At 39.0% G+C, this 57,320-nt stretch carries 62 protein-coding genes, 1 pseudogene and 1 other annotated feature (1 of these 64 running past the window's edge); of the genes and pseudogenes, 44 read left to right on the top strand and 19 right to left on the bottom strand.

Annotation, left to right across the window (positions count from 1 at the left end; all coding sequences use genetic code 11):
- The 12 genes and pseudogenes from ACDX78_RS17235 to ACDX78_RS17180 form a co-directional block, all read left to right on the top strand.
- Window positions 1–930: the 3' portion of an RNA-guided endonuclease InsQ/TnpB family protein gene (locus tag ACDX78_RS17235; protein WP_486029399.1), read on the top strand. The gene continues 459 nt to the left of window position 1, outside the view; 930 of the gene's 1,389 nt are visible here — the last part of the coding sequence; its start codon lies off the left edge, out of view; it ends in the stop codon at window positions 928–930.
- 356 nt (window positions 931–1,286) lie between these two features.
- Window positions 1,287–2,207, top strand: coding sequence for a sensor histidine kinase (locus ACDX78_RS17230; RefSeq protein WP_486029398.1), 921 nt, complete (start codon window positions 1,287–1,289; stop codon window positions 2,205–2,207).
- Window positions 2,197–2,895 carry a response regulator transcription factor gene (locus tag ACDX78_RS17225; RefSeq protein WP_486029397.1) on the top strand — a complete coding sequence of 233 codons (699 nt, stop codon included), beginning with the start codon at window positions 2,197–2,199 and terminating at the stop codon, window positions 2,893–2,895. Before ACDX78_RS17230 ends, ACDX78_RS17225 begins: the two co-directional genes overlap by 11 nt.
- 78 nt (window positions 2,896–2,973) lie before the next feature.
- Window positions 2,974–3,900, top strand: coding sequence for an ABC transporter ATP-binding protein (locus ACDX78_RS17220; RefSeq protein ID WP_486029396.1), 927 nt, complete (start codon window positions 2,974–2,976; stop codon window positions 3,898–3,900).
- A complete protein-coding gene (locus ACDX78_RS17215) occupies window positions 3,893–4,660 on the top strand; it encodes a hypothetical protein (protein ID WP_486029395.1) in 768 nt (255 codons plus the stop codon). The genes ACDX78_RS17220 and ACDX78_RS17215 overlap by 8 nt, the downstream gene beginning before the upstream one ends.
- Window positions 4,661–4,782: 122 nt before the next feature.
- Window positions 4,783–5,318 (top strand): annotated as a pseudogene (locus ACDX78_RS17210) (DUF3267 domain-containing protein).
- Window positions 5,319–5,404: 86 nt separating this feature from the next.
- The gene (locus tag ACDX78_RS17205) at window positions 5,405–6,658 is read left to right on the top strand and encodes an MFS transporter (RefSeq protein WP_486029394.1); all 1,254 of its coding nucleotides are present in this window, start codon (window positions 5,405–5,407) and stop codon (window positions 6,656–6,658) included.
- 27 nt (window positions 6,659–6,685) lie between these two features.
- Complete coding sequence (locus ACDX78_RS17200) at window positions 6,686–7,024, top strand: DnaJ family domain-containing protein (protein ID WP_486029393.1); 339 nt, start codon at window positions 6,686–6,688, stop codon at window positions 7,022–7,024.
- Between the two features lie 558 nt (window positions 7,025–7,582).
- A complete protein-coding gene (locus ACDX78_RS17195) occupies window positions 7,583–8,194 on the top strand; it encodes an MOSC domain-containing protein (protein ID WP_486029392.1) in 612 nt (203 codons plus the stop codon).
- A 201-nt stretch (window positions 8,195–8,395) separates the two neighbouring features.
- Entirely contained in the window at window positions 8,396–8,911 is a 516-nt protein-coding gene (locus ACDX78_RS17190) for an AAA family ATPase (RefSeq protein ID WP_486029391.1), read from the top strand.
- Window positions 8,912–9,013: 102 nt separating this feature from the next.
- Complete coding sequence (locus ACDX78_RS17185) at window positions 9,014–10,003, top strand: zinc-dependent alcohol dehydrogenase family protein (RefSeq protein ID WP_486029390.1); 990 nt, start codon at window positions 9,014–9,016, stop codon at window positions 10,001–10,003.
- A 45-nt stretch (window positions 10,004–10,048) separates the two neighbouring features.
- Window positions 10,049–10,834, top strand: coding sequence for a DJ-1/PfpI family protein (locus ACDX78_RS17180; RefSeq protein ID WP_486029389.1), 786 nt, complete (start codon window positions 10,049–10,051; stop codon window positions 10,832–10,834).
- Window positions 10,835–11,064: 230 nt separating this feature from the next.
- Here the strand turns inward: ACDX78_RS17180 and ACDX78_RS17175 are convergent, their stop codons facing one another.
- Together ACDX78_RS17175 and ACDX78_RS17170 are read right to left on the bottom strand one after the other, a co-directional pair.
- On the bottom strand, window positions 11,065–12,825 hold the full coding sequence (locus tag ACDX78_RS17175; protein WP_486029388.1) for a methyl-accepting chemotaxis protein: 1,761 nt from the start codon (window positions 12,823–12,825) through the stop codon (window positions 11,065–11,067).
- Between the two features lie 134 nt (window positions 12,826–12,959).
- Window positions 12,960–13,499, bottom strand: coding sequence for an HD domain-containing protein (locus tag ACDX78_RS17170; RefSeq protein WP_486029387.1), 540 nt, complete (start codon window positions 13,497–13,499; stop codon window positions 12,960–12,962).
- Between the two features lie 130 nt (window positions 13,500–13,629).
- Here ACDX78_RS17170 and ACDX78_RS17165 point away from each other — a divergent pair, with 130 nt between their 5' ends.
- The 5 genes from ACDX78_RS17165 to ACDX78_RS17145 all read left to right on the top strand — a co-directional run bounded on the left by ACDX78_RS17165 (window position 13,630) and on the right by ACDX78_RS17145 (window position 17,940).
- Complete coding sequence (locus ACDX78_RS17165) at window positions 13,630–14,592, top strand: DMT family transporter (RefSeq protein WP_486029386.1); 963 nt, start codon at window positions 13,630–13,632, stop codon at window positions 14,590–14,592.
- A gap of 12 nt (window positions 14,593–14,604) precedes the next feature.
- The gene (gene fni, locus ACDX78_RS17160; protein ID WP_486029385.1) at window positions 14,605–15,660 is read left to right on the top strand and encodes a type 2 isopentenyl-diphosphate Delta-isomerase; all 1,056 of its coding nucleotides are present in this window, start codon (window positions 14,605–14,607) and stop codon (window positions 15,658–15,660) included.
- Between the two features lie 66 nt (window positions 15,661–15,726).
- The gene (locus ACDX78_RS17155) at window positions 15,727–16,170 is read left to right on the top strand and encodes a DUF2188 domain-containing protein (RefSeq protein WP_486029384.1); all 444 of its coding nucleotides are present in this window, start codon (window positions 15,727–15,729) and stop codon (window positions 16,168–16,170) included.
- A 102-nt stretch (window positions 16,171–16,272) separates the two neighbouring features.
- A complete protein-coding gene (locus tag ACDX78_RS17150) occupies window positions 16,273–17,133 on the top strand; it encodes an MBL fold metallo-hydrolase (protein ID WP_486029383.1) in 861 nt (286 codons plus the stop codon).
- Window positions 17,134–17,223: 90 nt separating this feature from the next.
- Window positions 17,224–17,940, top strand: a complete 717-nt coding sequence (locus tag ACDX78_RS17145) for a DsbA family oxidoreductase (protein WP_486029382.1) — start codon at window positions 17,224–17,226, stop codon at window positions 17,938–17,940.
- Between the two features lie 167 nt (window positions 17,941–18,107).
- Here the strand turns inward: ACDX78_RS17145 and ACDX78_RS17140 are convergent, their stop codons facing one another.
- A complete protein-coding gene (locus ACDX78_RS17140) occupies window positions 18,108–19,991 on the bottom strand; it encodes an OmpA family protein (protein WP_486029381.1) in 1,884 nt (627 codons plus the stop codon).
- A gap of 784 nt (window positions 19,992–20,775) precedes the next feature.
- On the opposite strand from ACDX78_RS17140, the gene ACDX78_RS17135 reads away from it, so the two are divergent.
- The 9 genes from ACDX78_RS17135 (at window position 20,776) to aac(6') (ending at window position 28,460) form a co-directional block, all read left to right on the top strand.
- Window positions 20,776–21,729, top strand: a complete 954-nt coding sequence (locus ACDX78_RS17135) for an ABC transporter permease (protein WP_486029380.1) — start codon at window positions 20,776–20,778, stop codon at window positions 21,727–21,729.
- On the top strand, window positions 21,719–22,669 hold the full coding sequence (locus tag ACDX78_RS17130) for an iron chelate uptake ABC transporter family permease subunit (protein ID WP_486029379.1): 951 nt from the start codon (window positions 21,719–21,721) through the stop codon (window positions 22,667–22,669). Before ACDX78_RS17135 ends, ACDX78_RS17130 begins: the two co-directional genes overlap by 11 nt.
- The gene (locus ACDX78_RS17125; RefSeq protein WP_486029378.1) at window positions 22,663–23,418 is read left to right on the top strand and encodes an iron ABC transporter ATP-binding protein; all 756 of its coding nucleotides are present in this window, start codon (window positions 22,663–22,665) and stop codon (window positions 23,416–23,418) included. Before ACDX78_RS17130 ends, ACDX78_RS17125 begins: the two co-directional genes overlap by 7 nt.
- Before the next feature lie 393 nt (window positions 23,419–23,811).
- Window positions 23,812–24,753, top strand: coding sequence for a siderophore ABC transporter substrate-binding protein (locus ACDX78_RS17120; RefSeq protein WP_486029377.1), 942 nt, complete (start codon window positions 23,812–23,814; stop codon window positions 24,751–24,753).
- 172 nt (window positions 24,754–24,925) lie between these two features.
- Complete coding sequence (locus ACDX78_RS17115) at window positions 24,926–25,603, top strand: SurA N-terminal domain-containing protein (RefSeq protein ID WP_486029376.1); 678 nt, start codon at window positions 24,926–24,928, stop codon at window positions 25,601–25,603.
- Window positions 25,604–26,034: 431 nt separating this feature from the next.
- The gene (locus tag ACDX78_RS17110) at window positions 26,035–26,541 is read left to right on the top strand and encodes a GNAT family N-acetyltransferase (RefSeq protein ID WP_486029375.1); all 507 of its coding nucleotides are present in this window, start codon (window positions 26,035–26,037) and stop codon (window positions 26,539–26,541) included.
- A 270-nt stretch (window positions 26,542–26,811) separates the two neighbouring features.
- On the top strand, window positions 26,812–27,408 hold the full coding sequence (locus tag ACDX78_RS17105) for a DJ-1/PfpI family protein (RefSeq protein ID WP_486029374.1): 597 nt from the start codon (window positions 26,812–26,814) through the stop codon (window positions 27,406–27,408).
- A 51-nt stretch (window positions 27,409–27,459) separates the two neighbouring features.
- Window positions 27,460–27,927 (top strand): GNAT family N-acetyltransferase, encoded by a 468-nt coding sequence (locus ACDX78_RS17100; RefSeq protein ID WP_486029373.1) that lies wholly within the window; start codon window positions 27,460–27,462, stop codon window positions 27,925–27,927.
- A 98-nt stretch (window positions 27,928–28,025) separates the two neighbouring features.
- On the top strand, window positions 28,026–28,460 hold the full coding sequence (gene aac(6') / locus ACDX78_RS17095; protein WP_486029372.1) for an aminoglycoside 6'-N-acetyltransferase: 435 nt from the start codon (window positions 28,026–28,028) through the stop codon (window positions 28,458–28,460).
- Window positions 28,461–28,722: 262 nt separating this feature from the next.
- On the opposite strand, the gene hisC is transcribed toward aac(6'), so the two are convergent.
- The 9 genes from hisC to hisZ all read right to left on the bottom strand — a co-directional run bounded on the left by hisC (window position 28,723) and on the right by hisZ (window position 37,026).
- Complete coding sequence (gene hisC, locus ACDX78_RS17090; protein ID WP_486029371.1) at window positions 28,723–29,775, bottom strand: histidinol-phosphate transaminase; 1,053 nt, start codon at window positions 29,773–29,775, stop codon at window positions 28,723–28,725.
- Window positions 29,768–30,412 (bottom strand): bifunctional phosphoribosyl-AMP cyclohydrolase/phosphoribosyl-ATP diphosphatase HisIE, encoded by a 645-nt coding sequence (gene hisIE, locus ACDX78_RS17085; RefSeq protein WP_486029370.1) that lies wholly within the window; start codon window positions 30,410–30,412, stop codon window positions 29,768–29,770. The genes hisC and hisIE overlap by 8 nt, the downstream gene beginning before the upstream one ends.
- Window positions 30,412–31,176 (bottom strand): imidazole glycerol phosphate synthase subunit HisF, encoded by a 765-nt coding sequence (hisF, locus tag ACDX78_RS17080; RefSeq protein WP_486029369.1) that lies wholly within the window; start codon window positions 31,174–31,176, stop codon window positions 30,412–30,414. Before hisF ends, hisIE begins: the two co-directional genes overlap by 1 nt.
- Entirely contained in the window at window positions 31,166–31,888 is a 723-nt protein-coding gene (gene hisA, locus ACDX78_RS17075) for a 1-(5-phosphoribosyl)-5-[(5-phosphoribosylamino)methylideneamino]imidazole-4-carboxamide isomerase (RefSeq protein ID WP_486029368.1), read from the bottom strand. The genes hisF and hisA overlap by 11 nt, the downstream gene beginning before the upstream one ends.
- The gene (hisH, locus tag ACDX78_RS17070) at window positions 31,885–32,490 is read right to left on the bottom strand and encodes an imidazole glycerol phosphate synthase subunit HisH (protein ID WP_486029367.1); all 606 of its coding nucleotides are present in this window, start codon (window positions 32,488–32,490) and stop codon (window positions 31,885–31,887) included. The genes hisA and hisH overlap by 4 nt, the downstream gene beginning before the upstream one ends.
- A gap of 803 nt (window positions 32,491–33,293) precedes the next feature.
- A complete protein-coding gene (gene hisB / locus ACDX78_RS17065) occupies window positions 33,294–33,878 on the bottom strand; it encodes an imidazoleglycerol-phosphate dehydratase HisB (RefSeq protein ID WP_486029366.1) in 585 nt (194 codons plus the stop codon).
- Window positions 33,871–35,148 (bottom strand): histidinol dehydrogenase, encoded by a 1,278-nt coding sequence (gene hisD / locus ACDX78_RS17060; RefSeq protein WP_486029365.1) that lies wholly within the window; start codon window positions 35,146–35,148, stop codon window positions 33,871–33,873. The genes hisB and hisD overlap by 8 nt, the downstream gene beginning before the upstream one ends.
- 6 nt (window positions 35,149–35,154) lie before the next feature.
- On the bottom strand, window positions 35,155–35,781 hold the full coding sequence (gene hisG, locus ACDX78_RS17055) for an ATP phosphoribosyltransferase (RefSeq protein WP_486029364.1): 627 nt from the start codon (window positions 35,779–35,781) through the stop codon (window positions 35,155–35,157).
- Window positions 35,782–37,026: an ATP phosphoribosyltransferase regulatory subunit gene (hisZ, locus tag ACDX78_RS17050; RefSeq protein WP_486029363.1), complete on the bottom strand. Its 1,245-nt coding sequence runs from the start codon at window positions 37,024–37,026 to the stop codon at window positions 35,782–35,784. It lies immediately after the preceding gene.
- A 118-nt stretch (window positions 37,027–37,144) separates the two neighbouring features.
- Between hisZ and ACDX78_RS17045 the strand changes: the two genes are divergently transcribed.
- The 4 genes from ACDX78_RS17045 to murB all read left to right on the top strand — a co-directional run bounded on the left by ACDX78_RS17045 (window position 37,145) and on the right by murB (window position 41,023).
- Entirely contained in the window at window positions 37,145–37,942 is a 798-nt protein-coding gene (locus ACDX78_RS17045) for a histidinol-phosphatase HisJ family protein (RefSeq protein WP_486029362.1), read from the top strand.
- 235 nt (window positions 37,943–38,177) lie between these two features.
- Complete coding sequence (locus ACDX78_RS17040; protein ID WP_486029361.1) at window positions 38,178–38,480, top strand: hypothetical protein; 303 nt, start codon at window positions 38,178–38,180, stop codon at window positions 38,478–38,480.
- Between the two features lie 523 nt (window positions 38,481–39,003).
- Entirely contained in the window at window positions 39,004–39,921 is a 918-nt protein-coding gene (locus ACDX78_RS17035; protein ID WP_486029360.1) for an alpha/beta hydrolase, read from the top strand.
- Between the two features lie 181 nt (window positions 39,922–40,102).
- Complete coding sequence (gene murB / locus ACDX78_RS17030; protein ID WP_486029359.1) at window positions 40,103–41,023, top strand: UDP-N-acetylmuramate dehydrogenase; 921 nt, start codon at window positions 40,103–40,105, stop codon at window positions 41,021–41,023.
- Between the two features lie 394 nt (window positions 41,024–41,417).
- Here the strand turns inward: murB and ehuA are convergent, their stop codons facing one another.
- The 4 genes from ehuA to ehuB form a co-directional block, all read right to left on the bottom strand.
- Window positions 41,418–42,188 (bottom strand): ectoine/hydroxyectoine ABC transporter ATP-binding protein EhuA, encoded by a 771-nt coding sequence (ehuA, locus tag ACDX78_RS17025; RefSeq protein WP_486029358.1) that lies wholly within the window; start codon window positions 42,186–42,188, stop codon window positions 41,418–41,420.
- Window positions 42,189–42,899 (bottom strand): ectoine/hydroxyectoine ABC transporter permease subunit EhuD, encoded by a 711-nt coding sequence (ehuD, locus tag ACDX78_RS17020; protein ID WP_486029357.1) that lies wholly within the window; start codon window positions 42,897–42,899, stop codon window positions 42,189–42,191.
- A complete protein-coding gene (locus tag ACDX78_RS17015) occupies window positions 42,899–43,525 on the bottom strand; it encodes an amino acid ABC transporter permease (protein WP_486029414.1) in 627 nt (208 codons plus the stop codon). Before ACDX78_RS17015 ends, ehuD begins: the two co-directional genes overlap by 1 nt.
- Window positions 43,526–43,777: 252 nt before the next feature.
- Window positions 43,778–44,698, bottom strand: a complete 921-nt coding sequence (ehuB, locus tag ACDX78_RS17010; protein ID WP_486029356.1) for an ectoine/hydroxyectoine ABC transporter substrate-binding protein EhuB — start codon at window positions 44,696–44,698, stop codon at window positions 43,778–43,780.
- A gap of 541 nt (window positions 44,699–45,239) precedes the next feature.
- Here ehuB and ACDX78_RS17005 point away from each other — a divergent pair.
- From ACDX78_RS17005 to ytzI, 4 genes are read left to right on the top strand one after another with little or no spacing between them, the layout of a single operon-like run.
- Window positions 45,240–45,350, top strand: coding sequence for a ketopantoate reductase family protein (locus ACDX78_RS17005; RefSeq protein WP_486029355.1), 111 nt, complete (start codon window positions 45,240–45,242; stop codon window positions 45,348–45,350).
- 50 nt (window positions 45,351–45,400) lie between these two features.
- Window positions 45,401–45,673: a ketopantoate reductase family protein gene (locus tag ACDX78_RS17000; RefSeq protein WP_486029354.1), complete on the top strand. Its 273-nt coding sequence runs from the start codon at window positions 45,401–45,403 to the stop codon at window positions 45,671–45,673.
- Window positions 45,621–46,271, top strand: a complete 651-nt coding sequence (locus tag ACDX78_RS16995) for a ketopantoate reductase family protein (RefSeq protein WP_486029353.1) — start codon at window positions 45,621–45,623, stop codon at window positions 46,269–46,271. The genes ACDX78_RS17000 and ACDX78_RS16995 overlap by 53 nt, the downstream gene beginning before the upstream one ends.
- Entirely contained in the window at window positions 46,216–46,338 is a 123-nt protein-coding gene (gene ytzI, locus ACDX78_RS16990; protein WP_486029352.1) for a YtzI protein, read from the top strand. The genes ACDX78_RS16995 and ytzI overlap by 56 nt, the downstream gene beginning before the upstream one ends.
- A 177-nt stretch (window positions 46,339–46,515) precedes the next feature.
- On the opposite strand, the gene ACDX78_RS16985 is transcribed toward ytzI, so the two are convergent.
- Window positions 46,516–47,076 (bottom strand): M15 family metallopeptidase, encoded by a 561-nt coding sequence (locus ACDX78_RS16985; protein ID WP_486029351.1) that lies wholly within the window; start codon window positions 47,074–47,076, stop codon window positions 46,516–46,518.
- A 318-nt stretch (window positions 47,077–47,394) separates the two neighbouring features.
- Between ACDX78_RS16985 and ACDX78_RS16980 the strand changes: the two genes are divergently transcribed.
- From ACDX78_RS16980 to proS, 5 genes are all read left to right on the top strand, one after another.
- Complete coding sequence (locus ACDX78_RS16980; RefSeq protein WP_486029350.1) at window positions 47,395–47,880, top strand: DUF456 domain-containing protein; 486 nt, start codon at window positions 47,395–47,397, stop codon at window positions 47,878–47,880.
- A 50-nt stretch (window positions 47,881–47,930) separates the two neighbouring features.
- Window positions 47,931–48,761, top strand: a complete 831-nt coding sequence (gene thiD, locus ACDX78_RS16975) for a bifunctional hydroxymethylpyrimidine kinase/phosphomethylpyrimidine kinase (RefSeq protein WP_486029349.1) — start codon at window positions 47,931–47,933, stop codon at window positions 48,759–48,761.
- Window positions 48,762–48,958: 197 nt separating this feature from the next.
- Window positions 48,959–49,117, top strand: coding sequence for a hypothetical protein (locus ACDX78_RS16970; RefSeq protein ID WP_486029348.1), 159 nt, complete (start codon window positions 48,959–48,961; stop codon window positions 49,115–49,117).
- Window positions 49,118–49,140: 23 nt separating this feature from the next.
- The gene (locus ACDX78_RS16965) at window positions 49,141–49,692 is read left to right on the top strand and encodes a cysteine hydrolase family protein (protein WP_486029347.1); all 552 of its coding nucleotides are present in this window, start codon (window positions 49,141–49,143) and stop codon (window positions 49,690–49,692) included.
- Window positions 49,693–49,753: 61 nt separating this feature from the next.
- Window positions 49,754–49,980, top strand: a binding site (T-box leader).
- A 50-nt stretch (window positions 49,981–50,030) separates the two neighbouring features.
- On the top strand, window positions 50,031–51,470 hold the full coding sequence (gene proS / locus ACDX78_RS16960) for a proline--tRNA ligase (protein ID WP_486029346.1): 1,440 nt from the start codon (window positions 50,031–50,033) through the stop codon (window positions 51,468–51,470).
- Window positions 51,471–51,517: 47 nt separating this feature from the next.
- On the opposite strand, the gene ACDX78_RS16955 is transcribed toward proS, so the two are convergent.
- Both ACDX78_RS16955 and trhO read right to left on the bottom strand, forming a co-directional pair.
- Window positions 51,518–51,994, bottom strand: a complete 477-nt coding sequence (locus ACDX78_RS16955; RefSeq protein WP_486029345.1) for a glutathione peroxidase — start codon at window positions 51,992–51,994, stop codon at window positions 51,518–51,520.
- A gap of 149 nt (window positions 51,995–52,143) precedes the next feature.
- Complete coding sequence (gene trhO, locus ACDX78_RS16950; RefSeq protein ID WP_486029344.1) at window positions 52,144–53,115, bottom strand: oxygen-dependent tRNA uridine(34) hydroxylase TrhO; 972 nt, start codon at window positions 53,113–53,115, stop codon at window positions 52,144–52,146.
- Between the two features lie 228 nt (window positions 53,116–53,343).
- Between trhO and ACDX78_RS16945 the strand changes: the two genes are divergently transcribed.
- The 5 genes from ACDX78_RS16945 (at window position 53,344) to ACDX78_RS16925 (ending at window position 57,146) form a co-directional block, all read left to right on the top strand.
- On the top strand, window positions 53,344–54,525 hold the full coding sequence (locus ACDX78_RS16945; protein ID WP_486029343.1) for a hypothetical protein: 1,182 nt from the start codon (window positions 53,344–53,346) through the stop codon (window positions 54,523–54,525).
- Between the two features lie 36 nt (window positions 54,526–54,561).
- On the top strand, window positions 54,562–55,668 hold the full coding sequence (locus ACDX78_RS16940; RefSeq protein ID WP_486029342.1) for a 5,10-methylene-tetrahydrofolate dehydrogenase: 1,107 nt from the start codon (window positions 54,562–54,564) through the stop codon (window positions 55,666–55,668).
- A gap of 202 nt (window positions 55,669–55,870) precedes the next feature.
- A complete protein-coding gene (locus ACDX78_RS16935) occupies window positions 55,871–56,068 on the top strand; it encodes a cold shock domain-containing protein (RefSeq protein WP_021288643.1) in 198 nt (65 codons plus the stop codon).
- 87 nt (window positions 56,069–56,155) lie between these two features.
- The gene (locus ACDX78_RS16930; protein ID WP_486029341.1) at window positions 56,156–56,875 is read left to right on the top strand and encodes a class I SAM-dependent methyltransferase; all 720 of its coding nucleotides are present in this window, start codon (window positions 56,156–56,158) and stop codon (window positions 56,873–56,875) included.
- Window positions 56,841–57,146 carry a hypothetical protein gene (locus ACDX78_RS16925; RefSeq protein WP_486029340.1) on the top strand — a complete coding sequence of 102 codons (306 nt, stop codon included), beginning with the start codon at window positions 56,841–56,843 and terminating at the stop codon, window positions 57,144–57,146. Before ACDX78_RS16930 ends, ACDX78_RS16925 begins: the two co-directional genes overlap by 35 nt.
- Window positions 57,147–57,320: the final 174 nt, after the last annotated feature.

Genomic DNA, 57,320 nt, shown 5'->3' with positions numbered 1-57,320 from the left:
ATCCCAGGCTACTCCCGCACCTCAGAGAAAGATATTATTTTCACCAACCAGGACTGCTGCATCAAAGAACAGAAATATTTAAAGTTCCCGAAGACAAAACTAAAACTTAATATTGGCAAATTGGGAATGGCAGAAGGAAAATTAATGCAAGTGCGCATCATTCCCAAGTATGGTCACTATGTGGTGGAATTAGTAAGAAAAGTAGAATATGACGCGATAGAACCAACGGATAGCAATAGATGTATGGCACTGGATTTGGGCATAAATAACCTTGTTTCCGGTGTGACAAATACGGGTACATCTCCCTTTATAATAAAAGGCGGAAATGTAAAATCCATCAATCAATATTACAACAAACAAAAAGCGCATTTATTGGGGGTTCTTCGTCATGGGAAGACATCAAATGAAGGACCTTTCACGTCAAAGGGGTTGGAACGGCTTCATCAGGTTAGGCACCGAAAGCTAAAGGACATCTTTCATAAAGCCAGCCATAAAATTGTGAATCTTGCCTTGGAAGAAAAGGTAGACACAATTATTATCGGAAAAAACGAAGGCTGGAAGCAAAAAATAAATATTGGCAAAACGAGTAATCAATCATTTGTCAGCATTCCGCATGCCATGCTGATCAACATGATTACATACAAGGCGGAAAAATGCGGGATTCGTGTCATCACGATAGAAGAATCGTACACATCAAAAGCGAGTTTTATAGATGGGGATGATATTCCTGTATATAATAACACAAAGAGTATTCCTGTGTTCACTGGAAAACGAGTGAAACGTGGGCTTTATCGTACTTGTAAAGGATCACTGTTAAATGCCGATATTAACGGAGCGGCGAACATATTTAGAAAATTTGTGGGCAAGTCACCAAAAAAGCAAGCGTTGACTGCAGACTCCGTAAATGTTTGGCAACCCAGAATTATTTAAAAGAAGTACCAAAGGCGAGACCGATGGTATAGAGGGGCTGGGTGTAAATAGTTCACCAATGTGACAGCTCCACTGACGTTAAGCGGGAATGTGTCGATACGTTAGAAACCCCCACTTCAAATTTTTGAATAGAAAATTAAGTGGTGGGAATATTCATGAAGGTATATATTAATGCACTGAAGCCTTGGTGGGAAAAACGGAGATTAGGAAAAGCTCCAGGCTTGGATCATTTTTTTCATTTGCTGCCTGAGTGGTTCCAGAATGTTCAATAAAAACACATTGTTTCTATTGCCTTCTTTATAAAAATCCTGGTTAAACATAGACAAATTCTTAGGGGTCAGAAAGGTTGTAAAGATATGGTTGTCCTAGTGGTCACGTTGTCCCTTTTGCTGATCATCGTAACGAGTTATTTGCTATATTACAAAAGTCAGATTAAAGAGATTGGAAATCAGCTTGCTTTTATATCAAAACATCATTCTTTTAAATTTATTCAATCGCAAATTAAGCCAAAAGAAATCTCTCATTTAATCGATGTTTGTAACAGACTTTTACATAATCAAAGAGAGTTGAAACAGCAATTTATTCATAAAAATGAAGAGATCAATACAACTATTGTCAGCCTTTCCCATGACATCAGAACCCCGCTTACATCACTTGATGGATACCTGCAGCTTGCCGAACGTATAGAAGATACCCGGGAAAGGAATCATTACATTAAACAGGCACAGTCCAGAATGGATCAGATTAACGGACTTGTAGATGAGTTGTTTCTCTATACGAGATTAGAAAACAAAGACTATGTATTGGACCTCGAATCTATTGATATTGCCAATGCATTGAAGAAAAGTCTGCTGGGATTTTTTAATGACTTTTCACAAAGTGGTGTCGAACCCAACATAGACTTGCCTGAATCACCTGTTTATATTTCTGGGAATAGCAGTGCGATAGACAGAGTATTTGAGAATATTATAAAAAACTATTTTTTTCATGGAGAAGGAGAATTGAACATTTGGTATGAAGAAAGAAAGCATGAGGTGAGATTGCATTTTCAAAACGCATTGAAGGAAGGAAAATCGATTGACCTTCATCACATATTTACGCGTTTTTACAAGGAGGATGTTTCGCGCACCGGCCATTCATCCGGCTTGGGGCTTTATATTGTCAAATCGTTAATGGAGAGGATGCAGGGTGATGTGACAGCAGATATGGAACGAAGTCAATTCTGTCTCCGTTTAGTTTTTAACAAAAATGACAGGGAGAAGCACCATGGAGGATAATATAAAACAGCAGCCACATATATTAATTATTGAAGATGACGAGCATATCAACGATGTCATTTATAATGCACTTCTGCAAGAGAACATCATGTGCACACAAGCATTTTCCGGGACCGAAGGAAAGATGCATATGGAGAGTGGTGAATATCATCTGATTATACTGGATTTGATGCTGCCAGGTCTATCCGGAGAATCGTTTATTCATGAATTGAGAACGGAATTAAATTCGGATATCCCCGTGATTGTACTATCAGCCAAGGACAAACTAGATCATAAATTAAGCTTGTTTGCTATGGGCGCAGATGATTATGTCACCAAACCATTTGAAATCGAGGAACTGCTTGCCAGAATCAATGTGCATGTGAAAAGAAAAGTAATAAACCAATCCGTTAGCGCGTACAAACATAAGAATCTGACCCTGAATGAAGATACACATAGCATTGAGGTGAATGGCACTGCATTAAATTTAACAAGGCAGGAGTATAAGATTGTCGAACTGCTCGTAAAAAATAAATCCCGCGTGTTTACGAAACAGGACTTGTATGAACTCGCATGGGAGGAACATTATATCGGTGAAGATAAAACCATTACCGTACATATGAGCAACATTCGCAACAAAATCAAGCAGCATGACGAAGAATCGTATATCGATACAGTTTGGGGGATTGGCTTCAGGTTAAGCCCTTGACGTTCTTTGAACTATCTTAACCTTTTCTTATCTATATTTTTGCACCTTTATTGTTTACTTTTAGTAGGAGGTGATGAGATGTCAGATGCAGTGATTGAACTGAAGGAGCTTAGCAAACAGTTCAAAGCAAACAAAGCAGTGCATAAGGCGTCTTTCAAAATAAGAAGAGGCGAGATATTTGGCTTAATTGGGCAAAATGGAGCAGGAAAGTCAACGTTGCTTAAGATGATCGGCGGGTTAGTCTATCCAACTTCAGGAGAAATTCGTTTTTTTAATCAAGATTCAGGAGAAAGCCAGCTGTATTATGAACGGATGGGATTGCTTATTGAAGATGTGGGGGTGTTTCCAGGTTATACCGCATACGAGAACCTGGAACTGCTGGCGATTTTTTATGGAATGAAAAAACGTGATAAGCAAATTAACAAATTATTGGATCTTGTCGGGTTAGAGAGTGAAAACAAAACAAAAGTGAAAGATTTTTCCATGGGAATGAAACAAAGACTCGGTATTGCTATCGCCTTACTTGGCAGTCCGGATGTGTTGATTCTGGATGAACCAATTAACGGTTTAGATCCTCAAGGCATTAAAGAGATCAGGGAATTAATTCTGAAGCTGAAAAAGCAGGGGTTAACGATCATCCTTTCCAGCCATATTCTGGAGGAATTATCAAAAGTAGCGACCCGGTATGCCATTATTCATCACGGCAAAATTATGGAGGCGATTTCTAAAGAGGAGCTGCTGCTCAAATGCGAAGAACGGATTGAAATTGAAGTCGACGACGCAAAAGATGTTGTTCCTATCCTGGAGAGATCGCTAAACATCCAGGATTATAAAGTGCCCAATCAGCAGAAGGTGTATGTTTATGATACACATGTGGAAAACCACCAGATCATCAAACAGCTTAGCGCTGAAGGTATAGCCATTCATTCGATTAACAAACATAAACAAAGCTTGGAGCAATACTTTCTGGAGCGTACGGGAAGGGCAGGTGAGACGAATGATTAACCTGTTCAAAATGGATTTCCGCCGCTTTATCAGAAATAAAATGATGTATGTATTGCTGCTTATCTTTTGTGCTTTTCAAATATTTGAGACTTTCATGATGAGTGTGTATGAAGAACCGATGGCAGAAGGCGGTATACAGGCCAGTGCCATGAATGCAAGCGAATATATCCAACTTGTGTTGTCGCAGCCTCCGTCATGGATGTTGTTGTATATTACGGTTTTTACAGTTTACTTTTATATAAGTGAGCAAAATGCTGGATTTTATAAGAATTATATTACGATGAAAAATGCACGCGTCTATTCCGTATTGTCCAAGATATTGATTCAGGCAGTATTTACGCTGTTTATGTTTGTGACATTATTGGCTTCCGATTTCATCGGCCGTTCGCTATTTTTTGAAAACAGTATCATCGGTGATCCAGGGTTTTTTGTGAAACTGCTTTTAGGCCAATTTTTACTGCAGTGGTCTTATTCTGTCTTAATTTTATGCGTCTCTATTATCACAAAAAGCATGTTGGTCAGTATATCCATAGGGATTGTTTTTGTGCTGAATGTGATTGGAATGATTGTGAGCAGTCTGGAAACGCTGATATTCGATAATACGTACGTTTCTGACTATCTGTTGGTAAATACGATCACGCAAATAAGGGACTTTGTTAATTGGAATGAAGTGATTCATGTCGGAAGCGTCGGGGTGGTTTCCTTCATAATATTTACGGCAATTGCCATTAATTATAAACGGAAAGAGGATTTGAAATAGCTGGAAAAAGAAAATTACATGCGTAAAGACATAATTAAATGAAAAGGTCGAATGATTGTGTTGCATTCACAAGGTTTTTTCACCAGTAAGGATAAACGTGAAAATTGGTCAGGGGTGAACAAATGGAAGCAAAGAATAAGACAGTTGTGGCCATTTCTATGGTTAAAGTGAATATATTGGTTTTAATCGCAGCTATCGGAATAACGGTCGGTGTGTCCGTTATACACGTTCTCTTATTTGGGAGTGCAGAATTAACGTTCACCCTTTCCGGTTTTTTGCTGTTTTTGGCTGCCATGATTGTTTTTGTTTGTATTCATGAAGTGATTCACTTGATTGGTTTTCGCTTTGTTGGCGGTGTGCCGAAACAAGAGCTGGCTTGGGGTTTTAATTGGAAAATGGGTGTCGCATACGCCCATGCGAAAAAGCGATAACGGTGCAGCAAATGAAAAAAGTATTATTGCTCCCATTTATCCCAACTGGGCTGTTGCCACTCTTAATTGGCATATCGATAAATTATTTTCCCCTCTCGATTTTGGGTGTCATATTGACGGTCGGCTGTTTTGGTGATTTTATTTTATATCAAAAAATAATAAAATTCCCCAATCATGCACTTGTCCAGGATCACCCATCAAAACCACAGTTTACAGTTTATGAATGAATTTATATGTTATAATTTTCAATAATATCCGTCTGTAATTAAACATCAAACATATTACACAGTGTCTATCGACAAGGGGACTTCGTATGATAAAAAACGTAAAAACCTGGAAAGATCCAGCGATATTATTGTTCTCAATAGGAATTTCAAGTATTGGTGATTTTGTTTACCTTGTTGCAATTAATATTATGGTCTACCAATTGACAGGTTCAGCTGCAGCTGTTGCTGGTCTTTGGATCATTGGTCCATTAACGAATATTGTAACAAAGATTTGGACTGGAAGTTTCATAGATTACCGAAGCAAGAGAAAAGTTATGATCGCCACGTACATCATTAGAGCAGTTTTTATTTGCTTTATCCCCTTCGCCCCAAATATGGCAGTAATATACGGGATATTGATGGTGCTAAGTGTGGCGAAGGCTTTTTTCAATCCATCTTCCATGACGTATGTTACCATGCTTGTACCACAGGAAAAAAGAAAGCGGTTTAACGCCATACGTTCATTTGCAAGTTCCGGTGCATTTATCATCGGCCCGGCTATCGGAGGGGCTCTTATATTAGCAACTTCAATAGAAGCAACTCTATGGATGAATGGATTATTTTTTGTCATCTCAGCAATTTTATTATTATTTCTTCCGGAAAAAGAGAACATTGATAAAGAAACGATTCCGGCATTGACCTTTTCCCAAGTGATCCGTGATTTTACAGTGGTCCGTAAATTCATGTTAAACAATAAATATGTATCTTTTATTTATTTTGGTTTTATGGTAGTAATGATTTTTGCTTATGCGATGGATGCCCAGGAAGTAGTTTTTACACAGCAGGTTATCGGACTTTCTGAAATGGAGTTTAGCTTGCTGATAAGTATCACTGGAATTGGTTCTCTTACAGGTGCTGTTTTACTGTCATTTTTTGCAAATTATTTCTCGCTTAGATATATGATTATCATTGGTATCATCATGATGACGATAGGTTATGTGATCTATGCGTTTTCATGGTCTTTTGCCTCAATTGTTGTTGGGTTTGTCATCTTGGGCTTCTTTAATGTGTTTTTAAATGCAGGCATGATGACTTTTTACCAAAATAATATCCCTGTGGAGATCATGGGGAGAGTGACAAGCATTTACCAGTTAGTCGAAAGTGCCATTCAAGTATTATTTATCCTGGCAATTGGTATTTTGGCGGATATTATTTCACTCAGAATCACGATTGTTACTTTAGCACTTGTCATGCTGCTTTCGTCTTTTGTTTTTTCTTTTTCAGTATGGAAGCCAAATAAAAAGTCCTTTTACCGGGAAAACGACAATGAAAGCGAAAAAATAAGTGTAGAAGGTAAGTAAATAAGCATGGAAATGAGGAGAGAGCATATGGATAAGAAGCATAATGATTTAATTGGTGACATTTTAGATGCGTCTGGTGAGAAGGACAACTTTAATAACGAAGGCAAAGGAAAACCACTCCCGAAAAGCTACATGAAAAAAGACATACTCCAAAACTTCCAGGAGATAGCGAAAGATGCCGGATATTTACCTCCTTGGTTAAGCTTACAAACGGAAATATCCTTATTGGTTCATTCAGCTGAAGATGAAAAAGATGTGAAATTGATCAATAAAAAAATTAAAAAATATAATACAATGTGTCCGCCGTCCATGCAAAAACTGCAAATAACGTTAAGTAAACTGGAAGCAGCTAAGAAAATTTGGTGATTGGAAATCATAACGGGTCCGTTACCTATTGCAATCATTTAAGATGTAAGTGAAAACGCCCAACAATTTGTATGTCAATTCATTTGTTGGGCGTTTTTGGTTGATATAAAATGAATTATTACCACATGTGCTTAAAAATATTATAGTAAATTGTAGTGTAGCATTTTGTAAGTGTAAAATGATTGATGTGTGTTTACATTTTGAATAGCAAATTCACATACAAATAGGTATTTAATTAGGGGCTTAATGATAAATAATTATATTTTAACTGATTGTATATTGTATTGAAAATATGCATGTTAAAATAAATAAAAGTAGAGTTTGTGAAATGTTGTACTTAAAGTAACGGGCAGGATTGTTGAATAATGATTTGTTTTTTTATGGTAATGTGTTTTGGTGGGAGGAGATGTGTCTTTAAGCAGAAAGTTTCATTTATTAATAAAAAATTTTAAATGATAAAATTAATAATCAAACAAATATAGAAAGTGGGTACATATTAAAGTGATAAATAGTGAAATTATAGAGTTAAAATTTTTTTCAACTGGATTACCCAAAAAAATGAAGTACGGAAAGGGTAAGGAAATAAATACAGGTATTCGTAAACAAACAATTGAAGAAGCTCTCTTAAAAAAAGAGGGATTTCTGGGAGACGGGGTAGGAGACTTAAAGAATCACGGCGGTTTCGACCGTGCTGTATGTGTATACCCGTATGAACACTATTTGCTTTGGGAAAAAGAATTTGGACATCCTTTACCACCTTCAACTTTCGGTGAAAACTTAACTGTAACGAATATGCTGGAAAAAGATGTTTGTGTTGGGGATATCTTTCTTCTTGGGGAAGCTGTTATACAGGTAACTCAAGGGAGAATCCCGTGTAGTACAATTACAAAGAAAACTAATAATCCTTCCTTTCTAAAGAGGATGATACAAACAGGTTTTACAGGTTATCTGTGTCGTGTTTTAAAAGAAGGCGTTGTTCGAAGAGATTCAAACATTACATTATTGGAATCACATCCTAAAAAAGTGTCCATTCTTTTTGGAAATGAGATTTACTTTCATAAGCAAAAGGATATTGAAGGGATAAAAAGAATGTTGGCTGTTGAAGAATTGGCTGACGAGTGGAAAGAGCAACTGGTAAGTCGGTTAAATAAACTTACTGCCATTCATTAAATTATTGCGTTACTTCCTTAAAAGTCTTATTTAGGTATAGAACCTTATAATTAAACAAATCATTCTTTAACTATCGGGTGCATGTGCATTAGTTGAACATCAAACTGGATTAGCAGCAACTATCTTTATTGAGGATCGTCTAATTAGTAAGATTTAATAAGTAATTCAAAGAGAACATCTGATAGTCAAAGGGTGAGGTGAATGTATGGAAAAAGGATTCCTAAAAGAATACATATTATAGGTTCGGTTGGAAGTGGAAAAACAACCTTGGCCAAGATGCTTTCTACTCATTTACACATACCTTTTTTTGAATTAGATAATGTCGTTTGGGAGAGGAGTGACACTGGAGATATTAGACGGACAGACGAGGAAAGAGACGAGTATTTGAGTACAATCGTTAAATCTGATAGCTGGATTGTTGAAGGAGTTCATCATAAATGGGTTACTTGCGCCTTTCAAAATGCTGACGTTATTATATTTTTAGATACTAACTTGTCAACGAGTAGACTTAGAATAATCAAGAGATTTTTCATGCAGAAAATAGGTTTAGAAAAAGCAAATTATAAACCAACTATAAAAATCTTAAAAGATCTGTACAGCTATAATACTGTTTTTGAGTATAAAAGTAAGCCAGAAATTTTTGATATGTTAATCCCCTATGATAACAAGCTGATTGTCTTGAATAGTAATGCTGAAATTATAAACTACTTCAAATAACGGGTCCGTTACAATACGGTGGTCTTTTTTTACTAACTGCCCTTTAGTTTAAGATAATATAATTAAAATAATCTATCTTTTTTTAAAAGGAGAAGTATGGTTTTGGATGCAAAATTTATTAAATTATATGAATTCGGCAGCCCTAAAGATGTATTAAAAGTTGAATATAAAAGCATTGAACCACCTAAAGAAAATGAAGTCCTTGTTCGAATGTTAGCACGTCCTATCAATCCTTCTGACTTAATACCGATTAGAGGGACATATTCTCATCGGATTTCATTACCAAATATTCCTGGTTATGAAGGAGTTGGAATTGTAGAAGATGTTGGTTCTTTAGTTTCCACTAATCTTATTGGTAAACGTGTTTTACCTTTACGTGGGGAAGGCACTTGGCAAGAATTTGTTAGGACATCAGCAGAATTTGTAGTTCCTATACCAGATTCTGTTGATGATTTCACGGCAGCACAGATGTATATCAATCCAATTACAGCGTGGGTGACTTGTACGGAAGTTTTAAAATTAAAGCAAAATGATATTTTATTAGTTAATGCGGGTGGTTCTTCTATTGGTCGCATTTTTGCTCAATTATCGAAGGTTTTAGGGTTTAAATTGATTGCAGTAACTAGAAATGATAAATATACAGAGGAATTACTTGATCTAGGTGCGTCTTATGTTATAGATACCTCTACTGTTCCACTCTATGAAACAGTTATGGAATTAACAAATGAAACTGGTGCGGATGCTGCTATTGACTCTATTGGAGGTTCATCTGGTAACGAATTAGCTTTTTGTGTACACCCTAACGGCAATCTTTTAACCATCGGTCTTTTATCGGGGATACAAGTAAACTGGGCAGATATTGTAAATAAAGCCAAAGTTAATGCTAATATGTTTCATTTACGGAATTGGAATAAAGATGTCTCCGTAACCAAATGGCAGGGAACCTTTAGTCGTTTGATAAGGCTAATAGTTGAGCGGAAATTACGGTTGATGATCGTAGACTCTACGTATGACTTGCTGAATATAAAAACAGCTATTAATGTTGTTGAATCTAAAGAGACCAAAGGGAAGGTGTTTTTAACAAGCTACTGAGTTAATTTTTTTCAATTAACTGGTGAAGAAGGAGAAGCACCTTTTTTGTTGATTTTATACAGTAGGGGCAGGATTGTTGAAGAAGGGATTTTTTATAGCAAAGTAACAGGGACTAAAGATATGGAGGAAAATATGAAAATAATTATCTATTTGTATAATGGAATAACTATGCTTGATGCTATCGGACCTTATGAGGTTTTAAGGAAAATGACTGATGCTGAAGTGTACTTTGTAGCTGAAAAAACAGGTGAAGTAAAGGCTGATTCTGGCTTTATAGATATTAATGTAAAATATAGTATCGATGATATGAAAAGTGCGGATATTTTAATAGTACCGGGTTCAACCATAGGGTTTATTAAAGAAATGAAAAACGAGAACGTATTGAAATGGATAAAGGAAGTAGATAAAACTACAAAATGGACTACATCTGTATGTACCGGTTCAATGTTGCTGGCTTCAGCAGGTTTACTCACTGGATTAAAAGCAACATCACATTGGAAGCCAATCAATCTATTAAGTGACTTCGGAGCTATTCCTACCAGGGAAAGAATAGTTGAACAAGGAAAATATTTAACTGCCGCAGGAGTATCCGCAGGTATAGATATGGCTTTATATTTATCGAATAAAATAGTTGGAGAAGATGAAACTAGAGCTATTCAACTCACGATAGAATACGACCCGCAACCAATGTTTAATTCTGGTAATTATTTTAATGCAGATGAAAAGATTATAAAAATAGCAGAGAATAAATTATCAAGAGATGCGAAAAAAGGGCTTGGATTACTGGGGATGATTAAAAACTCAAAAAATATTCTTAAAATGAGTAAATAGCTGTTTATCATCTTAAGTGATTTTAGGTACTAATTAATTAGTGGCACTCTTAAACAAACGGGTGCAATGCTTAAACAAGCGATACAACATAGGAATTAGGTAATCAGAAAAAGATATACTTAAATTTGAGTTTTGCAATAGTTAACGGAATGAAAGTAAATATTAAAATGAGGGTGCTTTTGATCATAAAGGCAAGAAAAACATTTCTTCCTGCCTTTCCATTGATATGTTTACAGCTTAAACACCTTCACTTCATCATTCAGCTGCTCAGCTAGCTTTGCCAGTTCATCTGCACTGTAAGATACTTCTTCCATGGAACTGGATGTTTGCTCGGCAGACGCTGCCGCTTCCTGGACACCTGCTGCAGATTCTTCCGATACCGAGGCTACTTCTTCAATCAGGTTATTCATATTCGAACTGTTGTCTGCGATTTCTTTCAGGTTGCCTGAGATATTTGAAACTTTTCCTACCATTTCTGTAATAGCATCATAAATGCTCTCAAAGTTTTCACCTGTCGTTTTGATTTGGTTCGTTCCTTCCTGCACTTCATGGTAGCCATGATTTAACACATTCACTACTTCTTCTGTTTCAGACTGTATGCTGTTTACGATCTGTGTAATTTCTCCAACCGAAGCAGCTACCTGTTCTGAAAGTTTTCGGACTTCATCAGCAACAACAGCAAACCCCTTCCCATGCTCACCAGCTCTGGCTGCTTCAATGGCAGCGTTTAAAGACAGCAAATTTGTTTGACCTGCAATATCTTTAATAACTTTTACAAGTTTGGATATTTCATTTGATTGGTGGTCAAGTCCTTGTACTTTGTCAACGGAATCGGCTACGATTGTATCAATTGTTTTCATTTGGTCTACGGATTTATTCATCAGCGATGTCCCTTCTTGTGTTAGTTTAAGTACCTCATCTGATTTTGTGGAAACTTCTTGGCCGCCAGTTTCTGATAATTGAACTTTTTCTACAAATCTATTCATGTTCTCGGATAGGTCTGTAGCACTGTTTGCCTGTGATTCGGCACCGGTTGATAATTCCTCCATCGTGGTTGCGATTTGTATGTTGCCTTCTTTCACTTCATTGGCTGCTTGTGTCAGCTCTTCACTACGTTGGGTGACTGCGCCCGATGCGTCAGATACTTTTAAGAGGATATTGCTTATATTCTCTTTCATTTGATTGACAGCGGCAGCTAATTGGCCAATTTCATCTTTTCCGTTAAAGTCAAGGGAAGCTGTTTTCAAATTGCCATTTGCCATTTCTTTGGTTATTCCCACTACATTTTGCAGGTTTCCGGAAATACGTCTGCTGATCCATAGGAGTAAAGTAATTCCAATTATGATTGAGAGGGCATTTGCTGCAGCCAAAACAATAATACTTGAGTTCATACTGTTTTCCGCATTACTGACAGATTCAGTCTGTTCTGCAGATACGATTTCCATCAATTCATCTATTTCTTCTATCGTTTCCGTTCGTAATCTGGAGGAGTAATCCCGTAATGAAATAGCCATCGCTTCCTGTCCTTCTTCCATAGAAGAAACCATTCGGTCGATAAAAGCATTGTCAATAATATTATTATTCGCAATGATTTGTTCAAAGATAGATCTTTCATTTTCTGTATTCATGGTCGGTTCAATGTTTTCAGCTAATGCACTAAATTCATCCTGATATTCATGAAACGTATCAATGAAAGCAGGGCTTCCTGTAAGAAGATAGTCGGCGGTCTGTACATCTTTGGCTTGTATAACTTCAGCCATTTCGGCCATATCATTTACGCGCTGGCTTTGCGCTTCAATAGCTGCTATATCCTGCTGCACATTATTCAACTGCAGATAGACGATTGCTGTTGCCACGATAAATAAAATTGCGGTGAATATGTAAACGGAAATATATTTCTTTCCAATCCCTACATTCTTCCAGTTAAATACTTTGTAACGCTTCTTATTTTGTTTTGGATTTTTAATTTTGTTTGTTTTGTTTTTCTTCATATGTATCCCCCAATTAGTAATGACCATCCATGCTTTATATCGGCATATTTGCATAAGTCTAAAGAACTAATTGAAGGAATTTTTAAGGTGATATGGGGGCGGGGAGCAGAAGTATTACAACATAAATGGAAAAGTTATTTAAAAACCCTTTTAATTGCATGCTCAAATTCCTTAAAAAATGCCGGAGCATCTTTCTCTGCTAATCCTGCATACATATTTTCTGCAATGGATTCGTTGTACCATTTCTGTTTTTCGAAACCTGCATTAAAGTGGTTCCAAATGGCATCACCCTGTATTTTAAGATCTTGTTCCAGACTGAGCAGGTTATCGAGCTTGTCCGCCACAATTAAATACTTTACTTCTTTCTCGGCGTGTTTTATTATATCAATCGTATGCTGTTTTCTTTCCTGCCAGGATTTCGATTTATCTTCTGTATGTGCAGTAACAAGTTCGGCAATGTGAGGTCCGAATAATCGGTGTATATCCTCTATTTCATACGGAGTGTCTTCTACAACGTCGTGTAAGTAGCCGGCGCTTACAACCTCCGTACTAAGTCCCGCTTTCTCTAACCGATCTGCTACCCTGATGGGGTGCGTAATATACGGTGTACGGGAAGTTTTTCGAAACTGTCCCTTATGTGCTTTTTCAGCAAAATCCTTCGCCTGTTGTTTCATCGATAGTCCTCCATTTAAAAGCTGATCGTAACGTCCACCAAAATTGGTTTTTCAATTATAGCATAAAATGGTGTGTTAAAAGCTCCTTTTCCTTTCATTTCGATTTTAAAACAAGTAAAATTATAGGGAGATGGCAAGTCATCATGATTTGCTGGAGAGAAGGGTAGAAATGAAAAATGAATCATCGATAGCAATATATTTTTGGTTATTGCTGGTTCCGTTATTTTGGGGAGGGGCATTCGTAGCTGCAGAACATGTCATTACAGAAATCCCGCCCGTTACAGCTGCTGCATTCCGGTTTGGATCGGCAGGAGTAATTTTGCTTGCCATTGTTCTAATGCAAAAGAAAATAGATATTCAAGCGATTAAAAAACAATGGATTCCCATTTTGTTTATGGCGCTGACCGGTATTTTCGGTTACAATCTATTCTTTTTTATAGCTCTGGATATTACTACATCTATAAATGGGTCCTTGATTGTTGCAACTACCCCAGTGATGATTACATTGGGCGCCGTATTTTTCCTTGGAGAAAAGTGGGATAAACGATTGGGTTTTGGACTTGCATTATCCTTGTTGGGTGTCATTGTTGTTATTTCCAAAGGTTCCATACAAACTTTATTGCAGCTCGAATTCAATACGGGCGATATTTTATTTTTATGTGCGCTAGTATGCTGGGTCGCCCATGGACTCTTGGGGAAAATGGCGATGCGAAATGTTTCCCCGATAGTGACCACTACGCTAACTACGCTGCTGGGCGGTTTCTTCCTCGCAATAGGTTCCTTATTTGAAAGTGGGTGGCACTTACTTCCTGCAATGTCAAACCAGGCATGGCTGGAAATGCTGTTTATGATTGTTTGTTCATCGGTTATCGGCTTTCTTTTATGGAATTACGGAATTAAACAGATTGGGGCAAGTAAGGCAAGTATCTACATGAATCTTGTTCCGATTTGCACAGCGCTCATTGCAGTTTTTCTTTACGGAGCTGCTTTTACATTCATTCAGTTGAGCGGTATGATTATGGTGTTATTGGGTGTTTATCTAGTAACGCTCCATCCATATTTGAAAGAAAAAAGAATGAAACGAAAAATCTAGGAGGAAATTTACATGGAAACGGATATTAACAAACGGAAAACCGAACATATACGCCTTTGTTTGACAGAAAATGTAGAGGGCATCAACAAATCAACAGGGCTGGAAGGGATTTCTTTTATACATAATGCATTGCCGGAAATTAACTTTGCCGATATTGAGCTAAACAGTTCTTTTTTGGAGAAACCATTGCAAGCACCTTTTCTTGTAAGTTCCATGACCGGCGGTTCTGAACTCGCATCAGAAATCAATCATAATCTGGCAAAAGCCGCAGAGGAAAAAGGATGGGCAATTGCGCTTGGTTCAACAAGAGCTATGCTTGAAAGCGATGCCCATAAAAAGTCCTTCCTGATACGTGAAAGTGCACCGACAGCTCCGCTCATTGCCAATCTTGGCGCGGTTCAATTAAATTATGGCTATGGTGCAGAAGAAGCACAGCGAATTGTGGATTTAACGGAAGCGGATTCACTTGTCCTTCACCTCAACAGCTTGCAGGAAGCAGTGCAGGATGGCGGAGATTTAAACTTTGAAAATTTGCTGCCAAAAATAGAAGAAGTTTGCAAAAAAGTGACTGTACCCATTGGTGCAAAAGAAGTTGGCTTTGGCATTGATGGCACTGTAGCGGAAAAACTGTATAATGCCGGTGTTTCCTATATTGATGTAGCCGGTGCTGGGGGGACATCCTGGAGTCAGGTGGAAAAACTCCGTTCCGAGGATCCATTGAAAAAAAGTGCAGCTGAGGCTTTTAATAACTGGGGGCTGCCGACAAAGGATTGTATCAATTCTGTCAGAAACAGGCTCTCCGACATCCCCTTAGTGGCCAGCGGCGGAATGAAAACTGGGGTGGATGCAGCAAAAGCCATTACTATTGGAGCAGATATCATAGGCTTTGCCCGTCAATTATTGCAAGCTGCCACTGAATCCCCTGAGGCAGTTGTTACCACCATGGATCAGATTGAGCTGGAATTAAAAATGACGATGTTCGGTATTGGAGCCAAAACACTTGATGAACTAAAAGACACAAGGCGCGTCAGCATTATGGGCAGGTCTTTACTGGAAGAAGACAGCTAAAATCCACCATGTTTCACTTCATACAGGAAGGGGAATCTATTACAAAATGGATAAGGAGGAATCACCATGCCTTGGACATTAAATGACTACCCTTCTTCAATGAAAAATTTAAATGATGCAACCAAGAAAAAAGCAATTGATATTGCGAACTCCATGACGGATGAAGGCTATGATGAGGGGCGAGCCATACCCATAGCCATTGATCAGGCAAAAGAGTGGAGAAAAAATGCATCAAAAAGTGAAATAGAAGAATATGAGAAGACCGGAAAGCCAACAAAACGCTCTGAAGAAGGAAAAAAACATGAAAATAATCCTGAGCGACTGGAAGAAGCACAGCACGTAGTAGCACATGATGATGGATGGGCTGTTCAATCAAGTAACGCAAAGAGAGCAAGTAATGTATATAATAAGAAACAGGATGCAATTAATCGTGCGAAGGAAATCTCCGAAAACAAAGGGACAGCTCTGAAAATATTCAAGAAAGACGGAACACTGCAGAATGCAGAGTAAACCGTGCATGAAAATAACTGCTTTCCTAATAATAAGGGAGTGGTTATTTTTAATTTGAACATATTTCTATGCAATAAGAAAATGGAAGGAGAGTCAAATTTTATGGATAAGGAAAGGCAACAAAGAGAGCATGGAACGTTTATTCCAATGACTTCCGTAAACAGCGGTGAGGGGAGGGAAGTAACCGAAGATGTCTACTACTACACTGATCAAATAGCTAATATTATATGTATCGGGAATCCCAACGACGGGAAATGGGTGCTCGTTGATGCCGGTCTGCCAAACGCTGCAGAAGATATCAAAAGCTTTGTGTATGATCGTTTTGGAAAGGACAGTAGACCAGCAGCTATTATTCTTACCCACGGTCACTTTGATCATGTCGGAGGTTTGGCCGATCTTATTGATGAATGGGATGTTACCGTATATGCTCATGAAATAGAACTTCCTTTTTTACAAGGAGAAAAAGATTATCCCGAACCGGATATGTCAGTGGAAGGCGGTATGCTGGCAAAAATATCCGGCCTTTATCCAAATGAAGCAATAAATTTAGGAGATAGGGTTAAAGCACTGCCAGAAGACAATTCTGTACCTGAACTGGAGGATTGGGAATGGATCCATACACCCGGTCACACTCCGGGTCATGTTTCTTTCTACCGGAAAAGTGATTCTTTGCTTATTTCCGGAGATGCTTTTATCACGGTCAGACAGGACTCCTTTTATAATGTATTAAATCAGGAGGAGGAGGTAAATGGCCCGCCTAGATATTTAACAACAGATTGGAAACTCGCTTATGAATCAGTGAAAGCACTGGAAGCATTGCGCCCGCATATTGTTGTTCCGGGACACGGTAGTGCGATGGAGGGAGAAGATTTAACAGAAGGATTAAGAAGGCTGGTTGATCATTTTCAAAGCTTGGCTGTTCCGGATTATGGCCGTTATGTTAACGATGAAAATCTGCATTAATGGAAATCCGAATACCTTATTTTCTCAAGCACATCGGTTTATGGTAAATAGTTAGCTGTGCTACAATGAGCTTAGAAATGAGGTGTCTTAATGAAAATTGAAGTCTGGTCAGATTTTGTATGTCCGTTCTGCTATATCGGTAAACGCAGATTGGAGCATGCACTGGAAAAATTCGAACATAACCAAGATGTAACGCTGGAATATAAAAGCTATGAACTGGATCCAAATGCTGAAGTGAACCCCGGGCAAAATATACACGAATATTTGGCAAGTAAAAAAGCGATGTCCATGGAACAGGCGAAAAGTATGAATGAATCAGTCGGCGAACAAGCGAAACAAGTAGGGCTGACGTATAATTTTGATACGATGCAGCACACTAACACATTTGATGCACATCGTGTAGCAAAATATGCAGATGAGCAGGGCAGGGGAAAAGAAATGACAGAACGACTGCTCCATGCCTATTTCACAGAATCAAAACTAATCAGTGACCATCCAACATTAATTGAACTTGCAAAAGAAGTGGGGCTGGAGGAAGAAGCAGTAACAAATCTGCTTAAGCTTGATGATTATGCCATCCATGTGCGAGCGGATGAAGAAAATGCACGCAAAATCGGTGTTCAGGGCGTTCCGTTCTTTGTTTTCAATGAAAAATATGCCGTTTCCGGCGCCCAGCCTGATGAAGTATTTTCAGAAGTGCTTACAAAGGTATGGGAGGAAGAAAATGAACAGCCGGCCCTTCAATCACTAAACCCTAAAAAATCGAAAACTACTTATTGCACGGATGAGGGCTGTGAAACTGAATAAACTTCAATTAAGAAGCAACCTATGGAATTAGCAGTCCATAGGTTGTTTATGTATTTTTTGGCAGATGGGGAAACTTGCCTATCTAAATCAGTGCAACTACGGTTTGTTTTCGGTATATAAAAAAAGGCTTGCTTAGAGAATTTCCAAGCAAGCGTTCATTCGGTTTACTATTCCTCTTCCAATTTATTTTCTGTCTCTACCGGGACGTTCGTAAATCTCCAAGGCTGCGTTCGCTCAATCTCAAATTCAGTAGCCTCATCAAGAAAATCTCTTGGAACGGTAAGATCAACTGTCACGGTTTCAGCATCTACCGCTGGCCAAATTACGGTAGCCGTGTAATACCCATCTTCACCGAGTCGGCCAATGACACCCATGTTCCGTTCGGCAAGCGGAACGATGTATTCCATACCACTTTCTGCTTCGTCTACCCAGTCTTCCGCTGTACTTCCTTCTAAAGGAGTCAGATAATAATCTAATGGGTAGTACCGTTGACTATTGTGTATAAGTGTTGGTGCATAGGCTGTGAATTGACTATAGCCAACGGATTCATCATTATGCCATCCCCGTGCTCCTATTGGCCTTCCAAAACCAAAAGTCAGTGCTGTATAATCCGCTCCCACTTCTTCTAAACTGCTTACTCTTATTCTTCCAACCAATAAATTATCAATTTGTCGAAGAGATTCAATCTCAATTTCCCCATCGTCCGATTGGATTGTATCCGGATGTTCTGCTTCTTCACCTAAGGCTTCCGGCAATTCCGCTTCCGTTTCGATTTCCACTTCTTCTGTTGGCGGGGTAAAATGTAATTCTACCCGTCGATTTTGTGCGCTTCCTTCTTCTGACTTATTGTCTGCAATAGGATCCCGGAAAGATTCTCCCCGTACAGCAATATCAAAGGATTCCAAATCAGTTAATTCTTCCAGCTGCTCTCGTACAGCTTCCGCCCTGTCTTCTGAAAGCTCCTGATTGTATTCTTCTGTTCCTTCATCGTCTGTATGCCCTACAATTTCCAAGTCTCCGCCTTCCGCTCCGGCAAGTTCTGCTATTGCGGCTTCCAGTTCCTCTTCTGCTTCTTCTAATAAATCAGAGGAATCGTAATCAAACAAGACATCACTGGAGATCATTAAAGTAGCGTATTCGATTTCGTCAATTCTGCTGACAGACGTTTCTACACTTTCTCGATAACTTTCAATCGGAAACACCCGTGCATCAATCTTCTCTAAATTTCCATCAAATGCTTCGAATGCACTGCTAACTAATTCTCTTTCTATGATTTCTTCAATGGACGGAACCGCTTGTCCGTAAACTTCTTCTGTATCCTCATCTATTTCTTCCAGTTCACTTTCCGTCAATTCGTCCTCCACTTCTTCTATAGTAGGGGTGCCAGCTTCTTCCCGATTTATGACTGGGATATTTTCAACGACCCCCAGCCTTCTGAACATCACATGCACTTGATCCATCTCCGGTGCGGCAAACACACCAAAAAATCGAGCCGGTTCATGTTCTTCTCCAAACGTAGCCTGCCGGTTCCCGCCTCCTTCACCTAAAAACGTATGCACGGCTGTATCCAACTGATCCTCCATTAATAGAACAGCAGGTTGTGAGACCGTCATCTCCCTGGAATCAATCACTTGAATATCATAGCCTTGTCGAGCAGCAATTCCTTCACCCGTCCCTAATTCCTGATTAAATAAATCTTTAAATGATACTGTCAGGTCACTATCCGAGTCCAATGTAACAGGCAGGATGGCTAAATCTCCTTCTCGTACCATCGGTCCAACTTTACCATTTACCTCATAAGTCTCCTCCTCACCGGAGTGCCAGAGCTCCTGTTGAAACGTTATGGGATTTACTTCTAGAATTTCTTCCTCATTATCCCCTGTTTCTTCGTCGTCAGGTTCAGCTTCCTCATTGTATGTAGTTTCCAACTCTTCTGCATCTTCATTCCCTCCCGGTTCATTAGACTCTTGTTCTTGCGCGTCATTGTCATTTTCGCTGCATGCGGTTAACAACACCACACCCAGTACGACTATAAATAAATATTTCATCATGACTCGTCCCCCTGTCCCCTTAAATATAAACGTTGCAAAACCATGCTATGAATATCGTAAAGTATAACAGATATGTGGCAAATTCTAAACATTATATAGTATCTAATTCTCTCATATTATTTCAATCATTCGGAATAGTTTTTTTATCAAACGACTACTTGCAGATACTACTCCTGGAGATAAACCATAGGGTCTCTCAAAAGGAGCAAATCATTTAATACTTGAAAAAGAAATTGAAGGAAGCCTTGGCGGCAATTTACAGAGAGCTCACTGTATTCGTTCGGGTGGTTGCTTATGAGATTCACTTTCAAGAATCACCTTAGCGGGCAGTCAAATTTTCTAATGAAAGGGAGCAGTCTCCCTGGTGATATACCCTAAGAACAGCGCAAGTTACATATACACCATGTGTTTAAAATAAATCAAAGTTATTACTTGTCCATAAAAATAAAGTGAGTGATGTTACGAAAATGTTTAAATAATAAGCTGTTTTATATTGACGCACGGTTAAATTCTGCTATACTGATAACTGAGTAATCTAATTGATAATGAATATCATTCTTAATTATATTCATTAAAAGCTAATAATCATTATTATTAGCATGTTAATTTAAAAAAATAGGCAGAATCTTTTTTGTCTGGCAGTAAATTTAACAGATGGAAAGCAGTTTCTGTTAATAAAGCATTCTGATCAGGTTGCCTTCAGTTTAACATGAAACAATTAATGGAGGAATAACTTCTTAATAATTTGGGAAAAGCGAGAGAGCTTTGAAGAGAGAGTCAGCGTATGAAAATTTGGTATTTAATTGTAGGACTTATTATTCTTTCTGTTACATCTATTTTTTTAGGTGTTTCAGATATCTCGCCATTAGATATATTTAATTTAACCGAAGAACAGCAACAAATATTACTCATCAGCCGACTCCCAAGGCTTTTCAGTATACTGATTGCCGGCGCGAGTATGAGTATTTGCGGGCTTATTATGCAGCAGTTAAGCAGAAATAAATTTGTTTCTCCGACTACTGCAGGTACACTGGATTCAGCAAGACTTGGAATTTTAGTTTCCATGATGATATTCACTGCAGCGAGTCCACTTGAAAGAATGCTAGTATCTTTTGCATTTGCCTTATTAGGCACATTCATATTCATGAAAATACTGGAAAAAATTAAATTTAAAGATGCTATCTTTATTCCATTAATAGGTTTGATGTTTGGTAATATTATATCTTCTGTATCAACCTTTTTTGCCTATCAGAATGATCTTATTCAAAATATGACATCCTGGATGCAAGGCGATTTCTCCATGATAATGAGTGGAAATTATGAATTAATGTTTATCAGTGTGCCCATTCTTGTGTTAGCGTTTATCTACGCAAATAAATTTACCATTGCCGGAATGGGTGAAGATTTTTCCAAAAATTTAGGGTTGAATTATCGGCAGGTAGTTAATCTTGGTTTGATTATCGTGGCACTTGCTACAGCAGCAGTTGTCCTGTCAGTAGGCGTTATCCCGTTTTTAGGCTTAATCATCCCCAATATTGTAACGATTTACCAGGGGGATCACTTGAAGAATAACCTGATACATACCGCATTGCTAGGTGCAGTATTCGTATTGATTTGCGATATTATTGGCAGAACAGTTATTTATCCATATGAAGTCCCCATCAGCTTGACTGTTGGAGTAATAGGCAGCGGGCTCTTTATTTACCTGCTGTTGAGGAGAAAGAAATATGGGTTATAGGAAAAAAATAATTATACTTGCCATTATCGCAACTTTACTAGCATTATTATATATATTTTACGACTTGAGTGGAAATATTGGTTATATTTTGCCAAGAAGAACGATCAGCGTACTTGCCATCATTTTAACCGGTAGCGCTATTGCCTTTGCAACTGCTTTATTTATGACGATTACGAATAACCGGATTTTGACACCAAGTGTGATGGGGCTTGATTCACTCTACTTATTAATACAAACAGTGATTATCTTTATATTCGGGTCCAGCTCGCTGGTGATGATGAATAGTGAAATAAATTATTTCATTTCCATTGGCAGTATGGTGCTATTCTCGTTAGTTCTTTTCCGGCTTCTATTTAAGGGAGAAAAGAGTAATATTTACTTCCTTTTACTTATCGGGATGATCCTTGGCACCTTTTTCGGAAGCTTGACATCATTTATGCAAGTGCTTATCGATCCGAATGAATTTATGGTAGCTCAGGACCGGATGTTTGCCAGCGTCAATAATGTAAATACGGATCTTGTTTATTTATCTATAGGTATTGTAATACTGGTAGCCATTTATTTCATACGCTTCTATAAATATATGGATGTTATTGCGCTCGGAAAAGATCACGCAGTAAATCTCGGTGTTCCGTATGATCGTGTCGTATTTCATGTTTTAATTATGGTAGCTATCTTAATCTCAGTGGCTACTGCCCTAATTGGACCAATTACTTTTCTTGGTCTGCTCGTTGTAAATATCGCTTATGAATACCTGAAAACATTCCGTCATTTCTATATACTTATAGGTTCTATGCTAATTAGTATCATCGCGTTACTTGGCGGTCAATTTATTGTAGAAAACGTATTTACATTTCAAACGACCATCAGTGTCATTATTAACTTTGTAGGCGGCGTATACTTTATATATCTTTTGTTAAAGGAGAATAAATCATGGTAGATATAAAAAATGTATTTAAAACATATAACCAGAAAAAAGTCATTGAAGATGTGTCCGTGTCCATTGAAAAAGGAACCATAACATCATTCATTGGTCCCAATGGGGCGGGGAAAAGTACGTTAATCTCAATGGTCAGTCGACTGATAGCAAAAGATGATGGAGAAATTACGATCGATGGGCAGGACATTTTAACATCAAAAAACAATGACCTTGCCAAAAAGATTTCTATTTTAAAACAGTCCAATTCAATTAACTTAAAACTAACCATTCGTGAGTTGGTTTCATTTGGCCGTTTTCCTTATTCACAAGGAAAACTGAAAAAGGAAGATTGGGAAAAAGTTGATGAAGCAATAGATTACTTGGAACTGCGGGATATACAGGATAAATACCTGGATGAACTGAGTGGTGGTCAGCGCCAGCGTGCCCATATCGCCATGGTTATTGCTCAGGATACAGAGTACGTTCTGCTTGATGAACCGCTGAATAACCTAGATATGCGCCATGCTGTTCAGATTATGAAAATATTGCGCAGATTGGTGGATGAACTTGGAAAAACCATTGTAATTGTAATCCATGATATTAATTTCGCATCCTGTTATTCCGATAATATCGTTGCATTAAAAGATGGGAAAATTGTAAAACAGGGAAGAGCATGTGATGTGATTGATAAATGTGTGCTGAAGGATATTTATAATATGGATATTGATATCCAAGAAATTGATAATAAGCGTATTTGTGTATATTTCTAATTACTTATTTTTGCAAATTGCCGGCAATTTATATACAGAAAACTAGGCTAGTCGACAAGCCTGAAAACAATTCTGCAGATTGGGAAGCTAAAAAAAAGCCCCTTTTAATAAAAACAGTATTGCAGACTGATTTATTAAAAGGAACTCAACCAATATGTTCATTTTACTTTAATAAGCAGGTTTCGTAAAAGTATTTGCTTATCAATATATATGTTCTTCTTTAAGCTGATCAGCAGCAATTTATTTAGCCGAAAAGGCTTGTATATTACAGCATAAGGGAGCAAAGTACACTTTCAAGAAACCTTGTAGCAAAATCCAGGTTTTCTAATTGTGTCTCTCTAAGCTTGGCTGGAAGCATATTTTGTAACTTAATATAAGAATGGGAGTTTGATCATGAGAAAATTTATATATATATTTATAATTGGTTTATTAGGTATGGTGATGGCGGCATGCGGGTCTTCCGATGCCAGCGATAACAGTAATGCAGACGGCGGAGAAACGATAACAATTACCCATGAGCTGGGGGAAACCGATGTAGAGAAAAATCCGCAGAAAGTAGTCGTGTTCGATTTTGGCATGCTGGATACATTGGATGCATTGGAGCTTGACGTAGTAGCAGGGATCCCAAAAGGAAATATTCCCGCTTATTTAGAGAAATATGAAAGTGAAGAATATGAAAACGTCGGCAGCTTAAAAGAACCTGATTTTGAAAAAATTGCAGAAATTGATCCGGATTTAATTATCATATCTGGTCGCCAAGCAGAATTATATGATCAATTCATGGAGTTGAGTCCTACAATCCATCTTGGTGTGGATACAACACGTTATATGGATTCATTCCGTGAAAACTTGAATGCAATTGGTGATATATTTGATATGCAGGATGAAGTTGATCAGGAACTGGCGGCGATTGAAGATTCTATAACAGAAATGCAGGAAAAAGCAGCTGGGACAGATGAAAACGCGCTTATCATTTTAGCTAATGATGATAAAATCAGTGCCTATGGCCCAAGTTCAAGATTTGGTATTATTCATGACGAGTTTGGGGTTCCGGCAGTAGATGAAGGAATTGAAGCATCTACACACGGCATGAACGTTTCTTTTGAATATGTCACAACCCAGGATCCAGATCGGTTATATGTGATTGACAGGGGAGCGGCTGTCGACGGGCAGTCTAATGCACAGCAAATTGTAGAAAATGAACTTGTTAAAAATACAAAAGTATATGAGAACGATAATATTTATTATCTGAATCCGGACTACTGGTATTTATCCGGTGGCGGACTCATTTCTGTCAGTGAAATGATTAAAGAAATTGAAGAAAGTTTGAATTAATGTATTGGGGCACAGGGACAGGTGAAAAGTTCCTGTGCCTTTTTGTGTTGTTTGGTATAAAGGTATTGGTTCAGTGTCCCAAACAAAGGGATGAGGCACTTGTGTCCTCTTGCACTGGTGACAGAAAATATGTTTAGATAAAAAGACATGACAAGGAAATGAGGTAAACTAAATGAAAAAACTATTAATCGTAAGCTTTGTGCTGGGTTTATCAATAATTTTAGCTGCCTGCGGAAACGATGAAGATGAAAGCCAGGAAGCACCAGAGGAAATAGCATTTGCCGATGAAGAAAGAGTGGATCCGGATACACTGGTTGCTACAGTAAATGGCGATGAAATAAAGGGTGATCGCTATAACCCGATTTACACACAGGTGAAAATGCAAATGGCTCAATTTGGAGAGGACGTCAGTGATCTTGATTATCTAGTAGAACAAACATTAAATGTTTTGGTCGAACAGCAACTGATCAATCAAGATGCTGAAGAGGTTGGGATTGAGGTAACAGAGGAAGAGGTACAGGGCGAATTTGATGAGCTGAAGGAGCAAAATGAAGATCAGCTTGCTGTCGTGCTGGAAGAGTTTGACTTAACGGAAACTGAATTTAAAACGCAATTAAGAGATGATTTAATTACAACAGCATATATTGAATCAGAGCTTGATATTGAAGTAACAGAGGAGGAAATAGAAGAATTTTATGAGCAGCTGACTGAAGAGAATGGCGAGATAGGAGAATTGGAAGAACTCGAGGAATCCATTCGAACCCAGCTGGCTAACCAGAAAACTTCAGAACAACTTCCAGGGAAAGTGGAAGAGTTGAGGGAAGAAGCGGAAATAGAGCATATGATATAAAGGTGAAAAGCATCGCTGTATTTAGTAACGGGTTCAGTTCTGGGAGAGAAAATACAAAACAACATAAATTTCAGGGATACAAATCACAAGTGATTTAGTATCCCCTTTTTTTTTATTGATATGACAATCCTCGATTCAACTTATGCAACGAAATAATATACAAATTATCAAAGGTACATAAATTTATATACACTTGTTAATATGTCTGTCAAAATGCTTGTTATTTGCAATGCTATTTGATGTGATGATTATGGTGTTAATTTATAAAAAGTTGAGGAAAATTTCTAAGTTTTTAGAAGGTGCGAATTCATTATGTTAAAATATTCGTATACAACAAACGGGCCAGATTGTTGAATAATTGTGCCCAGCCTTCAAGTAAAATGAAGACGGTTAAAACCGTTATTCACTAAATTTTAAAAGGGAATGATGAAATGAAAAATTCTGTAATGAGTACGGAGCGGTTGACATTAAGAAAAATGAATAAGAATGATGTCGGAAATTTAATGAAAATATTCTCCGATCCAGAAGCAATGAGGTATTATCCATCGACAAAAGAAAAAAGGCAGACAATAGAGTGGATTGAATGGACGTTGGATAATTATAACAAATACGGTGTCGGACTTTGGGTTGTTGAGGATAAGGTGACAGGAGATTTTCTTGGTCAATGTGGTATTGTCCCTCAAGAGGTTGATGACGAAATAGAAATGGAAATTGGTTATCTGTTCGTGAGAAGTGCATGGGGGAACGGATACGCCACTGAAGCAGCGTTAGCTTGTAAGAATTATGGATTTGAGCAAATGAATTTAAGAAAGATAATTTCATTACCTGATGTAAACAATATTCCATCCACAAAAGTTGCTGAACGAATTGGTATGAATATAGAAAAGACCATTCAAAAATGGGGTAAAGAGGTATATGTTTATTCTGTTATCCTATAAATAATATGAAAAGCCCTGTTTAAAGACCTCAGATGAATGAATAATATTAGACTTTCAATTCGCGCACCCTATTTCGTTAATAACCACTTTAGGACTGGATAATTATAAAGCTTTCTTAAGCAAACGAGCGCGATAACTGAATAAATATGTACCACAATAGGCCATTAAATGGAAGAATATTTATTACTAACGAATCGGCCCAATTGACAAAAAATTGTGTTTTTATTGTAAAATTAATCAAGAATAATCTTTTCCAAAGGGGAATCCCATATGAATAACAAACAGTGGAGAGTAGGAATTTTTCTATTTGATGAGGTTGAGGTTTTAGATTTTGCTGGACCATTTGAAGTTTTTTCAGTAACAGCCTTAGAAAATAATGAAAATCCTTTTTTTGTTGAAACGGTTTCAGAAAAAGGAAACATCATATATGCCCGAAACGGTTTAAAAGTACAACCGGATTACAATTTTAATAATATGCCACAATTCGATGTTCTTATTATTCCCGGTGGACTAGGTGCAAGGGAAAAAGAAATACATAATGAAAATGTAATAAAGTGGATTGCAATTCAAATGCAAAATGTTCAAATAATGACTTCTGTATGTACGGGTGCCTTACTTCTTGCAAAAGCAGGGTTACTAAAAGGTAAACGAGCCACTACTCATTGGGCAAGCCTCGACCGACTAGAAAAAGAATTTCCAGAAGTCGATGTTCAACAAGAGGTTAAATATGTTGATGAAGGAAATATAGTAACATCAGGTGGAATTTCAGCAGGAATAAATATGTCTTTTCATATTGTCAACCGACTATTAGGTTCTGAAATAGCGCAAAAAACGGCTAAAAGAATGGAATACGATATTGTTGTTTAATCTTTATTAAACAAAAGGGCCAGTTAATTGAATAAAAATGGGAGTGTTTGAATGGAGATCAGGCTTACAAACCGAGGCGACATTGACCAACTTATAAAAATGAGATGGGACTTTACTTTGGAGGATGAGGATTATGGTGATCTCGTAAAAGAAAAAGATTATGAAAAATTTAGAGATGAGTGTCAGCATTTCTTATTAAAGGCGATACAAAGTAATGATTGGTTCATTTGGATAGCAGAGCATAACAGGAAGATTGTTTCGCATATATATGTTGAACTGATACAAAAGGTACCCAGACCAGGTAGAATCAGTTATCCATTTGCCTTTATGACGAACGTTTATACAGTAACTGAGATGAGAGGGAAGGGAATCGGAAGCCAGTTGATTGCCAAGGTGAATGAATGGTCAGAGGAACAAAAAAACGAATTTATAATTGTTTGGCCAAGTGAAACAAGCATAGATTTTTATAAACGGAACGGATATAAACATTGTAAAGAACCAATGGAATATTTAAATTGAAATAAGGACAGATACTATCGAACGAGGCCATGTATTTTTGAATTACTATCAATAAAGAATGCAAAAGTGGAAGCAATAAAAGTATTAGGAGGTTTTCCATGATAAAAGAGGCGACGTTGCAGGATACAAAAGAGGCTGCACACCTTGCTTTACTACTGTGGCCAGATCACACATTAGAAGAATTTATTCAAGAAATGACGAATCTTATTGCTCAGCCCGACGCAAAAATTTTTTTAGCTTATCATGACACAGAACCAATTGGATTTGCGCAATGCCAACTACGATATGATTATGTCGAGGGAACGAGTTCGAGTCCAGTGGGATATTTGGAGGGACTTTTCGTAAAAAATGCCTCCCGTAAAAAAGGCGTTGCTAAAAAGTTGGTAATTGCTTGTGAGAATTGGGCCAAGAAAAAAGGTTGTCATGAATTTGCCAGCGATTGTGAATTAGAGAATGAGGAAAGCCTAGCATTGCATCTTAAATTGGGATTTGGTGAGGTCAATCGCATTATTTGTTTTAAAAAAGAATTATAAGGTTTGACTCAATAAGATATTCTTTACTATTAAACATACATAACAAATATCAATCTTCCGTTAACGTGCAAATTCTGGAAAAGGAAAAATAAAAATAAATTATAACGCTTTAAAAACGCTCAGAACATATCTGAGCGTTTTTGTTTGCTAATATATATTGTTAATTTACAGGTGAAAAGAATAGCAATTTGTATGTTTTTCCCCTTGCTATTAGCATTTTTCTCTCCTGAAACTGAACCCGTTAGGTATTTACGCGATGCTTTTATATTACTTTATCAAGCTTTCTTAAAAAGTTTTCCATTTGTTCATCTGTTCCTATTGTAACCCGGATATAATTATCAATTTTTGGTTTGTTGAAATGGCGGATTAATACGCCGTCTTCTTTTAAATCTTTATATAATTGACTTGCGCTTTTTTGGTAATGACATGCAAAAAGAAAATTGGTTTGGGAGGGGAGAACATGAAACCCTCTTTTTTTCATTTCTTCTTTAACCCATTCTCTTGTATGAATTATTTTTGCTGTTGTTTCTTTGAAATATTCTCTGTCCAGGATAGAAGCCCTGGCACCTTTCATTGCCAGCCGGTCAATGGTATAGGAGTTAAATGAGTCTTTGACCCTGTTTAGTCCTTCTATCAATTTCGGATGGCCAATTGCAAAACCAACGCGTAATCCAGCAAGTGAGCGGGATTTGGATAGTGTCTGGATAACGAGAAGGTTGTCATATTGGATTGTCAATTCCACTGCGGATTTCTCGGCAAAATCCACATATGCTTCATCGATAATAACCACATTATCCGGATTGTTTTCGACAATTTCTTTGATTGCATCGAGATTTAAGTACCTACTCGTTGGTGCGTTTGGATTTGGAAAAATCACACCGCCCTCTGATTGGAAAAATGCTTCCACGGGAAGGCTGAAATTCCTGTTTAACGGCACTTCTTCCACTGGGATATAAAAAAGATTGGCATATACAGGATAAAAACTGTACGTGATGGCGGGGTACCTTATTTTTTTCCACTGATCAAAAAAAGCCATAAAAGAAAAGGCGAGTACTTCATCTGAACCATTCCCGACAAAAACCTGTTCTTTAGAGACACCATAATATGCTGAAACAGTGTTATTCAGGGCATCAGCTGTTGGGTCCGGGTAAAGATGCAGCCGCTCTATCTCGAGATTAATCGCCTCCTTTACTTTTGGTGAAGGGGGATATGGGTTTTCATTCGTATTCAATTTGATAATACCCGGGTCATTTAATTGCTCACCCGGAACATATGGCTTTGCCCGCTTTACAGCCTTGCTCCAGAATTTACTCATCCTGATTCCCTGCTTTTTGTATATGTCTTGTTCTAAGCTCATCTTTAATATCGGCAACGGAAACATCTAACAGTTCCATTAATACCAGCGTATGATAGGTCAAATCGGCAATTTCCCAGGTGACTTCCTGTTTATCTTTGTTTTTTGCGCCAATAATGACTTCGCTTGCTTCCTCGCCGACTTTTTTCAGAACTTTATCGATCCCTTCGTTAAATAAATAGGTAGTATAAGATCCTTCTTTTGGATTGCTTTTCCGCTCTTTTATTTTGTCGGTCAGCAGGGAGATGTCATTATCTTCTGCTGGTTTATTATGCGGGAAAAGACTATTATGGAAGCAGGATTCTTCCCCTGTATGGCATGCGGGTCCGAGTGGTTCGACCATCACAAGCAGTGCATCATTATCACAATCAAAGCGGATATCCTTAACAATTTGTTTGTTTCCCGAAGTCTCCCCCTTGTTCCAGAGCGCTTGGCGTTTTCTGCTGAAAAACCATGTTTCTTTCGTCTCCATTGTTTTTTGAAGAGACGCTTCATTCATATATGCCAATGTCAGTACTTTATTTGTTTGTACATCCTGGACGATAACAGGAATCAATCCATTTTCATCAAAGGATAGTTCTTCAAAATTTACCTCCATCAAGTATTCCTCCTGACGATAATTCCATCTTCAGCCAATTTTGTTTTTAATGCAGGGATAGGGATTTCATTATAGTGAAAAACAGAAGCAGCCAAAGCGGCATCGGCAAATCCTTCCTTTAAAACACTTGAAAAATGTTCAAGTTTACCTGCGCCGCCGCTTGCTACGATCGGTATATTTACAGCTTTCGCTGCGGCTTGCATTAGATCCAGATCATAACCGCTTTTCTCGCCATCGGTTTCGATAGCATTTAGGACGAGTTCTCCTGCACCAAGTGCTTCTCCCTGTTTTGCCCATTCCATTGCATCTAGCTCAGTGTTTACACGTCCGCCATTAATAAACACTTCCCATTTATTATTGCCGGTTTTCTTTGCGTCGATGGACAGGACGATACATTGGGAGCCAAATTTTAACGCGGCTTCCTTAATAAGCTCAGGATCCTTTACAGCTGCACTATTGATTGACACTTTATCCGCACCAGCATGAAGCACGCGGTGAATATTATCCAATGTGCGGATGCCCCCGCCGACAGTGAAAGGAATAGCTATCTCTGCCGCCACCTTTTCTACAATATCCAGAAAAATATCCCGGTCTTCGTTTGACGCAGTTATATCGTAAAATACGAGTTCATCCGCACCATCCCGGTTATATCTTTTTGCCAGTGCAACAGGGTCATCTACGTCCTGAATGTCCTTAAACTGCTTTCCTTTAACTACTCTTCCTTTGTCTACATCCAGACAAGGGATAATTCGTTTAGCCAGCATTTGTTTCACCCTCCATCGCTGCTTCAAATGATAATGTACCATCGTAAAGCGCTTTACCGATAATGGCACCATATAATTGCTGCTCTTTTAATTTCTTTATATCATTGACTGTAGTCACTCCGCCTGAGGCGATAACATTAACCGATGTGGCCTCATTAATCGTTTGGAGCTCCGTAAAATTGGGACCTTCCAGCATGCCGTCTTTTAAAATATCTGTATAAATGATAGTTTGAACACCGAGGGTTTCCAGTTCCTTTACTAAATCAACAGCTGTCACATCACTTGTATCCGTCCAGCCATTTGTTGCCACATAGCCGTTTCGTGCATCAATGGATACGGCAATTTTTTCCCCGTAGGAACTTACAGCTTCTTTTAAAAAGTCGATGTCATTTATTGCTGCTGTACCAATGATGACACGGGAGACACCTGCCTGAATATATTTCCGCACCATTTCTATGGAGCGGATCCCGCCGCCTATTTGCATAGGAATAGCAACTTCATTCGCAATCTGGTGGATTACATCGTAATTTACAGCAGTGCCTGTTTTCGCTCCGTCAAGATCAACGATGTGAAGGTAAGCTGCTCCTTTGTTTTTCCATTGCATTGCCATGTCGGCTGGAGAGCTGCTATAAATCGTTTCTTTATCATAATCACCCTGGGTCAGCCTTACACATTTTTTATTTTTAATATCAATTGCCGGAAAAAGTATCACGAGATCATCTCCCCAAAGTTTTTTAGCATCTGTAACCCGGCAGCACCGCTTTTTTCCGGATGAAATTGCATGCCGATTATATTATTCTCCTGAACTATGGCGGGAATGTCTCCGCCGTATTGACTAGAGGCCAGAAGCGTTTGCTGATCGTTGTTTTCCACCTTGTAAGAATGAACAAAATATACATAGTCTGTTTTATTAACGCTGTTCAGAAGGGTAGTGTCCTGGTGCTGGGTTAGTGTATTCCATCCCATGTGGGGGACTTTTACGGAACTGTTGATTCTGCTGATATCCCCTCTTAACAATTGAAGGCCTTCCCATTCACCATCTTCATAGCTCTTTTCATAAAATAACTGCATCCCAAGGCAGATACCAAGAATCGGTTTTCCATTTTTTGCTTCCGTCCGTAAAATTTCTGAAAGTCCTGATTTATGAAGTGTAGCGATGGCATTATTGAAAGCACCTACCCCCGGAAGAATAATAGCATTACTCTTTTGAATCACTGTTTCATCCACTGTCAGGCAAGCATTAAATTGTAATCTGTTCAGTACAAATTGCAGACTTTTAATATTGCCTGCACCGTAATCTATTATTGCAATCATTAATGATTCTTCCTTTCCCATGGCTGTTTTCGTAAACTTTGTTGCTTTTATTTTTTGGAGTTGAGATAAACTGTGGCGTAACCCTCTGTCCGCCGCTGCGGAAATACCCCTCGCTTTCACCCGCTGGGCACAAGTGCGACATCGGTTCAACTCACTCTGTTCGTATCACCGTGTCTTCTTTGCCGCTTGGTGGCTGGTGAGCCTCCTTGCCCCGACAAGGGGTATGCCGACGTTGCCCGCAAAGGGCGGTTTTAGTCGGCCTTCATTTGTCGCGCTGCGGGGTCTCACCTAGGCCATTTCTCCCGCAGGAGTCTTGGGGTATTTCCTCCGCTCTACCTATTACTAGTGCAATTGATCGAAGCAATTGTGCTCTCATTAGTCCGGGTGAGCGTAGGGCGGTGACTCCTCGAAAATATAATGCAATTTTCTTCGTGCGATGTAATGCTGACGCAGCCTTCCTTGTCCTGCGGGAACAGCACGAGTCCGAAGACCCCGCAGAGCGGTCGAGTGGATGGAAGGCTAAAGTCGCGACGTCCTGTCGCAACGCCTTCATGACTAACATCCTGTTAGCCCGAGGCTGAGGCCGTACCCGCGGAAAGCATCCGCCCGAAGCGATCCCGGACGGAAGGTGTTGCTTAGACTTAGGAAATAAAGAATAGTTACGTCACAGTTTATAGATATTCTGTCAATAATAACAAATCTTTTCGGTGGGACGAGCATTTACGCGCAGTTCCGAATTTTTTCAGTGAAGCGAGTAACTATAGCCCCAATTTTTAAGAAAACAGCCTTCTCGATAAATATTTCTACAGCGTGCCTTTTGTTGATGGTACTCCTTTTATACGGCCATTTTTCTGGCTGGCAAGGTCAAGTGCGCTGCCGAATCCTTTGAAAATGGATTCTATCATATGGTGGGTGTTTCTCCCGTAATGTAAATTAATATGGAGCGTGACATTGGCATTTTTGGCAAAGGCTAAAAAGAATTCTTCGACCAATTCTGTATCAAAAGCTCCGACCTTTTCCTTTAGTCCTTCCACATGATAAACAAGAAAGGCGCGTCCGCTTATATCCAAAGATATTGCCGACAATGCTTCATCCATCGGTGTAGTAATGGTGGCATAGCGATTGATTCCTTCTTTATTGCCGAGTGCTTCGTTGAATGCCTGGCCAAAGGCAATGCCGACATCCTCCACAGAGTGATGCTGATCCACTTCCACATCACCATTGCAATTTACATGAAGATCAAGCAATCCATGCTTTGCGGTTAAGGTCAGCATGTGGTCAAAAAAGCCGACCCCTGTGTTAATTCCTGAGTTTCCTTCTCCATCAATATCCAGTTTGACATCTACTTTTGTTTCTTTCGTTTCTCGTTTCACCGATGCATTACGCATTTTCGTCATCCTTTCTAACTTGAATGGAAGCCTCGTGGGCTGTTAACCCTTCTATCCTGGCAAGCTGCATGATATCTCGTGATGCTGCCAGTAAAGACTCTTTGGAATAATGAATGATGCTGGATCTTTTTATGAAATCATACACGCCGAGCGGGGATGAAAATGCCGCCGTACCGCTAGTCGGCAGGGTATGATTTGGCCCAGCGTAATAATCGCCAAGTACTTCCGGGGAAAATTCGCCGAGAAATATAGCTCCTGCATTTTTGATGAAAGACAGGTGCTCAGAAGGATACGCTGTCATTAATTGCAAGTGCTCAGGTGCAAGGTCATTTATCACATCGTATGCTTCTTGCCTATTTTCAGCGATAATCAATTTCCCGTTTTGTGATAGTGATTTTTCAATGATTTCTCGTCTGTCCAGTGTTACAGCTTGTTTGTTCATTTCTTTTAAAATGTTGTCTGCAACCGACCGGCTGGTGGTAACACAAATACTGCTGGCGGACTCATCATGTTCCGCCTGTGATAATAAATCAGCTGCAGCATATTTCGCGTTTGTCCTCTTATCGGCAAGAATACAAATTTCACTTGGCCCGGCAATCATATCTATATCCACATCGCCAAACACCCATTTTTTTGTACGGGCCACATATGCATTGCCGGGTCCCACAATTTTTGATACTTTCTCAACTGTTTTTGTCCCATATGCCAAAGCTGCGATTGCTTGTGCTCCGCCAAGCTTATAAATTGTATCGACACCGGCAAGTTGTGCTGCAACCAGTACATATGGATTCATTTTCCCACCTGGTTGAGGAGGTGTAGTCATCGCAACCTTTTCCACACCGGCTATTTTTGCAGGGATCACATTCATTAAAACGGTGGATGGATAGGCTGCTTTTCCACCGGGAATGTATACGCCCGCTTTTTCCATCGGGGTTATTTTTTGCCCAAGGGTAATCCCTTGTTCTTTTTCAATAAACCATGATTTCTCGATTTGCTGCCGGTGGAATTGTTCAATATTATCTTTTGCTTTTTGAAGCGCTTGGACGACGTCGGCATTTACTAACTTTTTGGCATCATCAAATTCCTTTTCTGAAACAATCAACGTATCAAGTGCTACACCGTCAAACTTTTCTGTGTAAGAAAAAAGAGCCTGGTCACCTGTTTTTCTTACTTGATTAATAATTTCCAGTATCTTTTCATCTATTGCTTCTGTTTTAGAGCTATTGGAATCGGTTTTTTGTTTGAATTGTTCTGCAGTAATAATCTCCATTTTCTATCACTCCACAGCTGTTTCTATTTTTTGGATAAGATCTTGAATTTCAGCTGACTTTGTCGCAAAGCTTGCTTTATTTACAATAAGTCTAGTGCTGATATTTTCCACTTTTTCAATGATAGAGAGCCCGTTTTCCTTTAACGTTGTCCCGGTTTCTACGATATCGGCAATGTAATCAGCCAGCCCGATGAGCGGGGCTAATTCCACTGATCCATTTAACTTCACTGTATCCACGTCCAGCCCTTTTTTGGAAAAATGCTTTTTCGTCAGGTTGGGATATTTGGAAGCAATGGTTAAATTTTGCCGGGTTTCCAGCTGACTGCCTGTTTTGCCTGCGATAACGAATTGACACGTGCCAATCTTTAAATCCAGCATTTCATAAACATCCGCGCTGGATTCGAGAATGTTATCCTTCCCGGCAATCCCGATATCTGCAGCCCCTTTTTCTACATAAGTCGGCACATCCACTGCTTTTACAAATAGTAATTTAATCGACCGCTCAGGATTGTAAAAAATGAGCTTCCTGGATTGATCGTGAAAATCCCGGAAGTGAATATCTATGGAATTTAATAGCTCAATGGTACTCTCCGCTGTCCGTCCTTTTGCGATTGCTAATGTTATTGTTTCCACTTAAACTTCTCCCTTCATTTCCTGTACGATACCGATGAGGCTAGCTGTGTCAGAAAATGATCGCTCCTGTTTATTTGTGTGTAATTGATTTCCTGCAGTGGTAAAATGAACTTTATTTCTGCTCGAAAAATCAATCTCCTCATCTCCTGTAAAAGTGAGTACATGGTAGCCTTTGGTGCGCAATTGAAAAGCCGCAGCTAATGCCTCTTTTTGTTTGTCTTTATGATAAAAAATAATGAAGTCTTGCATTTCTTTTTTTCTCGTAATTAATCCCTGCTGAAGTACGGCCTGCAAAAGAATATCCACTTCGGCCGCAAATCCAATGGCAGGAATATGTTTATCATACTTGGCTCCTAAATGATCGTAACGCCCGCCCATTAAAACGGGTTTGCCCACATTTTCTATAAAACCCTGAAAGATAATTCCTGAATAATAATCCATATTGTTGATAATGCCGAGGTTGCATACAACATGCTCACTTATTTGATAAGCTTCAAGCACTTCCCATACTTTTGTCAGATTCTCCAGTTCCACTTGTAATTGATTTGTTGATGCGATTTCCTTGGCCTGGCGGATTACTTCATCCGGCCTGCCATAAAGGAGAGGGATTTGCTGAATTGCTTGTTTTAGCGCTTCATCAATAGGTAATTCAGCAAGAAATGGTTCTATTTCTGCTAGGTTTTTCGATTGAATCAGTAATTGTAATTGTTCCAGCTGTTCCTCCGTTAATGCGGTTTTTGATATAAGTTCTTTGAAAAATCCTGCATGGCCTATTTCTATTTTGAAATTGGGAAAGTTCAATTCCTTTAACAGATGGACTGCAAGCATGATTACCTCGGCATCTGCTTCCGGTGAGTTTTTCCCTAGATATTCAACCCCTGCCTGTGTATGTTCCTTTTGGTTGTTTTGCTCTGACAGCTGCCGGAACACATCCAATATATAAAAATAGCGTTTTTCGCTCTGCAATGGCTGTTTGCTTAAAGCTGTCATTCTCGTAATGGGAATCGTCACATCTGGCCGGAGCACCAGCACTTTACCTGATGAATCAATCACTTTAATCATATCGTCTTTTTTAACTGTGCCAGTCAAATCGGAGTAAACATCATAAGCTTCAAATGCAGGTGTTTGAATTTGTTTATAGCCATAGGTTTCAAACCGTTTTTTGAGCTTGGATAGGAGTACTTCACGAATCTGAAAATCTTCTATTTTGCTGTCATTTTCTTTATCATATATATAAAGTTGCACGCGTTACTGCTCCTTCCAATAAAACTTTATTACTTTATCGCTTTATCTTAGTAAAGTTATATAGTAGTATTTTAATAAGGATACACCAAAAAGTCAAGAATAAATGGGGGAATTATATATGTTTGACTATCATATTCACAGTGATTTTTCCGCAGATTGCAAAACACCGATGGAAAAAACGATTGAGGAAGCGATTCGAAAAGGACTGCGCGAAGTATGCTTTACAGAGCATATTGATTATGATTATCCGGATTCGTCTATTGTGTTTGAATTTGATTTGGAGGCTTATGATGGAAAAGTTGCTGAAATGCAGGGTAAATACGGGGAACAATTAACGATTAAAAAAGGAGTAGAAATTGGCGTTCAACCCCATCAGCTTGATATGTACAATGCATTACTGGAAAAGGAGCATTTTGATTTTGTCATCTGTTCCATGCATACGACAGAAAAGAAGGATCTTCATTCAGGGGAGTTTTTTGAAGGGAAGACACAGGAAGAAGCCTATCAGATATACTATGAAGAATTACTGTATTGTGTGAAGCATTTTAAAAATTTCCAGGTGCTTGGTCATTTGGATTTGGTGAAACGATATCAAAGACAGGAAAGCGAGAAAGATTTTCATGATATAATCGGGGAGATATTTAAAGAAATCATTCCAGCTGAAAAAGGGATTGAATTAAATACTTCCGGAAAAAGATACGGACTGAAAAACCGAATGCCAAGCGAAGATATTTTAAAGCTGTATAAAGAACTTGGCGGAGAAATTATTACACTTGGTTCCGACTCCCATGTTGAAACAACACTTGCCTATGAATTTAAAGAATCCCTGGAGCTGCTTCGATCCATTGGATATAACTATGTATCCACTTTTGAAGATAAAAAACCAGTTTTCCATAGTTTAACAAGCCTGTTATAGACATTACAGCCAAGAAAACCCGACAGGCTTGCCTTCGGGATGAATTGGCTGATTGAATTATATTAATTGAAAAATGGAACATAAGTTCTTTGTGATGGTATAATAGAATTATAGAATGATTAATAAAAAAACCTGGAAGGAGAGGTATTCATGTAAAAGTTAAAAAAGAGCCAAAAAAACTAAAACCGAAGAACAAAAATTACTCAAAAAAGTACATGATGCCTCTCCTGTTCATGTGATAGAAGTTGAATTAGAGGTAGAACCTTCACAAGATTGGAAGCTGCAGCGCATACAAGAACAACTCAGGATTATTCGTAATACTGTTTTAGGAGAAGTTTATAAAAAATACAAACAAATGGAAGATATGAATATAAAAGTACTACAAAAAAAAGCAAAAGAAGTAACTGTTAATGAAATAACCGGAAGATTTAATAAACGAAAACGTTTTGGTAAAAGCATTCTCAAAAGAAGTCCAGGCTATTTTACCGCACAAATTAGAAGAAGGTTTGAATCAACTGGCGGTTCATTCAAAAAGTGAATACCAGGACATTTAAAGCAAGTCAATATGATCATGTTTTAAATAAACCGAATAAAAAACAATTGTCTAAAAGATGGCACATACTACCAGATGGAAGAAAAATTCAAAGAGATTTGTATTCAGCATTTTTACTGTATTGCACAAATAATGATTTACAAACACCTGACCAAAAATTATGCTTAAAGTTTTCTTGAGGCGTTTTATGACATGCATCAAAATTGTATTCAAAAATTAAAAGACGACCGTAAAGTTGTCCTGAATAGTGGAATCAAATTTTAATTAAAACCTTTAAATCAATATTCCGGGGAGTTTGACTTTGCTTCCTTCTCTAACTTTAGAGAGAATACGAACACTAATGTGGCCGGGGGGCTGCTTGGTCGTAGGGTTTCACCCCTGTTGTGAGTTCCTATTTCCAAAAATTATCTTACAGGTAATGAGTACGAATAGTGAGAAGCAATATGTGAACCCGCGTGGGCTTGCCCCGCGGAGAGTCAGAAGCTTCGTAGTTTGAATTCATTTTTTGGTGGAAAAATATAATCATGAGCATCTGCTTATAAAAGATGGAGACGTGGACACCGGGACTGCGCTAAATGCTCGTCCCACCATAAAGATTTGTCTTTACGTATATAATGAGGTGAAAAAAATTGGCATCCAGAAATTACTCATACTTGCTATGATTATATTCGGGGCACTCTTCCTTTTAGGTGCACCGTATAAAGCAGAACAAAAAATAACTGAATCAACCGTTTTTGTTCACGGTTATAAGGGTACATTTTTTTCCTTCGGATTTATGCTGCACCGTTTTGAAAATGTATATGAAATTGGAAATAAAATACTTATATATTATGTTGGGAAGAATGGAGAAATACAATCATATCGTTTGAATAACGATAACAGCGGGCCGCAATTAGTTCATGTAATATTTGAAGATAACCGGACAGATTTTGAAGAGACTGCTGGCTGGCTTGCTGACGTCCTTGCTTCCATGAAAAGTAATTATGCTGTGAACAGTGTGAATTTGGTAGGTCACTCCATGGGCGGCATTGTATCATTGAAATATGCCATGCAATATCAGAGTGCGGATTTTCCTGCTGTCAATAAAATTGTTGCGCTTGGGGCACCTTTTGGAGGCATATTCAGCCAGGAGTATTTTCAAATACATCATGATGCAGCTGCTGAGGATTTAAAACCAGATTCAGCTGGATTACAATTGTTGGAAACAGGGGAATTTCCGGAAAATACGAAAGTGCTGAATCTCGGCAGTACCGGAGATTCAGTGGCAGTCGTGGAAAGTGTAAAGACATTGAATACACTGATATCAGAAGACCAAATAGAGGAAATCATCATTGAGGATGATGAACTTGGCCATAGTGCCCTGCATCAAAGTGAACAAATAGATAAAATTATTTCTTCTTTTCTGTGGCAAGACGATACAGAATGACTTACAATATAACAGATGATTAAATATAATTGCCTAAAAATTTTCTTGCTAAGGCACACAGGTAGAAATGAAGTAAATCTTTCACAGACAGGAAAGTATAAAGCCTTTCCTCCTGCATAAGTGCAACTAAGGCTTTCGCCCCCTGGCGATAAGCCAAGTATTCTAAAAAGGGATGATACAGTTGTCAAAGGCGCATCATATTTACGATGAATTGATTCATATTACAGCAAAGAAAAATGTGATGGTGGATGAACAATTAAGAAATCACACCTATACGCATCTTGGCGGAAAAGCAGATTTTTTAGTCAGACCGGAAACCTATGAAGAAGTGCAGGAAATTGTCAAGCTGGCAAATAAAGAAAATATTGCTTTCACTTTACTTGGCAACGGTTCAAATTTAATTGTGAAAGATGGCGGTATTCGCGGTATCGTCATGAATCTTCAACAGTTAACGGATATAAAAATAGACGAAACAACCATTATTGCTCAAAGCGGAGCAAGGATTATAGATGTTTCCAGAGAAGCCCTGGAGGAAAAGTTAACAGGGTTGGAATTTGCCTGTGGTATTCCAGGGTCTGTCGGCGGCGCATTATTTATGAACGCAGGTGCGTATGGCGGTGAAATAAAAGACGTTTTAACAAGTACAGTTGTTGTGGACAGAGAAGGAAACCTGCTTACATTAACGGCGGGTGAACTGGACCTTGATTACCGAACAAGTAATATACCCGACAAAGGATATATCGTGCTTGAAGCAACTTTTGAGCTGAAATTCGGCAATTATGACGATATAAAAGCAGTTATGGATGATTTAACATTTAAAAGAGAATCAAAGCAGCCGCTGGAATATCCGTCTTGCGGCAGTGTGTTTAAACGCCCGCCAGGTTATTTTGCCGGAAAGCTGATTCAGGACAGTGAGCTTCAGGGCAGCCAGATTGGCGGTGCAGAGGTATCACAGAAACATGCCGGTTTTATCGTGAATAAAAATAAAGCGACTGCCACTGAGTATATTGATTTAATCCATCATGTGCAGGCTATTGTTGATGAGAAGTTCGGAGTGAAGCTTGAAAGAGAAGTGAAAATAATCGGAGAAGATCCGGAATAAGTAATATAAAAAAAACTGCGATCACCAGGGTACTCCCGAAAGTTAGAGTAAAAAATCTAACTTTCGGGGGTGTTTTTATGTTGTTCGGGAAGTCACTTAAGTGAATGAGCTATATTTCTTTTGGGAGAGGGAGCTATTAACTTCTATTGTATGTCATTGATTGAAACTGAATAATGATGAAGCAGAGAAGGGCTCTCGAATCCCTGATGGGCGGAAAAAGGAAAGAAGACGTTATCGAGAAGGGCTCTCGAATCCCTTATTGGTTGAAAAAGGTACGAAGACGTCATCGAGAAGAGCTCTCGAATCCCACAAGGGTGGAAAAAAACGCTGAACTCCTCGAAAAATGAAAAAGACTAAAAAAACAGCACCGTTCCTATGAACGATGCTGTCATATTTAACTGCGAAAGCGATGCAAAAAGCTTTGCAGTCGTTCGTTTTTGGAGTGCTCAATAACTTCGCTTGCTGTCCCCTCTTCAGCAATCACGCCTTCATCAAGAAACAGTACTCTATCTGCGACATCCAGTGCAAATTCCATCTCATGTGTAACAAGCACCATAGCCATCTCGCCCTCTTTTGCAATATCACGAATAACTTCCAGCACCTCACCGACAAGCTCGGGGTCAAGCGCTGAAGTTACTTCATCAAACAACATGATTTTTGGTCTCATAACCAACGCCCTTGCCATAGCTACACGCTGTTTTTGACCGCCTGACAGCTGATTAGGGTAATTATCCAGTTTATCACCAAGCCCAACTTTTTCAAGCATTTGAATGGATCGTGCACGTGCTTCTTTCTTGTCTTCTTTCTTAACGTGGATTGGTGCTGTCATGCAATTTTCCAAAATGGTCATATGCGGAAATAAATTGAAATGCTGAAACACCATGCCGATATCGCCGCGAACATCACGAAGATGCTTTTCATTTGCCTTGACCATTTTCCCGTTCTTTTCCATCTTCCAAAGATTAACACCGTCTACAATAATATCGCCGGCTGTGGGGACTTCCAGTGTCATTAGCATGCGAATAATCGTGGTTTTCCCGGAACCGCTTGGGCCGATCACAGCAATTTTTTCTGCAGGTTTGATTTCCAGATCAATTCCTTTTAAAACTTTCACATCGCCAAAAGATTTATGCACATCTTTAAATTCAACAATAGGTTCTGTCATTTATACCACCGTCCCTTTTTGCGTACTGGATAACGTTGCTTTTTTATCAAATCTGCGGTTCATTCTCTTTTCCAGTTTACTAATTAAAATGGCAGAAGGATAGCTTAGGATTAAGAAGAGAATACCTACTATCGTTAATGGCTCAAGGTATGCCCAGTGTTGCGAACCATAGCTTTGTGCCATGTGCAGTATACCTACTACACCGATTGTGGAAGCCAGCGGGACTTCCTTAAACAGGATAATAAAGTAATTACCGAGCATCGGAATGGTTGGCGGTACTGCCTGTGGCAAAACAATTTTCATCCATTTATCATAAAAAGAGAAATTTAAAGCAGTAGAAGCTTCCCATTGTCCTTTATCCACTCCTTCAATTCCGGAGCGGTATACTTCTCCTATATACGTGCTGAAGTGAAGACCGAGTCCGAGTACTGCACTTGTAAATGGATCAAGTGTCATACCAACTACAGGAACTACCGGCCAGGCAAAGTAAATGAAAAATAATTGTACCAGCGGTGGTGTGGAACGAATAAATTCCATAGTCCATGTAGCGAGCCAGCTGATTGGTTTGAATGGAATCCTTCTTAAAAAGACCCATACAAAACCGAAAATAAGTGCAAATAAATAACTTGCGATTGTAAGTCCGATTGTAATACCTAATCCTGATGCTACAATTGGAAGGGCATCATAAAAGGTTTCCCAGCTCCAGTTCATTAGCTAGCCACCCCTTTCTTCGAGATGCTCTCCGCCTTGCGCGTCAAGTAGATTAACGGCAGTGCAAGGATAAAGTAAAATACAAGCACTAATAAGTACACGGTTGGTGCCATGGATAAGTCGTTACTCCTTAAAATATTACCATAGTAGAAAATGTCGTTCATACCAATTAAGTATACTAATGAGGTTGCTTTAAGCATTTGAATGAGATAATTTCCGAATTCAGGCAGCATCATACGAACAGCCTGTGGGAGAATGATTAATCTCATCCGCTGGAAACTGGACATATTAAGTGCTGTAGCAGCTTCCGTCTGTCCTTTTGCCACCGCCAAAATCGAGCCGCGGACAATTTCGGACATATAAGCCCCGTAATTTAATGCAATGGCAATAACCCCGATCCACCAGTTGCTTCCAAGCTGTATGCCAAACAACATAGGAACGGCGTAATACAGCCAAAATAACTGAACAATCAATGACGTACCGCGAAAAACTTCAACATAAAACCCTGTAAATTTTTTCAGTGCAATATTATTTGAAAGCCTGCAGAGCCCTGCTATGAATGCCATTAAGTATCCGAAAAATGCGGATGCGATAAGTACGCTAACGGTGATACCCAGTCCACGCATTAACTGTGGAAAGATCTCTATGATAGCATTAATCTCAATCACTCCTTTATAAATTAATGAAAAATAACGGATTAGATTATCTTGAGGAATTATGAGGCTTATATTTAAGCCCCGCTACACTCGGTGCAGGTGAAGAAAAGTTCATACATGTTGTCCAAACTTATTTCATAATAAATAGGGTCAAACTCCCTTAGGTGGGGAGCAAGACCCTATGGAGTGTTTATACATTTATTTTACTAATTGATTGTCAGATTAATAGTTCTCGCCACTACATACAGATTCTGCAGTAACTTCGTCAACGCCTACCGCATTATCTACAAAGCCATTTGCTTCTAGTAGTTCGTCAACTGTACCATCTTCTTTTAATTCATTCAGTGCCTCATTATATGCATCACGCAAATCTTCATTTTCCATACTGAATGCAGCTGCACCATAGCTTGGAACCCCTTCAACGTCTGGTTGTTCAAAGCCATCTACAAATTCCAGTGCATCTTCATCAGCAGTTTCCATTGCCAGACGAAGTGTCATTTCTGTAGCCGTTGTAACGTCAGCTCTGTCAGATTCTACAGCCGAGAAAGTGGATGGAATATCAGACGCTGTCGTAATTTGATCATCACTCACATCATGATCTTCCAGGAAACCAATTTCTGTTGCACCAGCCATAACAGAAACCCTTATGTCAGGATTAGCTGCAATGTCATCATAACTTTGAATATCAAGCGGGTTGCCTGCTTGAACTACAAGCCCTTCACCGTAAACCATTTCTGGCTCGCCAAACAAAGCATTTTCACAACGATCAGGCGTAATAGCCATACCTGCAGTTACGACATCAAACTGATTTGCCTGCAGCCCGGGAATAAGGGAACCGAAATCGGCCAATTGGGAATCCATTTCCTCGACACCAAGCTCTGCAAATACCGCTGCTGCAATATCAACTGCTGCTCCTTTTAATTCTCCGTCATCACCTTCATACGCATAAGGCTCTTCGTTGGCAAAGCCAATTGTCACTACGCCAGCTTCCTGCAGCTCAGCAAGCTTGCCATCTCCTTCTGCATCTCCGCCATTATCCCCGTTACCGTCATCTCCATTTGCTCCATCGTCACCATTTCCGCCACATGCAGCAATTACTCCGACTGTTAAGATAAGTATTGCCATTAATAGTATTTTTTTCATCTTTAACTAATAACCTCCCTTAAAATTTAAAACAACCAAGACTGTAATTCCCATAAGGTGATCATAATAAAACCTATGAGCAGCGCACAAAATTATGTTTGCCATATTTCATGCATTTTCTAATTTACTGCCCATACTTTACAAGCATTATTTCCTAGGCATTTATCACCTCATTAGCCATGAAAATTAAGATCAATAGATTAGGGGATCAAGTAAAAGCAGTTATATTAAAATGTTACAGATATATTTTAACCTATTCAAACTCCATATTTTTAGATAATTAGAAATTAACCTTTATATTTTGGCGTTAAAATAGTCATAAATACATTTATAGAGATATACTTCAGTATGATTCATTTATCTTCCATATCCCTAAAATTCGTTAAAAAGTGACAGCCACCTTTTAAATTAGGAAAACCTGTGAGAATCTTCCTAGTTTTAAAAGGGAGATGAATCGCTCTCATACTATAAATAATCGATAGACAAATAACTGAAAAGAAAGTACCATGAAATTAACCATCTTTTCCAAGGGGGGGACAAAATGGATATAGTCGTAATCGGTGCCGGTGCGTTAAGGGCATATTATGGTGCGAGGTCCCAGCAGGCGGGTGCGAATGTTTCTTTTCTAGTAAGGGGAAAAAGGTTTTCCTGAATTAAGGAAAATGCATCAGCATTTCAAGCACACAGGGCGATTATCAACTGTTGAAATCAAAATTAATTTTAAGTCCTGATGAAATGGATCATGCTGATTTAATTTTCCTCAGTGTAAAAGGTTATCATTTAAACAGAACTTTGGATCATGTGAAGGCATTGGTGGAAAAAGGAGCTTACGTGCTGCCTGTTTTGAATGGCATCGAACATATTCCTATTGTACAAGCTGCAGTCGGCAAGTCCCATGTGCTCGGAGGTCTTGCCTCAAATCATGGCTATTTTGGACAAAAAAGGCCATGTGATGCATTCCAGCCCGTTTCATGATCTTCTTTTCGGACCGTTGGAACCCGGACAAAAAGCTATTTGTGGTAGACTAGAAGATTTACTGAAGGATGCCAATATAAACACCAGGCACAGTGAAGATATTTTACGGGAGCTATGGAAGAAATATATGTTTATCCATGCATTTGCAGGCGTGACGACAGCGGTAAATCTGCCAATTGGTCCGATTAAAGAACATAGAGAAACAATTAACTTTGTGGAATTTCTTCTACGGGAAGTGAAACTTTTGGCCAACTCCCATCATGTTTCTATATCTGAAGCGGATTTTAATGAGGCAAGGGAAAAAATTTTGGCTTTAAAAGATGATGCCACAACTTCCATACATCAGGACCGTCGAAAAGGGAACACATTGGAGCTGGATCATATTCATGGCGGTGCAGTCAGATTAGCCGCAGAGACCGGGTTGAATCTGCCGTACACCCGGATAATATACGGGATCATTAACCGTATGAGAAAGCGTAGAGAAAGGAAAAGGTCTTATTATGTCACCAATACTCGTCGTAATTATAGTTTCTGTTGCTGTAGTGGCTCTGGTACTCATTGGGTCACTATATGTTATTTCAAAAGGGTACGCCTATAAACAAAAAGTAGACCCGATTCCTGAAGAGGAGGAAGCGGAGAAGGACGATAGAAAAGAAAATCAGTGAAGAGTTCACATTTACCAGAACTAACGGGGGACTCTCAGTTTTTAATAGCAGGTGGGATTGAAAATTCTCCACCTGCTATTTTTGATTCCCGCTCTCTCTTTGTTCAGCATCGCGAAAAGGAAAATCTTTTTCTTAGATCACAAATAGCGGGACAGAAAATTTCACTCTCGTCCCTGTCTAGTCCGCTTCCACTCTTGGCCGCCAGCCTCGCTGCAGTTTGTCAACACTTAATCCAAAAGTCATTTGCAGATGGGGGTAGTCCTGAAATCTATCCCAGTCACCGCCCCATTCGAAACCCAGTTCTTTGGCAATGTCAGCCACTTCAAACCAGTCACGCTCCCCATTTTCATTTCCGTCATAATCAATATCCCAAATGATGTTTCCATCTCGATCCTCTAATGCATAATCAATAGCCAGTCCATAATTATGATAGGATTCCCCCGGTTTCGCATAGGTTACAATATTTCCATCATCTGTCCTGCCCTGCGCAAAGAGTGCCTCCTGTTCTTCCAAGGTACGTACTGTATCGGTAATAAAGACCTGTATCCCTATTTCATTAGCCTGCTCTATTAACGTATCCTTTTTCTCTTCCACCATAGGATGCAGTTCTGTTGAAAGTGGTGCATCATCACCTAAATATACATATCGTTTGCTGATTTCATTATATACAATGTAACCAATGCCGAAAAATACTAAAATGATCAATGAAAGGACTATTAATCTGCGTAAAATCTTCATGATGAGACTCCTAAAATTACTTTTGTCTTATTTTATCAAATATAAAATGGCAATGACACTCCTGGAAACCCGAGTTCCAAACTTTCTTGTCGGTGTGCTGCCGGCTATTAATTGGAGAGAAAGTGTTCTCGGCGAACGATTTATGTATCTTTCGTTTCTGCTATTACATGTGTTTTTTGGAATAGAGCTTGCCTTCATTCTTATGTTATTATCTGTTATAAGGATCATTAAACATACGAAAATAATAATCTGATTTTAACAAAAGAAGAAACGAAGCACCCAAGCACGTTTCGTAATATGTAAACACCGGAGGAAATCATGCTGGATATACTAATATGGCTCATTATTATTATTTTGTTTATCTTAAGTTTCGCGGGCGTCATTTTTCCAATTATCCCGTCAGTTCTTGTCATATGGGTTGGTTTTTTGCTATATCATTTTGTGTTGAACCCAGAGGAACTAAATTACTTCTTCTGGATTGCCATGGTTGTTTTCACGGTTATCCTGATCCTTGCTGATATTATTGCTAATAGTTTCTTTGTAAAAAAGTATGGCGGCAGTAAAATGGGAGAAAGAGGGGCCGCAGTTGCTGTCATTATCGGTTCCTTTATCATGCCGCCCTTTGGAATATTGATTGTTCCATTTGTTGTTGTTCTTCTTATTGAAATGATGCAAAGGCGAACGCTAAATGAAGCATTACGTGCTTCGATTGGTTCTTTAATTGGTTTTTTAAGCGGAACTTTTGCCAAAGTAGTCTTGCAATTTGTTATGATTGTCTGGTTTTTTGTTGTAATATGGTTTTAGAAACTTGAATGAATGGGGTTTTAGAAACTTGAATGAATGGGGTTTTGGAAATGGATTATCCATCCAGAGTAATTACTATAGCAGGTTCAGCAGCAGGCGGAAGTGCGGGCATCCAGGCTGATTTAAAAACATTTCAGGAATTGGATGTTTATGGAATGAGTGTTGTAACGGCGATTGTTGGCAGACATCCTCAGACGAATAAAAATGTCCACCCGCAGACGATTGAAGCGATTGAAGCACAATTCGATACAGCAATGAAACAGGTTGGCACAGATGGATTGAAGACAGGGATGCTTTTTTCAAAGGAAGTCATTTCTGCAACTGCTGATTTAATTAAAGGCTCCAATATAGAATCGGTTGTTGTTGATCCGGTGATGGTTGGAAAGCTGGATTCAAAGCTTTTGGCAGATGATGCCATTGAAGCGTTAAAAAATCGGCTGATTCCTTTGGCAACAATGATAACTCCCAACATTCCAGAAGCATCTTTTCTGTTGGATGAACGGCCGATTAAGCGTGTGGCTGATTTAAAGCAAGCTGCAATTGACTTGTATTCCTTGGATGCAAAATATGTACTCGTTAAAGGCGGAAGATTGGAAGGCCCTGCGGTGGATGTATTGTATGATGGGGAAACGGTGACGATGTTTGAGGCACCGCGAATTGATACTGTGAATACAAGTGGAGCGGGCTGTACTTACTCGGCTGCGATTGCTGCGTATTTAGCTAGAGGCAAATCCGTTGTGGCTGCCGTTGGATTGGCAAAGCGTTTTGTAACTACGGCGATTGAACATGGTTTTTCCTATACAGAAATGGTTGGTCCAACCTACCACGCTGCAGAAAGAAAACATGGGGAGGCGCATAAGATTAAGATGACCCAGTTATAGTGTCTAGTTTTGCCCGTTAATCAAGCTTGGTTAACATGGTAGCAATATGAAAGCAGTTTCAAAAACACAAGGAGACTAATTATTGATTATGAACATCATCACAGGCATGAAACAACCAACAATGCGGAAAAAGAAGACTTGCTCGGGCTGATTTAAATGCGTTTTGGCCAGTTGCCGGAAGATGTAAAAGAAAAGTAATGGCAATAGATGATCTGGATGTGCTGGATCGATTATTTTTAATTACCGTAAATGCAGCTAACTGGGAAGTTTTCCTGACTGAGCTAAATGAAGGGAAAGATTCCTTTAAGATGGAAGGGGATGGCTTTGATCTGTTAGCTGAAAAAAACGGAGAATAAACCAGAGGGAGAGAGGGCTAAGAATGACTAAGCGGGCATTGCTTAATGTGGATTACACAATCGATTTTGTTGCTGAGGATGGAAAGCTGACTTGTGGCGTTCCTGGTCAGGTAATTGAGAATAAAGTAGTCTCTTTAACGCAGGAATTTATTGATGCGGGAGATTATGTAGTTTTTGCGATTGATGCGCATGAGGAGGGGGATCAACTTCACCCGGAATCCGACTTGTTCCCGCCTCACAATATAATTGGCACCAAAGGCAGAGATTTGTACGGCAAGCTTAAGGCGGTTTATGAGAATAATAAGGATAAAGATCATGTTTATTATTTTGACAAGACGCGCTACAGTGCCTTTTCCGGAACAGATCTGGAACTAAAGCTGAGAGAACGGGGCATTGACGAAGTACACATTGTCGGTGTCTGCACAGATATTTGTGTACTGCACACGGCAGTAGATGCCTACAATAAAGGCTTTAATATAGTAGTCCATAAAGATGCTGTGGCAAGTTTCAACCAGGCTGGACATGACTGGGCGCTGGGCCATTTCGTTGATACGCTTGGCGGCAAAGTTGTATAAAGTGTATTTTTCTACCGAATTTGACTTTGGGCTCTTTTGTATATATATTAAAGGGTATATAAAGGAAACGTTGATGAGGATTAGTATAATTGATTTTCTTTCACAGAGAGGGAATGGTGCTGGAAATTCCTGAAGAAGTCAATTGGAACCTGCCTCCTGAGTTCGCCATCGAAAAGCATGGATATGCTTCTAAGATGAGCGCGGTTCATAACCGTTATCAAGCAAAGTGTATAAAGGCAGAGCGTCTTTGTAAACAAGGGTGGTACCACCAAAACCTCGGTCCCTTTTCGGATGGAGGTTTTTTGTATTTTAATAATAGATTAAAGAGGTGTATGGAAGTGGGTAAAAAGAATAAAGATTTTGTGGAAAAAATTACGGCAATGGAGGATGACTTCGCCCAGTGGTATACAGATGTGGTAAAACAGGCCGAGCTGGTTGAATACGGGCAAGTTCGCGGCACGATGATTATTAAACCATATGGTTATGCTATTTGGGAAAATATCAAAAATGAACTGGATAAAAAATTCAAGGAGACCGGACATTCCAATGTGTCTTTTCCATTATTTATTCCGGAAAGTCTCCTGCAGAAAGAGAAGGATCATGTGGAAGGGTTTGCCCCTGAAGTTGCTTGGGTGACCCACGGTGGGGATCATGAGCTTGAAGAGAGGATTGCCGTCCGTCCAACTTCAGAAGTGCTGTTCTGTGAGTATTATTCAAAAAATATTCATTCCTATCGCGACCTGCCCAAATTGTATAATCAGTGGGGGAATGTCGTGCGCTGGGAGAAAACGACACGACCTTTCCTGCGTACTTCTGAGTTTCATTGGCAGGAAGGTCACACTGCCCATGCAACAGAGGAAGGTGCTGCAGAAGAAACAGACCGCATGCTTGGTGTTTATGCTGATTTGACAGAGAAATATTTAGCTATTCCGGTCATACGGGGGCGTAAAACCGATAGTGAAAAGTTCGCCGGGGCTAACTATACACTGACCATTGAAGCGTTAATGCATGATGGAAGAGCACTGCAGTCAGGTACATCTCATCATTTCGGCTCCGGTTTTGCAGAAGCTTTTGATATTACGTATCTGGATAAGGAAGGAAAGAGCCAGTATGTTCATCAGACTTCCTGGGGACTCTCCACACGTATTATGGGTGCGCTAATTATGGTCCATGGGGATAACCGCGGACTTGTGATCCCACCAAACATTGCACCAATCCAAGCAAAAATTGTACCGATTGCCCAGCATAAAGAAGGTGTGCTGGATAAAGCATATGACCTCCGTGATCAGCTGAAAGACCTAGTTCGGGTCGATATTGATCCAAGTGATAAAACACCTGGCTGGAAATTCAACGAAACTGAAATCCAAGGAATTCCTGTCCGGATTGAGCTTGGGCCAAAAGATATCGAAAAGGATCAGGTTGTGCTTGTTCGTCGTGATACTGGTGAAAAAGAATTCGTCTCACTCGGTGAACTTGAGGAAAGGTTGCCTGCTTTACTGGGAGAGGTACAGCAAAACCTATTTAATAAAGCAAAAGCACATATGGAAGAAAAAACGAGCGTTGCCACGAATATGGAAGATTTCAAACAAACGCTTGAAGAAAACACTGGCTTTATTAAAGCAATGTGGTGTGGCAGCGAGGAATGTGAAGAGAAAATCAAGGAAGAAACGACAGCAACATCCCGCTGTATTCCATTTGAACAAGAAAAAATATCTGAAGCTTGCGTATGCTGCGGAAAAGAAGCGAAAGAAATGGTTTATTGGGCGAAAGCATATTAATTCGTTGAAAAACGAGCACTTGAAAAGGGCTCGTTTTTTAATATGATTTATGTTAGCGCTTTTTCAATATCTTTTTCTATGTTTTCCGGTTTCGTCTGCGGTGCATAGCGATTAATCACTTGTCCCTTTTTATCAATAAGAAACTTGGTGAAGTTCCACTTTATTTGTTTTGACAGTATCCCGCCTGCTTCATTCGTAAGGTAATCAAAGAGAGGGTGTGTATTATCACCTTTCACATCTATTTTACTGAACATGGGAAAAGTAACACCGTAATTACTTTGACAGAAATGGGTTATTTCCTCGTCTGTGCCGGGGTCTTGATTTCCAAATTGATTACATGGAAAACCGAGTATTTCAAAGCCTTGGGGATTGTACTTTTCGTATAACTTTTGCAAACCTTGAAATTGCGGAGTAAAACCACATTCACTTGCAGTGTTTACTATGAGTAGCACATTGTCTTTATATTCATCGAGCGATTTTATCCCGTCTTTTTGGGTTTTGGCAGAAAATTGATGGACACTCATATAAATCCCTCCTTTGGTACAGCTTAGCAATAATATTGATTAAATGTCAAAAGATACAGATTTTACTATCTCTTTATTCTATATGATGTTATTCCACAAAAATAAAGACGGCCATCATACAGGCCGCCTTTCAGATAACACGAAAATATTTACGCCTCTTTTTTATAGCTTTCACCAAGCAATTCAAGTCTGCGCGTGATTTCTTCGTGGGACAAGTCATGCTCTTTTACATACATATTCCGTGGGCTTACGCGACATTCATGTGTACAGCCCCTCATGTGTTTATGCTCATTTTCCTCTGAGCAAAGTATTTGTTTGTTGCACTCCGGGTTGGCGCAATTAACGTACCTTTCGCAAGGTTCTCCATCGAAATAATCCTCACCGACTACGACGTGTTCTTTTTGGTTGATTGGAACGGAAATTCTTTCATCAAATACATAGCATCTCCCATCCCATAACTCACCTTGCACTTTCGGGTCTTTTCCATAACTTACGATTCCGCCGTGAAGCTGGGAAACATCTTCAAATCCTTCTTCCAGCATCCATCCAGAGAATTTTTCACAGCGAATTCCACCGGTACAATACGTTAATATTTTTTTGCCTTCGAATTGCTGCTTATTTTCCCGGATCCATTCCGGAAGTTCCCGGAATGTTTCGATGTCAGGCCGAACCGCACCGCGGAAGTGTCCCAAGTCAAATTCATAGTCATTCCGCGCATCAATGACAACCGTGTCTTCTTCTTGCATTGCCTCATAGAATTCCTTTGGAGACAGGTGATTTCCTGTTGTTTGCAAAGGATTGATATCTTCGTCCAGTCTTAAAGTAACCAGTTCTTTACGAGGGCGTACATGCATTTTTTTGAAAGCATGTCCGTCATGCGCATCAATTTTAAAGACCATATCTTTAAAGCGGGGATCATTATGCATTGCTTCCATATATGCATCGGTCTGTTCAGCTGTGCCGGAAACTGTACCATTAATTCCTTCCTGTGCAATGAAAATTCTTCCTTTCAATCCTAAATCCTTACAGAATTGAAGATGATCTGCAGCATAGCCTTCAGGATCCTCTATTTGCACATAGTTATAATACAATAAAATCCGATAATTATTATTGCTTTCCATGTTGTTTACCACCTGTCATTTTGTATATTTGCAAGATACACAATGTGTGGTGTGTTATTCATTTTCATCTTGCACAGAGGGTATTATATCAATTTTTATACGGAATATCAAAAAGGAATATTTTCAGCGAGCAGGAACTTGTTATGCTGTTTTTAAAACAAAAATTGGGGAATAAATGAGGATGGAATCAATTTTGTGGACTGAAGTAACATACTGGAGGCAGATATTATGGAATCTGCAACTGTTGGCATCATTGCTGCACCTAATTTACCTGCGGATGTTGCCGAAGATCTCAAAAATGAGGTAGCCGATCAGCTTGCTGATTACATTGATGATAAAGTAGACTGGAAAGTTGAATCATTGGTGGATCCGCTAATAGGTGTTGCCGAAAACACCAACAAGATATTGGACAAAGTGCTAAATATCAAAAAAAATTATAACTGGAACTATGCCATTTGTTTAACAGACTTACCCTTATATGCAGGTAAGCACCTGGCAGTTGCCGATGCCAGTATCGAAAACAGTGTGGCGCGGATTTCCATCCCTGTATTTGGCTTTATGCCCATGCGCAGAAGAATTAAAAAAGCTTTTATTCAAATGATGGGAGAATTGTACTATCGGTCTTCATCTAAAGATGAATTTACCACGGAAATCGCGCACAGAAAACCATTCCTTAAAAAAGAAAAATCTCATCGACTAAAAAAAATAAGACCTCCTGCCTTGTCATTAATTAAAAGAAAGGATATATCGGAAGATGATGAGCAGATGGATGTCCGGTATATTATTAGATCCCGTTTGATTGGCCGGTTGCGCGTGCTCTCTGGTATGACATTCGCAAATCGTCCCTGGTCAGCGTTATTTTCTTTTAATAAGCTAATTACCCTTTCTTTTGCAACGGGGACTTATATGGCCATTTTTCCTACGCCGTGGCAGCTCAGCATTGCCTATAGTATAGAAAGATCCATTGCTATAATGGTTTTGGCAATATTGGGTACGATCATCTGGGTAATTTTTTCTCATGATTTATGGGAAAAACCAACCAAAAAAGGGAAAAAACGCTGGAGGGATTTATACAATTGGACAACCTTTATGACCTTAGGTGTCATCATTGTCAGTAATTATATGATATTATTTGTTATTTTTTTGGCAGCCATCGCTATTTTTGTGCCGCCCTCTCTATTCGAGGCGTGGACCGGTCTGCAGGATGATCCAACCCCGCAATACTATTTTTCCCTTGTCTGGCTGATTACCTCTCTTGGAACGCTTGCAGGGGCTATTGGAACAGGGATAGAGGAACAGGAAAAAATCCGGGATATCACTTATTCCTACAGGCAAAAACAACGGTATTACGAAATTGAGAAGGAGGAAGAAAAGGAAGAGAAGGAGGGTAAGGAAGCGGGAAGCTCGTAATATATCAGCTGTTTTCTCATGAAAGGAGGCATAGGAATGGGGAAGGATCTTATCATAGGTTTGATTGCCGCACCTGAATTGCCAGAAGAAATTGTAAATAAATTTCTCAATGATTTGCCGGAAGTATTTAAACATAGCATTGATGGAAGTATTTCCTGGGATGTTGAAATGGTAGTTGACCCGTTGACCGGAGCCGCGGAAGATGTGGATGTTATACTGGATGAAACATTGAAGATACGAAACGAAAAAGGCTGGGATTATGCGATATCTTTAACAGACCTGCCTATATATTACGGGGAATATGTAGTTGCAGCAGATAATTCCTATCAAAATAAGATTGCCCAGATTTCCATTCCTGCTTTTGGCTGGCTGTCTTTACAGGGTTCTATTAAAAATGCCATCATCCATATTTTAAAAGAACTTATTTTTTACGCTGAAAGTGCTCGTGATAATGTGGAAGCAGAGCAGCTTTCAAAAAAAGTGGAAAAGGACTTTCCGATTTATAAAGCGAAACGGATCAGACCATCCAGCCATTCGACAAAAGCGAATGTCAGGTATGTAGTCGTTCCAAAATGGGATGGTAAAATAAGACTGATAATCGGCATGACCAAATCCAACAGGCCAATGAGCATTATGGGGTCTTTTAAAAAGGTTTTAGCCGCTGCTTTTACGACCGGTGCCTTTGGGCTGATTTTTACTACTATGTGGAATTTAGGTATTATACTAAGTACGCTTAGGCTAAGTGGTTTAATGGTGGCTGCTGTCAGTGCAATAATTATATGGATTATTTTCAACCATGATTTATGGGAAGGCCCGTCTGCGGGAAATGAAAAAAAGATGCGACGTTTATATAATGTGACAACATTATCTACTTTATTTATCTCGGTGATAACTTATTATGTACTTTTATGGATCTTCTTTTTGACAGCAGCCCTAGTATTGATTCCGCCTGAAGTACTCATGGAATCTGTTAGTATAGAAGGGGATCCAAGTGTTATTCATTATATAAGGGTCGCCTGGGTGGCCACTTCCATTTCCACGATGGCAGGGGCAATTGGTGCAGGGATGGAAAATGAAGAAATGGTACGGGACATCACTTATGGATACCGGCAAAAACGGCGGTACAACAGGATTCAGAATTAGGGATATTACTTGTTTTACGGGGATTATCACATTTTATTAAAAATAAATTTGCGATTTACTTGCATTTTATTTCAATAAAGGGTAAAGTTAAGTAAGCAAAAGGAAATTGAGGAATACTTTACGATCTCTTTAACAAAGTGGTGTAAAAGTATTTATGATTCAATTATACTTTGCACGATATTTGTATAAGGAGGTCATTTCCATGACTGGTAAAGTAAAATGGTTTAATGCAGAAAAAGGCTTTGGTTTCATCGAGCGTGAGGATGGAGACGATGTATTCGTACACTTCTCTGCTATCCAAGCTGAAGGCTTCAAAACACTTGAAGAAGGTCAAGACGTTGAATTCGAAATTGTCGAAGGAAACCGCGGACCACAAGCAGCTAACGTAACTCGTCTGTAATAGATGATATGTAAAAGGTTTATCTCTTTAGGGAGGTAAACCTTTTTTATGTTCCTAAAGCAAATCTTTTACAAAGGGGTAGAGCGAATGAGTACATTCGATTGGAAAAAAGAAGCAGAAATAAAGTGGGATAAGCAGGCAGATGCTTGGAGCAGCCGGAGCCGTAATATGTGGGAGAAGGGCAGCAGGGTGGATGTGATTCCTTTCCTGGAAAATAATTTGGAGAAAGGCAGCAAGGTCCTTGATATTGGCTGTGCAGACGGGTATGGTTCTCTAAAATTAGCAAAAGCCGGCTACCATGTCATTGGCACGGATATTTCCGGTGAGATGGTCAGACGTGCAAAAGATAAGGTGAACCCTGAAGAGGCGACGTTTATCAAGGGAGATGTCAATGATCTGCTTTTTGAAGATAGAGAATTCGACGGTATCATGGCGATTAATGTATTGGAGTGGACAGCTGATCCTGAGAAAGCTTTAAGGGAAGTAATTCGGGTTGTAAAAGAAAATGGGCTGCTTTGTATAGGTTTATTAGGTCCTACTGCAGGTCCAAGAATAAACAGCTACCCACGATTGTATGGGGAAAATGCTATTTGCAATACGATGATGCCATGGGAGTTTGAGAAGCTGGCACTTGAAAAAAACCTTGAATACGTGGATGGTTTTGGCGTCTACAAAAAAGAAGTAAAAGAAAATCAATATAAAGATTTACCGCGTGAACTAAAACAGGCCTTAACGTTTATGTGGGTCTTTATGCTGAGAAAGGTGGAACAAAATGAACAAGGAAACAGAAGAAAAAGTGATAGCTAAATATGAGGAAGATGAAGAAAAAATGATCCTGGTGTTTGTCCAGTGGTGCATTAATCATGATATAGACTCAGTAACTTTGTATCAAAAGGCTTATCCTAATCAACCGTCGAATAATAAATTAAGTGCTGCCTTGGAACATACCGTACCAAAAGACGAAGCCGAGCAAATTTCAGATGACCTTTTAATGGACATCCTTGACTTCTTTGGCAACTATGATCTGGCGCAAGTAGTATATGAAGAAATAAATAAAAATAAGGACAAAGAAAGGTAGTTATGAATTTTCGGAAATATTAAATCTTATTGCTGTGATATATATAAATGGTTCTCACCCAAAAAGGTCAAAAATCCCACCAACTAGACTGAACAATTCGTTATAATAGGTATAGAATAACTTGTTGGAGGTTATCCCATGTTCAGACCAGGCAAAAAAGATATTCAAAAATCG

The organism is Virgibacillus oceani, assembly GCF_041521345.1.
GTDB lineage: Bacteria > Bacillota > Bacilli > Bacillales > Amphibacillaceae > Virgibacillus_N > Virgibacillus_N oceani_A.
The sequence above is the reverse complement of the archived record's forward strand: the minus strand, read 5'-3'. Positions and strand labels throughout refer to the sequence as shown.

Excerpts from the sequence above, each read along its gene's own strand:
- ACDX78_RS17230 (WP_486029398.1), top strand. The coding sequence starts at position 1,287 with ATGGTTGTCCTAGTGGTCACGTTGTCCCTTTTGCTGATCATCGTAACG.
- ACDX78_RS17225 (WP_486029397.1), top strand. The coding sequence starts at position 2,197 with ATGGAGGATAATATAAAACAGCAGCCACATATATTAATTATTGAAGAT.
- ACDX78_RS17220 (WP_486029396.1), top strand. The coding sequence starts at position 2,974 with ATGTCAGATGCAGTGATTGAACTGAAGGAGCTTAGCAAACAGTTCAAA.
- ACDX78_RS17215 (WP_486029395.1), top strand. The coding sequence starts at position 3,893 with ATGATTAACCTGTTCAAAATGGATTTCCGCCGCTTTATCAGAAATAAA.
- ACDX78_RS17205 (WP_486029394.1), top strand. The coding sequence starts at position 5,405 with ATGATAAAAAACGTAAAAACCTGGAAAGATCCAGCGATATTATTGTTC.
- ACDX78_RS17200 (WP_486029393.1), top strand. The coding sequence starts at position 6,686 with ATGGATAAGAAGCATAATGATTTAATTGGTGACATTTTAGATGCGTCT.
- ACDX78_RS17195 (WP_486029392.1), top strand. The coding sequence starts at position 7,583 with ATGAAGTACGGAAAGGGTAAGGAAATAAATACAGGTATTCGTAAACAA.
- ACDX78_RS17190 (WP_486029391.1), top strand. The coding sequence starts at position 8,396 with ATGTATGGAAAAAGGATTCCTAAAAGAATACATATTATAGGTTCGGTT.
- ACDX78_RS17175 (WP_486029388.1), bottom strand. The coding sequence starts at position 12,825 with ATGAAGAAAAACAAAACAAACAAAATTAAAAATCCAAAACAAAATAAG.
- ACDX78_RS17170 (WP_486029387.1), bottom strand. The coding sequence starts at position 13,499 with ATGAAACAACAGGCGAAGGATTTTGCTGAAAAAGCACATAAGGGACAG.
- ACDX78_RS17165 (WP_486029386.1), top strand. The coding sequence starts at position 13,630 with ATGGCAAGTCATCATGATTTGCTGGAGAGAAGGGTAGAAATGAAAAAT.
- fni (WP_486029385.1), top strand. The coding sequence starts at position 14,605 with ATGGAAACGGATATTAACAAACGGAAAACCGAACATATACGCCTTTGT.
- ACDX78_RS17155 (WP_486029384.1), top strand. The coding sequence starts at position 15,727 with ATGCCTTGGACATTAAATGACTACCCTTCTTCAATGAAAAATTTAAAT.
- ACDX78_RS17150 (WP_486029383.1), top strand. The coding sequence starts at position 16,273 with ATGGATAAGGAAAGGCAACAAAGAGAGCATGGAACGTTTATTCCAATG.
- ACDX78_RS17145 (WP_486029382.1), top strand. The coding sequence starts at position 17,224 with ATGAAAATTGAAGTCTGGTCAGATTTTGTATGTCCGTTCTGCTATATC.
- ACDX78_RS17140 (WP_486029381.1), bottom strand. The coding sequence starts at position 19,991 with ATGATGAAATATTTATTTATAGTCGTACTGGGTGTGGTGTTGTTAACC.
- ACDX78_RS17135 (WP_486029380.1), top strand. The coding sequence starts at position 20,776 with ATGAAAATTTGGTATTTAATTGTAGGACTTATTATTCTTTCTGTTACA.
- ACDX78_RS17130 (WP_486029379.1), top strand. The coding sequence starts at position 21,719 with ATGGGTTATAGGAAAAAAATAATTATACTTGCCATTATCGCAACTTTA.
- ACDX78_RS17125 (WP_486029378.1), top strand. The coding sequence starts at position 22,663 with ATGGTAGATATAAAAAATGTATTTAAAACATATAACCAGAAAAAAGTC.
- ACDX78_RS17120 (WP_486029377.1), top strand. The coding sequence starts at position 23,812 with ATGAGAAAATTTATATATATATTTATAATTGGTTTATTAGGTATGGTG.
- ACDX78_RS17115 (WP_486029376.1), top strand. The coding sequence starts at position 24,926 with ATGAAAAAACTATTAATCGTAAGCTTTGTGCTGGGTTTATCAATAATT.
- ACDX78_RS17110 (WP_486029375.1), top strand. The coding sequence starts at position 26,035 with ATGAAAAATTCTGTAATGAGTACGGAGCGGTTGACATTAAGAAAAATG.
- ACDX78_RS17105 (WP_486029374.1), top strand. The coding sequence starts at position 26,812 with ATGAATAACAAACAGTGGAGAGTAGGAATTTTTCTATTTGATGAGGTT.
- ACDX78_RS17100 (WP_486029373.1), top strand. The coding sequence starts at position 27,460 with ATGGAGATCAGGCTTACAAACCGAGGCGACATTGACCAACTTATAAAA.
- hisC (WP_486029371.1), bottom strand. The coding sequence starts at position 29,775 with ATGAGTAAATTCTGGAGCAAGGCTGTAAAGCGGGCAAAGCCATATGTT.
- hisIE (WP_486029370.1), bottom strand. The coding sequence starts at position 30,412 with ATGGAGGTAAATTTTGAAGAACTATCCTTTGATGAAAATGGATTGATT.
- hisF (WP_486029369.1), bottom strand. The coding sequence starts at position 31,176 with ATGCTGGCTAAACGAATTATCCCTTGTCTGGATGTAGACAAAGGAAGA.
- hisH (WP_486029367.1), bottom strand. The coding sequence starts at position 32,490 with ATGATTGCAATAATAGATTACGGTGCAGGCAATATTAAAAGTCTGCAA.
- hisB (WP_486029366.1), bottom strand. The coding sequence starts at position 33,878 with ATGCGTAATGCATCGGTGAAACGAGAAACGAAAGAAACAAAAGTAGAT.
- hisD (WP_486029365.1), bottom strand. The coding sequence starts at position 35,148 with ATGGAGATTATTACTGCAGAACAATTCAAACAAAAAACCGATTCCAAT.
- ACDX78_RS17045 (WP_486029362.1), top strand. The coding sequence starts at position 37,145 with ATGTTTGACTATCATATTCACAGTGATTTTTCCGCAGATTGCAAAACA.
- ehuA (WP_486029358.1), bottom strand. The coding sequence starts at position 42,188 with ATGACAGAACCTATTGTTGAATTTAAAGATGTGCATAAATCTTTTGGC.
- ehuD (WP_486029357.1), bottom strand. The coding sequence starts at position 42,899 with ATGAACTGGAGCTGGGAAACCTTTTATGATGCCCTTCCAATTGTAGCA.
- ACDX78_RS17015 (WP_486029414.1), bottom strand. The coding sequence starts at position 43,525 with ATGCGTGGACTGGGTATCACCGTTAGCGTACTTATCGCATCCGCATTT.
- ehuB (WP_486029356.1), bottom strand. The coding sequence starts at position 44,698 with ATGAAAAAAATACTATTAATGGCAATACTTATCTTAACAGTCGGAGTA.
- ACDX78_RS17005 (WP_486029355.1), top strand. The coding sequence starts at position 45,240 with ATGGATATAGTCGTAATCGGTGCCGGTGCGTTAAGGGCATATTATGGT.
- ACDX78_RS16995 (WP_486029353.1), top strand. The coding sequence starts at position 45,621 with ATGGCTATTTTGGACAAAAAAGGCCATGTGATGCATTCCAGCCCGTTT.
- ACDX78_RS16985 (WP_486029351.1), bottom strand. The coding sequence starts at position 47,076 with ATGAAGATTTTACGCAGATTAATAGTCCTTTCATTGATCATTTTAGTA.
- ACDX78_RS16980 (WP_486029350.1), top strand. The coding sequence starts at position 47,395 with ATGCTGGATATACTAATATGGCTCATTATTATTATTTTGTTTATCTTA.
- thiD (WP_486029349.1), top strand. The coding sequence starts at position 47,931 with ATGGATTATCCATCCAGAGTAATTACTATAGCAGGTTCAGCAGCAGGC.
- ACDX78_RS16970 (WP_486029348.1), top strand. The coding sequence starts at position 48,959 with ATGGCAATAGATGATCTGGATGTGCTGGATCGATTATTTTTAATTACC.
- ACDX78_RS16965 (WP_486029347.1), top strand. The coding sequence starts at position 49,141 with ATGACTAAGCGGGCATTGCTTAATGTGGATTACACAATCGATTTTGTT.
- ACDX78_RS16955 (WP_486029345.1), bottom strand. The coding sequence starts at position 51,994 with ATGAGTGTCCATCAATTTTCTGCCAAAACCCAAAAAGACGGGATAAAA.
- trhO (WP_486029344.1), bottom strand. The coding sequence starts at position 53,115 with ATGGAAAGCAATAATAATTATCGGATTTTATTGTATTATAACTATGTG.
- ACDX78_RS16945 (WP_486029343.1), top strand. The coding sequence starts at position 53,344 with ATGGAATCTGCAACTGTTGGCATCATTGCTGCACCTAATTTACCTGCG.
- ACDX78_RS16940 (WP_486029342.1), top strand. The coding sequence starts at position 54,562 with ATGGGGAAGGATCTTATCATAGGTTTGATTGCCGCACCTGAATTGCCA.
- ACDX78_RS16935 (WP_021288643.1), top strand. The coding sequence starts at position 55,871 with ATGACTGGTAAAGTAAAATGGTTTAATGCAGAAAAAGGCTTTGGTTTC.
- ACDX78_RS16930 (WP_486029341.1), top strand. The coding sequence starts at position 56,156 with ATGAGTACATTCGATTGGAAAAAAGAAGCAGAAATAAAGTGGGATAAG.
- ACDX78_RS16925 (WP_486029340.1), top strand. The coding sequence starts at position 56,841 with ATGAACAAGGAAACAGAAGAAAAAGTGATAGCTAAATATGAGGAAGAT.